Genomic DNA, 57,671 nt, shown 5'->3' with positions numbered 1-57,671 from the left:
TGTATGTCAGTAAAAGCTGACTCATTTTCTGAGGAGACAAACATCATTATGAATATTTCCTTTTGTCTAACCATGAGTCGACTTCTGACCTTAGAAAACCGACTCTACGCTGCGTTAGGCGTATTCGCTTGACGAATAGGCCTTTTGCCAACATGTCATACAGAGCGGTACGTCCGAAGTTACAGTATATACATACTTCATTTACGCTTAAGACATTCCTTGAGTGATATAAAGGTGATGACTGATTTAAACTCATATTGCTTTCTCCAGTACGGGGCTGTTTTAACGTTGATGTTAGTGTCCGTATTGGGTCTATTAGATGTTAGTTGATTGTTATATAAAAGGGAGTTTTCTAATAGCTAATCTCCCGATCTTAAGTACATGATCTTCTGTATGAAATCAGGCTTTGTAATTGTCGAACGATTCTTTCTCATAGTTCCGGTTGGTTTATTCGCATCCTTAAATGAATCCTCAAAGTATGCTTTATTTTTAAAACCTTCTGGGAATACAAATTTCTCTAGTGTTGGAATTGTAACTTTTTTCCCTATAAGGCTTGCGTATAGTTCAAGGTCGAGAATTTGGATGCTTTTGTATTTAGCTATTTCTAGGATTTTATCCTTTAAGCGTTTGTTAGGTTCGCTGCTTTGTTGTCTGTATTCAGACAGTAAATTTGTAAAGCTTTCCAACAATTGCTCATTTGTTGCCGCTAAATTTACAGACAGGTACATTTTGTCTATATCTTTCATTGCTTTAGTTGAGTTTACTCCTTGATACTTAACACCCTCTGCTCTCTTCCTAAAGGTTTTACTTATATAGTCCTCATCTTGCAAAGAAACCGCTGTTACAACACTCTTGGCGCATTCTGTTGGGCTGTTTTGCGTCATATCATCTAGGTTTAAGATTATTCGTTCCTCATCCCTATATACATCAAAGCCTGCTGGTTTAGGGTCGGGCGAATTGAGTGACTTCCTTTTAGCAAGTAAACTATCTATATCCGCCTTTAAATATCTTCTTTCACCATCAGGCTTATGCTGATCTTCCAATATTTCACCGATTGGAACAATGCTTAATGGATTGTTCCAGTCAACATTGAATATTTTTTGAACGCCCACTCGATCTTCAACAGGTAAATATTTGTCTTTTAATAGCTTTAAGTATAGCTGCACTACTCTTGAATCCGCTTTTGCATTTGATAAGCATCTCGAAAGTTCATCCTCAGATTCTATGCTATATTTTTTTTGATACGCTGAAAATTCGGTAACAGCCATATTGTAAAAGCTTAAGTAAATAGCTATTTCTTTAGGGCTATCAAAAGGGAAATCATCATAGTTTTCAAGGTTAAACCAGTCTGGTCTTTTCAACTTTTCGCTATCTTTTACTCCCGCCATTTTATAAAGCCTCGCTAAAGCTACCAGCGTTGCTAGTATGTGCCACATCTAATAGTATTAATTGATTCATTTGATTATCCATTAACGATTTTAAGTCCCTGCACTGAACCTGATAAGCTCATGTTGCCTGTTGCGGCACTATCAATATGATTTGACCAGTAAGCCATCATTACCCTTCTACGTTCTATATAATCAGTTCTGTTATATACCGCTCTTACTCCTTGTTGTACGTGTGCCAGAGCTGCTTCTACAATGTCAAAATCATGCCCTTGCTCGTTTAATGTAGTGCTTGCTACAGTGCGTAAGCCATGACTACACAGACGACTTTTATACCCCATTCGTTCTAACGCTTTATTAACAGTTTGATTGTTGGCGTGCTTGTTTGGTTTTTTGTCAGCAGGGAAGACATATTCTGACTTCGCGCCTACTGTTTGCATAATATTTAATAATGTTAAAACTTGATCTGATAGTGGTACTAAATGCGCATTTCTCTTTTTCATCCGTTCCGCAGGTATAGTCCATAATCTTTTATCAAAATCAATTTCCGACCACTTAGCGCCAGCTGCTTCGCTAGGTCGAACCATCGTGTGCAATTGAAACTCCATCAAACACCTTGTCGTTTGTTTAATATTGGCAAGGGTTATCTTTCTCATTAGCTCGGGTAACTCTTGGGGTTTGATTGCGGGTAGATTAACAACGACAGGCACTGCAAATGCTTCTTTGATTCCTGCAAGTCTATTACTTTCGATAACTCCAGTATTAAGAGCAAAGGTCATGATGTTGTTTATACGTTGGCACAGCTTAATGACTGTTTCAGCAGTGCCTTTATCTGCTAAAGGTTTTAATGCGCTGATAACATTAACCGCTGTTAGTGTATTGATAGGTAAATCGCCAATTGCAGGGAATACATGATTATTTAACGAGTTAAGTAAATTTCGAGCTGTTTTATCAGCTATCTTCACTTTGTGTATATCGAACCAACTTAGAGCAACTAAGCGAAACGTGTTATTCAATGCTGCACTCTTGCTGCTGCTTACTTTTTCTCTTTCTTCTTTAGGGTCTATTTTTTTCGCCAGCAACTCTCTAGCGCTATGTGCAAGATCTCGCGCTTGTTTTAAACTAACTTCAGGATATGTACCAAAGCTGATACTCGATCTTTTACTCGTGTATGGGCGAGTGTAGCTGAAACGCCATGATTTACCGTTGAGGCGTACTCTAAGTGCTAAACCTCTTCCATCGAATAGGGAATATTCCTTTTCCTTTGTTTTTGCCGAATCCACTTCGGTCGCTGTTAGGGGTTTAGTTGTGTTAGCCATTGCATCCCTTAATGATGAAATATTTCTAAAGTATTTAGAAGTATTAGGTTGGGTAACAATGAGGGTAGTCATTCTGAGCGGATTAAACAAGAGGTAAACGAACTAGAAAGAATCTTGATGGACTGTCTTTAAAGGGGCGCGAGTAATTTTATGTGTTCTTTATAGTTCGTGTTAGAGCGTTTTATAACAGAAGTGGCCCACCCGACAGGAATTGAACCTGTGACCACACGCTTCGGAGGCGTGTACTCTATCCAGCTGAGCTACGGGTGGTTTTTGACTTGTGTTACATAGATATAACAAACAATAAATTATCATTCAATAAGAATAAAATCATCTAATGATCAAATTGATTGTTAACGCTTTATTAATCAACTTCCCTTTTAGAGACATTGCTGTATCTAGCTGAAGCATAGGAACATATTGAAAAGATTTAAGCGCGGCAAATACTATAGATTATCGTCGTTTATGTCTAGAAGATTGCGAAATTTATTATCTAAAAGCTTCACTTGTTAGTCATTTATCTAAATTAGCTTTAAATGCGCTATTAATCTGGCTGCATAACAAGGTGTTTATGTGCTTTGCACTTTGCGACAAACAGGCCATTACATTAACACGAGATTAATATATTGTTAATGTAATGGGGGAAAAAGATGTACTTTCGTCATGAAGATGCCTAAAGTAAAGGCCATAATATCTTTTATCTCAAGACGCTATAAGTAAACACTTGGAAGTAAACACTTGGCTATGAAACGATTCTTAATTGTATTTACCTTATCACTTATCTTAATAGCGAAACCGTTATTGGCTCAGTCATATGATACAGAAGTGATCAGCGCTGAACTTTACCGAGGCACCATTGAACGTACTGGAAAGCTTGATTACAAGAGAACATTGAGCCTGTCATTTAAAACTAGTGGCTACTTAACGTTACTCAGTATTGACGAGGGCGAGCAATTTAAAAAAGGGCAATTGTTAGCGTCGCTTGATATTACTGAGTTAACAGAACAGAAAAGTTCCAACTATGCACAAATGACACAAGCAAAGCGTGAAGTGAAACGCATTAGTGGTTTAATGGATAATCAACTGGCTTCTGAGCGCGATATGGACGCCGCTATTACTCGAGTAGCAACTACTCAGGCGGCCTATCAAGTAGCTTATTATAATTTAGTCAAAGCTAAAATATACGCACCGTTTTCAGGTGTTGTTTTAGCCCGCGATACAGAGCTTGGTGAGTTCCAAAGCCCAGGCCATCAAGCACTGAAAGTTGCCAAGCTAGACTGGGTGATAAAAGTGGCACTAACGGGCCAAGAAATTAGTCAAGTTCGATTAGGTCAAAAAGCCAGCGTGGCTTTAAGTCAAACCGGTATGGTTGAAGGCATTATTAGTAAAATCCCTGCCATGGCTAATGAAAGCAGCCACTTATTTATTATTGAGATTTTGTTACCGAAAATAAAAATAACCTCAGGTATGATCGCGGGACAACTTGCCAGCGTTAGCATCGATTTTGAAAGTGACAAGTTTGTTTATCAGCTGCCAATAGCAGCACTTGTTGCTGTTGATGACGAAGATAAAGCCATTGTTATTGTGCAGTCATCAGATAATTCAGTTTTTAAACAGCATAGTTTCGAAGTCTTCCAGATAGACAATGATAATGTCTACTTAAAAGCAGTGCGTAATGGCCAACCTTTAAAAATAGTCACTAAAGGTTGGCAAAATATCGTCGTGGCTGGAAATTAGTTATTATGCAGCTCCCTCGCATTGCCATAAAAAATGCTCAGTTTACCTTCACTATTATTGTGCTGATGGTACTTGTTGGCATTGTTTCATATTTTCATATGCCTCGTTCTGAAGACCCTCAATTTGATATTCCAATTATCTTGCTGGAAATTATCTATCCCGGCGCGTCACCTACTGATATTGAAACCTTAGTGGTTGATCCGCTTGAAGAAGAATTTTCTGATATTGAAGGCATTAAAAAAATTGAGTCGCAAATTAAAAATGGTGGTGCCCGCATCTACATAACCTTTTTATATGGTAGCGATCCAAATACCGCTTATAACGAAATTAAACAAGCGGTATCAACAGTCAAGCCAGGCTTACCTGAAGGTGTACAAGATGTCTTAGTGTTAAAAGCAACACCCACTAGTGTTGCTATTATTCAGTTGGCGCTTTGGAGTGAAACCACTGACTATAAAAGTATGGAATTTCACGCAAAACAGCTTGAAAAACGTTTGGAAGCTATTGAAGCGGTAAAAAAAGCCGATATATGGGGCTATCCAACACAAGTTGTGGCCGTAGATTTAAACCTTGCGATGTTAAAGCACTACGGTATTAGTATGCTCACCATTAATAGTTTGCTAAAAAAACGGGCTATTAACATTACACCAGGTTTTGTTGACGCTAATACACGGCGATTTAACGTTAAAACGAGTGGTAACTTTCAACATATTGACGAGCTTAACAACACAGTTGTATTTTCGAATGACACTGGCGTTATTCGTTTAAAAGATGTCGCCAGTGTCGGCTTTTCTAGTAGAGAGCCTAGCTATTTGGCTTACTACGATAGCAAGCCTGTGATATTTTTGACGGTAGAGCAAAGAGCAAATACCAATATATTTGCGATCACTGAAGCCATTGATGCAGAAATCTTAGCGTTTAAACAAACCCTGCCTGACACCATTAAAACAGCCATGCTGTTTAAACAATCTGACAGTGTAGAAAATCGCGTTAACGGCTTTTTTGATAACTTATGGCAAGGTTTAGTACTTGTCGGGCTAATGTCATTAATATTTTTAGGCTTACGCGAAGCTATTGTGGTCATTATTGCCATCCCATTGTCTTTCTTAATTGCTATTGGTTGGCTCGATTTCGCAGGCTTTGGCCTACAACAAATGTCTATCGTGGGATTAATTATTGCCTTAGGTTTGTTAGTTGATAATGCCATTGTCGTCACAGAGAGTATTCACCGGGAAAAGAAAAATGCACCAACTTTGGCGCAAGCCTCGGCATTAGGCACCAGTAGAGTCGGTTGGGCCATTACGAGTGGCACAGTAACGACCATGTTAGCTTTTTTGCCCATGCTTATGTTGGCGAGCGACACCGGTGATTTTGTGCGTTCGATGCCAGTGACTGTCGTATTGGTACTGTTGGCGTCTTTGCTGATTGCTTTAACACTTACCCCCTTACTGGCCAGTAAGTTTTTTAGTCAAAAACCCAGTAAAGTTAAAGCGCTACAACATTATGTCAACCTATTTGCTGAGCGCTATTATGTTGGGTGGCTAGATCGTTTAATGAATGTAAAACTTATCATATTAGTGCTCGCCTTCGTCGCCTTATTTGCTATGGCATCTCTCTTTGGGCAAGTAGGAGTAAGCTTATTTCCTAAAGCTGAGAAAGCAATGTTGTTAATTGACGTTGAAACACCGGCTAATTCATCATTAGATCATACCAATGATGTTATGCACTTGATGACAGCGTTTATTAAAACTCAACCTTATGTTGATAAAGTTGCGCTTAATGTTGGTAGCTCTAATCCCCGTATTTATTACAACGAAATTCCTAAACGTGGTGTAGCAAGTTATGGTCAAGTGCTATTGGTATTGCAGGCATATGATGAAACAGCAGTAAATACTTTGGTCAAAGCGTTACGAGCAGAATTTTCACAATGGCATCAAGCAAAAATTACCGTAAAAGAATTTACGCAAGGCCCGGTGACTGATCAGCCGATTACCGTTAGATTGATCAGCGAATCCTTATCTGATCTTGAAGAGGTTGCCGGTGATTTACAAACCCAAATGGCTGCAACTGAAGGGGTGATTAATATAGATAACCCTATTGGTATTGCCAATACTGAATTAGCCTTAGCGATAGATTATGATAAAGCGGCACTGTCAGGCATTGACATAAACCAGTTGGACAATAGTATTCAAACCGCGCTTTCGGGCACATTTATTGGACAATTTAATGATGTTAATGGTGAAAACTATCCTATATTAGTGCGTCGGCCTAAAAGTGGCTTAATCGGGCTTTCTGATATAACAATTGTTAATCAACAAGGTGAGAGTATTCCTTTAGGGCAGTTTGTTGAGATAAAATTGCAGAAAGGCCGGACAGATTTTTTTCATTATCAAAAGTTACGTATGGCACGTGTATCAGCCGATGCAGCCCAAGGTTATTCTGTGCAAGCCATTACCAGTGAAGTGGTTCATTACCTAGACAAGTATACATTGCCAGCAGGCATGTATTACCACTTAGGGGGAGAAGAAGAGTCTCGACAAGAGTCTTTTTCAGGCCTGTCGCAAATTATGTTAATAACAGCCATCGGTATTTTTGCTATTCTAGTTTTGCAATTTAAATCATTTTCACAGCCACTGATCATTTTTACTTCAATACCTTTTGCTATGGCAGGCGCAGTATTTGGCTTGTATTTAACTAACCTGTCATTTTCTATGATGGCTTTTATTGGCTTGATAAGTCTCTTTGGTATTGTGGTTAATAATGCCATTATTTTAATCGACACAACCAACCGAAATTTATCAACAGGTTTAGATAAAAAACAAGCTATTTTATCTGCCAGTGCCACGCGTTTTACGCCGATATTATTAACAACCATGACGACTATTGGCGGCTTATTACCCTTAACACTTTTTGGTGGCAGTTTGTGGCAACCCTTGGGTGTCGTTATTATTTCTGGCTTATGTGTCTCGGCTATTGCGAGTTTTATCATTGTGCCCATACTCACCGAGTTACTTACAAAAACAAGCTCTTCAAAACAGATCAAAGCATAATTTATGGATTTTATTGGTTTATTAGGCTTCTCTTTAGCCGTCGTGGTCTATGCATTACTCGCACTGCTCATTATTGCTGCCCGTAACCGCAGTTTAGTTGCACAGGCGGTATTATTTTGTACCTTAGTTACGTTAAGCAGTAATCTAGTGGCGGCCCTGCAAATTAAATTAGGTTATAGCTTGCAATGGGCTATGTTAGCAGATGGCATTAAAATAGCCTGTTGGTCGTTATTAATTATTTTATTTAATACTGAAAATCGTGATTTTAAAGCACTGATAAGCAATTACACCATTCGCCAATACCTCGGTGTTTGGTTACTGTTGATGTTGGGTTGTTGGCTAGCAAGTTACTGGTTAGATTACGCCTACAAATATATATTCTTGCTGTTTATCGTGCTTAATTTGTGGATGTTGGTGTTACTTGAACAGCTTTATCGAAATGCTAGCCGACAAGTGCGTTGGGCTATTTGGCCCTTGGTCGTCGCTCTTGCCAGTGTCGCTATATTTGACTTTGTGCTATATGCACAAGCCGCCATGGTTGATAGCATTGCTTTTAACTTTTGGTTTAGCCGAGGCTTCTTAGCGCTATTTGTTGCACCATTTTTATTGATCAGCATTCGCCGCATTAACAATGGCGAAGTGCGCATTTTTGTCTCTCGTCACGTTGTTTTCTACAGTTCCATGTTGATGATAGCAGGCGCTTACTTACTGCTAATGTCAATTACTGGTTATGTTATAAATTACCTAGGCGGAGAGTGGGGTGATTTAGTTAGCATTGGTTTTTTAATGCTCAGTGGTATTGTCCTTGTTGCTTTGCTGATTACAGAGTCTTTGCGCCGTCGCGTTAAAGTTTTTATCGCCAAAAACTTTTTTGCCAATAAATATGAATATCGCGACGAGTGGTTAAACCTGATTGAAAAAATTGAAACGGCTAGCGGCGAAAGCCATTATCAAATGGCAACACAAATTATGATGTCTAAAGTAAATGCTTCACGTGGGGCGATCATTAAAAAGTTTACCAACCAACAATATCAAATTCAATACAGCCATGGGCTTGAAATCAATGAAGAGATAGAAAAACAGCTTTTGGAAGTTGGGCTATTCTGCCACCAAAAAGGTTGGATAGTTGACGTCAATGAATACGAAAACTCTCCTTTGCTTTATCCTGAATTAACCTTAGATGTTGCGCTATGTCGGACTAACAAGATTCAAATTATCGTGCCAATATTTATTGGCAAAGCATTTTATGGCTTATTTCTACTTGCGGATGAAAATAAACTCAAAGGACTAAATTGGGAAGACAGAGATTTATTATTTGCCATATCTAAACAACTTGGCAATTTTATTTCACTCTATGAAGCCACCGATAAACTCAGTGAATCAAAGCAATTTGATGCCTTTAATCGTATGTCAGCATTTTTGGTACATGATTTGAAAAATGTTCAGGCGCAATTATCCTTAATTACTTCAAATGCCGAAAAGCATCGCAATAATCCTGAATTTATTGATGACGTTTTTGAAACGGTCGAATCAGCAACACAAAGGCTAGAAAAAGTATTGTCTCAACTGCGAAAAAAACAGATTGAGCAGTCTTCTCATCGCCAGACAGCTTTAGCTACAATCGTTCAAAAAGTTGTTTCACAATGTAATCAAAGCTTACCAAGGATTGAATTTGAGCAGCATGGCAGTTGTGTGACTTATATAGATAGTGAGTCTTTTCAGTCTGTTATGCATCATTTAATACAAAACGCACAAGAGGCAACAACAAAGGATGGTTGGATAAAAGTATCGCTCATTGAAACAAAACGTACCATTAGAATTATCATTGCAGATAATGGCTGTGGCATGAGTGAAGAATTTATTAAAAGTCGATTGTTTCGACCTTTTGATTCGACCAAAGGCAATGCTGGTATGGGCATTGGGGTATTCGAAGCAAAGCAATTTTTTGAAAATATGGCAGGTATTATTAAAGTAGCAAGTACGCCTAAACAAGGGACAGTTTTTACTATTGATCTGCCATTAAAATTAGTGGGCGCAATGAGCGGTCAAGATTTACTATAAGGATCCAACCAGCATGGAAAAGTTGTTAATCGTAGACGATGATAAAGGAATCCAAAAGCAATTAAAATGGAGTTTATCTGATTACGATGTTGTACTCGCAGGCGATCGTGAAAGTGCTATTGCTGCGGTTCGCCGTCATGAACCTAAAGTTATCACCTTAGATTTGGGCTTACCACCTGATGCAGCAAACGCGTCAGAAGGTCTCGCGGCATTACAAGAAATTTTGACTATTGCACCACATAGTAAAATTATTGTCATCACCGGCAATGATGATCGAACCCATGCGTTAGCAGCGATTGCTACTGGCGCATATGACTTTTATCAAAAGCCGATTGAAACTGACGTGATTAATGTCATTGTTTCGCGTGCATTTAGTTTGGCAGCCATTGAAGAAGAAAACCGGAAAATGCGAGCGGTTGCTGGCAGTGACATGGGTATTATTGGCAACAGTGAGAGTATTGAACGTTTGCGCATGATGGTAAAACGTATAGCTCCAACAAGCATAACGGCTTTACTGTTAGGCGAAAGTGGTACTGGTAAAGAGGTAGCGGCTAATGCTGTGCACTTAGCGAGTGATCGCAAAAAAAAGCCTTTTATTGCGATAAATTGTGCCTCTATTCCAGAGGCCTTATTGGAAAGTGAATTATTTGGTTTTGAAAAAGGCGCTTTTACTGGCGCGCATCGGACCACCAAAGGAAAAATTGAATGTGCAGAAGGCGGGACATTATTTCTCGATGAAATTGGTGATATGCCCTATAGTTTACAAGCCAAATTGTTACGCTTTTTGCAGGAAAAAAATATAGAGCGTCTTGGTGGCCGACAAGAAATTTCAGTTGATGTCAGAGTTGTTTGTGCGACAAATCAAAATCTTGAACAGATGGTTGCTGATAAGACCTTTCGTGAAGATTTGTTTTATCGTGTGAGTGAAATTACTTTAAATATTCCGCCGTTACGTGATCGAGATGAAGACGTCATCATCCTTGCACAGTACTTTCTTCAACATTATGCTATGGAATATAAGCGTAACGTTAAAAGTTTCTCTGAAGATGCATTAAGCGCGATTAAAGCGCACAAGTGGCCAGGTAATATACGTGAGTTACAAAACAAGGTAAAAAGTTCGGTTATTATGACGACTGGCACACAGGTAACGGCAATAGACTTAGGCTTCTTTGATCATCAAGATCAAAGTTTTGAACTCTCACTTAATTTACGTGTAGTACGTGAGCAAGCTGAATCAATCGCCATTCAAAAAGCCTATACACTGTCTGACGGCAACATGTCTAAAGCAGCTGATTTGCTTGGTATAACCCGGCCAACACTTTATTCATTAATAGAAAAGTATGGGTTAAAAGTTAATAGTTAAATTTCATTTAACTTGATGGACTAAAAAAATTTGCAGTGGTTACTACTTCATCGATTGGCAATTAGCTCAACCTAGGCAGGGTAATTTTTTTGTAGGTCGGACTTCAGTCCGTCAATCGTTAAGCGTGCGATTAACTTGATAGGCCAAAAAACATTTGCAGTGGTTACTACTTCATCGATTGGCATTTAGCTCAACCTAGGCAGGGTGATTTTTTTGTAGGTCGGACTTCAGTCCGTCAATCGTTAAGCGTGCGATTAACTTGATAGGCCAAAAAACATTTGCAGTGGTTACTACTTCATCGATTGGCGTTTAGCTCAACCTACGCTAATCTGCGCAGGTAAAGCTATAACCATAAGGTGAGTTATTTTTGGGTGCTTTCGTCTGTATTGGTGTAAATACGGCTTTTATGTTTGAGTATTTTATCCACATAACGGGCCATTTTTATTTTTTGTTTTATATTACCTTCCAGTATTTCTTCTACTTCTCTTAATATCTCTTTAATGCTTTCAACTTTTTCTGAAGAATTTACCACAACTTGACTTGGCTCATTACTGGCCAGCTCTGCGGTATTTAGTGAGCCGGTAAGTTCAACCTTCATTTCTTGTGCAACTTCATTAATCGCATCAGTGTCTATACTTTTAAGTTCCTCCAAAAAACCAAATAAAAGTAATCGGTCGACAAAAATATTTATCTTTCGTGGCACACCTAGTGTTTTCTCATGAATGAGGTCAAATGCCGTATTGGAAAACAAATCATCTTTAATACAACCGGCCTGGTGCAACCGATGATTTATGTATTCTTTCACCTCTGCTTTTGATAAAGGTTTCAAATGTGCAGAAGCGATAATACGTTGGCGAAACTGCTCCATATTAGGCGCTTGTATAATGCCTTTTAGTTCTTCTTGGCCAAGTAAAAAACTCTGTATTAAAGGTTTATTATCCAACTGAAAATTAGACAACATACGTAACTCTTCAACGGTTTCACTCGGTAAGTTTTGCGCTTCATCAACAATTAATAAGGCTCTTTTTCCTTGCTGATGTAATTGAATCAGAAATTTTTCAATGCCTTGCAGTAAATCTGCTTTGCTATTACCAATAACAGAGATGTCAAATTCTGAAGCGACTAATTCGAGTAACTCCTGAGGATTTAGTTTAGTGGTAACAAGCTGAGCTGCTACGATACTTTTATCACCTAAGTTATTTAATAAATTGCGGGCGATAGTAGTTTTTCCAGTACCTATTGGCCCAGTGACCACAATAAACCCTTCACCTTGATCTAAGCCATACTGAAGGTATGACAGGGCTCTTTGATGATGACTAGAAGCAAAAAAGAATCTCGGATCAGGACTTAATTGAAATGGTCTTTCTTTAAAACCATAATAACTTTCATACATACGACTAGAAGCCTTTGGTAATTTTGGCGCTAACGCGGCCTTCTTCATAATTGAGCGGAGCATTGCCAGAACTTCTGTTTAGATAGCTCACAGCGACATTAAAAGACAATGCACTATTTAATGATGTTTGGTAGTCTAGTTGGTAACGTCGATACCTATCTGTACGCTCTAGCTCGGTATCAAGTTGTAAACTAGTTTCAGTGTAAGATAAATTCAAATTAACACTAGAACGACCACTGACTTTTCGCTTTATGCTTAAACTTGCTGAGCTTAATTCGTCTTTAATACGGCTGTCGAGATTTTCGCGATTTTGCTGATCCGCATTAAAAGTAATCGTTGTGCGCGGCAGTGTCAGTGAAGAGTTCCAGCTAAGTGTTTTATTAAGTGAAAAAACGTTATCTTCTACTAAAGTAAAATCTTGAATTGGCAATATTACAAAACCCTGACCGTTAGGGTCATTAGGATTGTCAGGAATAATAGTGTCACCCTCACTGAGAATACACTCCTCTATCAGTAACGAATTATTATTAGGACATAAATAAAATCCGACTATGCTAACCGCAAAATTATTACGAGTTAAGGTCTGAATATCTTCAACATAACTAATGGTGTTGGTTAAACGTCTATTTCTATGTGTTAAATCAAATCCATAACTATTACCATAAAAGCGTTCAGAAAAATTTGCGGATAGTTTGGTACGGTTTGAGGGTTGCCATAGTACCGCAGCATCAACATAGGCTTTTTGTTCATCGCCATCAATATCGAGCTTTTTACCAATTGGCTTGTTATACGAAGTATCGAGACGCAGTCGGGGAGAAATTAACCAGCGAACACCTACACCATATGAATTTGATTCTATTGAACGATTTGAATTATTTAAATCACCACTATTGTCTTCATTATAGTAGCGAACAAAAGGATTAATTTTATAGTCAGTGATTAACCCTATTATGGCTTCGCTTTGGCTCTGCTTACTATTCCGGTTATTGTTGTTTAGCTCTTGATAATTATGCTCTAGTGACCAAAAGGTATGTCGAGCGCTTGTGCCGTTGGTACTGTTGACCTTGGCAACTACACCTTGACGATTACCAATGTTATCTTCTGAATTAGTTTGACGATAGCCCAGAGTAGAATTTAAGATAAAATCACTATTATCAATATTATACTCAAGGCCACCGTTATAGGTTTCTACTTGCACAGTATCGGCTGAGACGATATCTGCTAAGGCATTTCTACTGCGATTACGGGATCGGTTTGAAACGTTCATATCACCAAAAAGTACAATACCATTAGGCCAAAGCTGAAGCCGTAAATCACTCGCTATTGTGTGGTAGTCATTATCAAGTTTATGATTATGGCTATAAAATGCGTAATTACTTTGCGACGAAAAAGTGAATTTTGCTTGTTGTGCGGTATAACTGGTTTTTATATTAACCCCAGCTTGGCTTACTAAGCTAGATTGTTGATTATTAAAAACTAAACCAACATTGTCAGTATAGGTTTCATCAAGGTTAATGCTCGGATCAAATTTCCAATCACCTGAAAAAGAAAAACTAGAGTAAATCAATGCGAAAAAAGCAGTAGTGATTTTAGTTTTGTGTGCCATACCCATAGCCGTAGTAGCCATACAAATCCTTATGAGATCTTATTGCTTTATTAAGTACCAGCCCCAAAGCTAAATTTTCGTTGAGGTGTTCAGTTGCCGCCTGTATATCAACAATTGAGGTTTTTGATTCCTCAACAACAATGAGTGCTTGCCCCATTAAATTTGCCAATACCAGTGTTTCTGTGACACCAATTAATGGCGGGCAATCAAAAATAACGATACGATCGGGATAACGAGTAGCCAACTCATTAGCCAATGTGGCCATTTTCTCACTGGCTAATAATTCGTTAGACAAATGGTGTAGTTTCCCCGCGGGTATTAATTTCAATTTATTAATATCGGTATTGTAAATAATATCGCTTACTTGTTCTGCTTGGCCCAGTAAATAATCAATCATACCAAGCTGTTCTTCGATACCTAATTCACGCATAACACTTGGCCGTAGAACATCTGCATCGACAAGCAATACCGTTTTATCTTGTTCAAGCGCTATACTTAACGCTAAGTTAATCGCGACAAAGGTTTTACCTTCATTGGGTTTAGCACTACTGACCATAATTAAATTACTATGGTGTAGTGTTTTTGCAGCTTTACCAAAAGCATTATTTAGTAGTATTCGTTTGATTTTACGGAATTCGTCTTTAATACTTTTTCGGGTACCGTTATCAATGAGATAACCGCGCTCTGCTAAAGCTATTTTATCCAGGGTTAATTCGTGCTTTGGACTTGCGTCAACAAGCTCTCTAATTATCTCTTCTTCTTGCGGATATTGAGCCTCCTTAACAGAGGTTTCCAAGATTTTTTGCTGTTGTTTTGCTCGCGCTTTTTCGATAATACTCATAAATTATAAAATCCCTCTGATCGGCGCTAATATGACATTGGGTGCAATGGCATAAAGCATAAAAAATGCCAGCATGATGAAGAGCACACTATTAGAAATAATAAAAATCAGGGTTTTTCGTTTATGCCAACGCTGCAAGCCAAGATTTTCTGTGGCTGACACCACACCAAAAACAGGAATTCCTGTTATTTTTGCTACCTGGCTACTAGAGGTAACCACTGGATTAATCTGACTAAATAACAGTGATAAGCCAACACCAACGGCAAAAGAAAAAATAGTTGAACCCAATAAAAATAGCACGCGTTTGGGCCCAACGGGTACAGTTGGGGCTCGAGGTGGGTCAATAACCTTAAATTGTATCGGGTTCGTTGTTTCATTTGCTTGTTGAGCTAACAGTGCTGTTTCTTTGCGGTTGAGTAATTGTTCATATTTTTCTTTTGTAATATTATAGCCACGATTCAATGAGGTTAACTCTGCTTCAATTTCTGGCAAAATGTGAATTTTGCTTTCAAGTTCTTTAACCTGCCGGCGATAATCATTTGCTCGAACGGTCGTTGATGCCACTTGATTTTCTAACTGATTCACTTGAATTTGCAATTGTTGTATAACGGGGTTTTGGCTGCTTAAAAGTTTACTGCCATCGTCATTTTTAGTGCTACTTAAATATTCATCAATTTCTTCACTGCGTTTATTATTTAAGTGAGCAAGTCTGCGTTTCACTTCTTTAACATCAGGGTGCATTTCAGTGTAACGTAATTGCAGTGAATCTAAATTTGCTTCTAATTCAGCAATACGATCGTCATAAGTGGTTTGAATACTATAAGAATTCTTAATGTTATTTTGAGCGTTACCGCCACTGGACGGAGATGAGCTTAATTGCGCTTTCGCAGACTTTAATTGAGTCTCTAATTCACGTAAACTTAAATCAATTACCTTTAATTGCTCTTTTACAAGATTTAACTTTTGATAATAGCCGCCATATTGACCGGGTAAAACGTCACTATATTTTTGTTTGAAATCGGTCAACCTAGACTCAGATGCTAATAAACGATTTTCATAGTCTTTGATCTGGGTATCTAAGAACTTTTGTGCTGAGTTAGAATCGTTTCGATTTTCACCTAAAGTATTCTCAATAAAAACAGTTAATGCAGAATTAACGACATTTTTTGCCATTTCAGGATCTTTATCTAGGTAAGAAATGGTAAAAATATTGTCTGCGCGACCACCCGTTTTTCTAATCGTAATATTAGATTTTAAGTGATTGATTAATGACTCATAAGCTGCAGGTGTGGTGGCTTGCACATCTAAATCTGTCATACGCGTTATGCGCTCTAGATTTGGGCGACTTAACAGCGTTTTAATCATTAAGCGGATTTGTGTTTGGGGATCTGTTTTAACCGTTAAACCTTTTAACAACGGACCAAGGATCGATTGAGTATCTACGTATATACGGGCTTCAGACTCATATACATTATCGAGTTGAGCAATATAAACCCACGCTAACGGGCATATTAACCAAGTTGATATGATAATAAAGCGACGCTTAAGCCAAATCCCTTTAAGGTAATCTATAATTTGTTCTATAATTTCTTGCATTCCCGACCTCTAAAACAGGTAAATAAAGCTATTACGTTTAAAACCATGTTTCAGGTATTACGATAATATCGCCAGGTAATACATCAACATTAGCTGATATTTCCCCATTTTTAATTAAGTCTTCAATAAATATGTCATATTGTTTTTGTAGACCATTTTCTATACGAACTAATATTGCCCCGTTACCATTGGCAAAATCAGTTAGGCCACCAACGCGGATCATAACGTCTAATAAGGTCATATGTTGAATATAGTTTACTGCTTTGGGCTGGGCTGCTTCACCAATAATGCGAATTTGTTCACTGAAGGGGCCAACAAAATTATTGACCGTTACGGTCACAACAGGTTCTCGCAAATAGGTAGCTAGTATTTCTTCAATTGAGCGGGCAAGTTCCGTTGGTGTTTTGCCTGATACGGGAATATCTTCAACTAGCGAGGTGGTGATCATGCCATCAGGACGGACGACAAAGGTGCCAGAAACCTCAGGATTACGCCAAACAAAAATATTGACCACATCGCCGGCACCAATTAAATATTTGTACGAGTCAACATCAACAGTGTTTGACGGGTGAAGCTGGGCAGGAGGTAATGTAAGTGAACTACATCCGGTTACAATATTACCTAGTGCAAGAAATATAAGTGCTTTTAATGTATTAGTCATGCATTTTTCCATGGTATTAACCTTCTTATTTACAACCGTTTTTTATATAAGCGATCAGATTGTATTTGATTTTTACATCTGATGCACATTATTTAATATATTGTAAATATATTGTAAATCAACTGCATTAAATATACTAACATTTGCACATACTAATCTTTACATTTAGTAATGAATCAACTCTAATAAACACCTGAGAAAATAAAAGCATTGCATGCTGGTTTATTTTTATTCACTAAAAGGAACTTTCCAACCTTATGTCGAGCCTTAAATTTCGCGACTTATCTTCGGGTAGCAAGTCTCTAGTCTTAATAGAATTTTTCTGTTTTGCAGGCGCACTTTTGCTGAGCCTATATTTAAATAGTTTATTTCATTTTGTTGCTTACGATACACAAAGTATCGCGTCAAACGTGTTGTTTATCCACGCAGTTGTTTTTGCTTTAATGGTTCAGCTTTCATGTTTGGCAATGGGACTTTATAACTCAAAATTAAGGGAGAACTTGCGAGGCGTAATGAGAAGATTACTGGTGTCGGTCGCTATCGGTTTTTTTATTGTTTCTTTGCTCAACCCTATTTACGGTGCTGGCGCGTTAGCTATTGAGCTACTAGCTACGGCGTCATTAATAAGTTTGTTCATAGTGAGTGCTGTGAGGTATTTAACGCTACGAATAGACTTCTTTGGTTTCAATAAACGCAATATCCTAGTATTAGGGGGAGGTGAACGTGCCTCGATTATAGAAAGGCGAATGCGTCGTGATGTTGACCGACAAAACTTTTTTATGCATGGCTTTGTTATCCTTAATGGCGATGCTGACCATGGCATCATCAATGAAAATATCATTAAGTTAGATACCTCATTAGTTAATTACGCGTTAGAGCATCAAATTGATGAAATTGTTGTGGCCAACGACGAGCGCCGAGAAAACCTACCTGTGGATGAACTTTTTGCTTGTAAAATTAGGGGCGTTGAAATAACAGAAATTCTTGACTTTATAGAGCGTGAAACTGGTCAAATTGCTGTTAATTTAATTTATCCAAGTTGGGTTATATATTCGAATGGCTTTGCATCACCTAATCATCTACGAAACACTTTAGACTGGATTTTTAATGCGGGTATGGGCTTTATTTTACTGATGGTTACTTGGCCTATTATGCTCATTACTACCCTATTAATTAAGTTAGATGAGGGCTTAAAAGCGCCTGTTTTTTATTCTCAAGAGCGTGTTGGCGTAGATGGCCAAGCCTTTAGTATTATTAAATTTAGAAGTATGCGACTTGATGCAGAAAAAAATGGAGCTCAAATGGCTTCAGAAAATGACGATAGAACCACCAGAATTGGCAAGTTTATTCGAAAATATCGCATTGATGAACTACCGCAAATATATAACGTAATGCTGGGTGAAATGGGTTTTGTTGGCCCTCGTCCCGAGCGTCCAGAGTTTGTTCAGCAGTTGATTAAGAATATTCCATACTATAATGAACGTCATAACGTTAAGCCGGGTTTAACAGGCTGGGCGCAACTTAAGTACCCATACGGCGCTACAGAAAATGACTCTTTAGAAAAGCTAAAATACGATTTATATTACATCAAACATCGCAGCTTTATGTTGGATTTACTGATTTTAATAAGAACAGTTGAAATCATTTTATTTGGCAAAGGCCGCTAAAGCCTCCTACCCTAATGCCTTTAAATTCAAGTGCCTATGCACTTGAATTTGAGCGTTAGCTTCAAGAGTAAATTCTACATTTATGTAGGTTTCACACCGTAATATTAATCACTTAAAATCCCTTTGTTAACCGTTTTTGTTAACCGTTTTTGTTAACTGAAAGCTGACAGCTAGCAACTTAAAGCTTCAAGCTGTCGTGATCATTTAAAGGGTAGGTGCGTTAAGACACAACTCCATAAATCTTCTTTCAGTAAAGGGCTCAGAAATCGAGAATCGTCCTAACTGAAATTTGTTAGACTTTAATTCTTGATTGATAAAGTATCGAAAAGTGAAAGCAAGTTGATATCCTTGTCGATCTATTTCATCAAACATGTCTTTGTTATAGGTTGAGGCATTACCCACGGGGTAAGAAATAGACAATACTTTTTGAGCTAATTTCGCTTCTAATAACATTTTTGCATGCGATAATTCATGTGATAGTTCTTTGGCGCTTAGGCCTGAAAAAATACGATGCGAATGTGAATGAGCACCGATTGTCATGCCGGCTGATTCCATTTCAGCTATATGCGCCCAAGTCATAAATTCACTGTCATAATGCTCTAATACCAAGCCAGTAATCTGGCGTAATTCTACTAATTGCTTTTCTATCGGCGCCGATGCTGATTTGAATTGACTTAGTACGGCTCTAATTTTTTTATTTAACGTTGTGTTAGATAATACAACCGGCTTATGCCACGAAGGCAGACTCAGTTCATCTAAATTACACTGCCTAACATGCCAGGCAATTTCATCCCACCAGGGAACAACTTCTGATTCAATTAGCCCGGTAGCAACAAAAAAGGTGGCGGGAACATTCATGGCCTTTAAAACAGGAAAAGCTAATTCGTAGTTATCTAAATAACCATCATCAAAGGTAATGTAAGCGAGCTTTTTATCAACTATCTGGCCACTATTGACTATGGTTATAAAGTAAGCCTGATTGATAATTTCAAAATTATTTTTAATAAAAGCAACGTGTTTTTCTAAGTCTTCTACGCTACAAGAAAATATATTAGGGTCATACTTGCCCTTATTAGCGTCACCTATACGATGAAAATTAAAGCAATAAATGCCATTTTGTCGATAACGCCATAATATTTTTGTCATGCCTAAATGACGGAAAATTCGCGTTCTAATTTTATTGAACAGCATGCGCTATTTCGCAATAAAATCAGGTTTGGGTAAGATATAATCACGGTATTGATCAGGACTGCCTGCCTTATTTGCTTCGGCTGCTTTAATCATATTGTACATTTCCCTACTATTAACGTAATGCAGTTGATGATGCTCACCATCGTTGTATTTAGCTTCTAAATAAGAAAACATATCATCAACAGGCTTCCCTAATATAACGTCCATATCTCTTTCTTGTGTGCCATGAGTGTGCACTTTAATGAATATCCAATCAGGCTTACCCTTAACATGCACATTAGCTTCTACCCATAAATCAACACGCTTATCAGTCGGCTCCATGCCTTTTCTAATGTCAGCGTTCTCGATTTGAGGGAAAATGCCTTTTTTTAATTTTTTCCAGTTCAACATCAATGGGCCGTTCACTATCATAAGGTCACCCCATGGGCTTCCTCCAACACTCACGTTAACACCCGTGTTATGCGATTTAGGTTTAAGAGCATCATCTTTGGCGTAATAGATACTATTAATGGTTTTAGGTTGTGTACTATGGGGGGCCGACGGATAGGTAAAGTCGGCATAACAACCGGTTTCTTTTAAAACAATTAATTCGTCGTTTACACCACAAAGCTTACCGTCATGACCTGAATTATCTAGTGTCCAATTGCCATGAATAAAGCCATACATTAATTGCCCTGTTTCTGGGTGATGAGACAAGGCACCATGGTCATTATGTAAAACATGACAAAATTGGCTAATAGACGCTCTAAGGTTATCAGAGGTGTCATTGTCATGATGCAGGTGTACTTCTATCTCACCAAAACCAGCGCGACATAATTTAGCGATTTTATCTAAATGTTCAAAGCGATACTCTTCCTCGGGGTAGAAAAAGGTATGTTGAGGGTGTACGCCGTTGGCATCAAGGTGCTTACTTGCCATGGCGGGATATTCCTCACACCAACGGTCAACACGGCTGCGCTCAATATCAATGCTATTTGGCTTACCCCACTGTGGTTCATAGTGATCAACAAAGGAGAAAATAATATGTTTGGTATTTGCCGCGTTGTGGGCTGGCTTGTTCATGCGTTGTTTAATGTATTGTGGCAGCCACTCCTGCATATTTTTCTTCTTTAAAATAAGAATGAATAGATATAAAGATATGAAAAATAAAAATAAAAATAAAATAATCACTAGCGAGTTGTCCTTTGCCAAGTTCCCTGCACGTTGGAACTAAAATATTTAATAAATCCACGCATCAATGCCAGATTCATCGCTACAAAAAAAGCTAAAAGTGCGATTAACGTTGTTGTTTTCTTGTCATCAGCTTGTTGTTTAATGCCATAAAAGGCAGTGACATAAAATATTAATTGTGCTGCCAGTATCGCTTGATAAAAATCACTATCAAGTAACAGCACATTGCTAATTAAGGCTATCAACATCAAGTGTGGTACAAACCATCGGCAGACTTTATGGCTGATGTAAGCGACAAAACGCCAACCTAATAAAGGGTTTAAAGCCCAATACATCTTAAAAAAAGCTTGGTAATTACCTAAGCCAATGCGCACTCTTCTGCTTTTTTCTTCGGCAAGGTTTGGGGCTATCTCTTCAACGGCTATGGCTTCAGGGTCGTAAACTAAACGAAAACCTTGCTTTGCCACATTCATCGCAATTTGAAAGTCATCAACAATTGTGTTTGCAGGCAATGGCATAAAAAGTGACTTTCTAATAGCATAAATAGCACCGTTTGCCCCTTGCAGCGCATTCAGTCTAGATTCATGAAATTTTAGTACTTGTTCGTAACGCCAATATACGTTGTCTTTATTGTCACCCGTATCGCCATCCACGAGATGCAGCTCACCGCAAACCGCGCCAATTTTATCATTGTTAAAATGCCGAGCTAATTGCGCTATGGTATCAGATTGAAAATGGGTATTAGCATCAGAAAATATGATGATATCGTCAATGGTTTTTTTAACTAAGTCATTTAAAACACTCATTTTTCCTCTGTTAGTGTTGAAAACATGTATGTGTAAATTTTCGACATCAAATGCTGAGAGTATTTCTGCGGTTTGATCGTTACTGCCATCTGAGCCAATTAATAACGTAAGCTTTTCTTTTGGGTAATCTAAGCTTAATAGGTTTTCTATTCTGGCTTTGATGCAAGATTCTTCGTTATATGCAGCAATAATGACAGTAACAGCTGGGTATTCCTTAATATTTAAGGTCCGGCGTTGATGTCTGCGCCATAAATACTTAGTGTCGCTGAAAGCTTGTTTAATACCACTAAAAGTAAATAAAACTAACGGGTAAATAAAATAACTGTAGATAATTATTGTGACGCTAACCCAAAATAAGCTTTCCATTAACTCGCTGCCCCGTGATTTTTTTTCACATACGCTTTGGCAGGTATACCAAGCATAGTTGCGCCTTTATCAGCATTCTTAGTCAGTACGGCATTAGCACCAATTTTTACATCATCAGCGACGGTTAGTCCGCCAATAATCTTTGCACCCGCACCAACAAATATATTATTAGCTAAAATAGGCGATTGACCTTTTTCATCACCAATAACCACGCCACTTTCTAAGGTAATATTATAGCCGCCAACCACCTTAGAATTAATCACGATGCCCATAGGGTGCATAATGACAAAACCTGGGGCAAAGTCAGCGCCACTGCCGATAACACAAGCATTTAAAAATTTATTAACCCATTGAAAAAAGTAAGCCAATAAGCCAAGTTGGTGGGTAGCGCACCAGCGCATACATCGATACAGCACATTCGCGCTTGTGCCGTCAGCCATGACAATTCTGAGCATACTGACATCAGCACCATCTTGGGCAAAAATTTGTTGCTTTCTTCTTAAGTCAGCTTTTAAATTATCCATTTAAATTAACATCTCGACTTATATCTAGACTCACGAGCGATAATAACTGCGCCGCGTTATGCTGCCATTGGCGCTCGCTTTCAATATAAGCACGGGCATTACTGCCGACGGCTTTATGCGCTTTTCTATCATTAACAATGTTAAAAACCTTGTCGATACAGGCTTGTTTGTCGCCAGCTGGAAACAACCAACTGGTAACGTTATCTCGAACAACCTCGGCAATAGGACTAAAGTCAGGAGCGATCATGCCTTTGCCCATCGCCATAAATTCAAATAATTTCATCGGTGAACCATAATCATTTGAATCGGGTAATATCCCTAAATCCATGGCGGATAAATAGGATGAAACTTGCTGATGTGGCACTTTACCCGGTAAAATAACTTGCGATTCAACTCCGGCTTCAATCACCTTGTTTTTAATCCCCTCAAAAGCGACACCATCGCCTACTAGCAATAATACTAGTTCAGGTGTTTGTTTTAATCGATGGCAAACTAAATCTACAAACCAGTCAATACCATGCCAATGCACAAATGCACCGACATAACCCAGTACTATTTTGTTTTCAATACCGAGTTTACTTCTTAAAGCGCAACCTGAGCTTTCATCAATAACAAACTTATCTAAGTCGGCCGCATTGGGTGAAACAACCGAGTTTGCAATCTCACCGTAGGCTTGCTCAGCGACTTGCTTAAATCGCGTTGAAATAAACACTAAGCCGGTAGCATTTTTAAAAGTCCAAGCCTCTATTTTTGCAGCAAGCTTTTTAAAGCTTAATGCACGCACCCTTTGAACTTGGCAAGAGTCGTTAATTTCTAGCACTATGGGTAAGTTCTGACGTTTTGCCCACCAAACACTGGAAAACATAAATAAAGAATAACGTTCATAAATAAGGGTAATATTTTTTTCTTTAACCGCTTTACGTAAACGTATTAAGGCAATTAAATTAAAAGCAAGTTCAAAAATTTCAAAGACAAATTCTGGCACATGTTTAGTCAGATCAGAAAGTATGGAAAAACTACTTTTTTTAGTCGGTGCTTGCACCACTTTTTCAAACGTAGCGTTTGCCTCCTCCGTTTCAGGCTCTGCACCGGGCAAAGACAAAATATAAACATGATTATTTAACTGCTTCAAGCCTTTAACAACACCTCGAATATGCACACCTTCAGCACCTCTGCCACGGGTTCTATGATGAAATAAAATATTCACTCGTATTTGTGCTCCAGTGCGCTAAAACAGTAACCTTGCGCAAGCCATTGCGGAATTAGTATGTCAAGTGCATCAATACAACGTGTGTTGTCGTCATGAAATAGAATAATATCGCCAGACTTAACTGGCTGTTTTAGTAAGCGCTCGGCAATTATATTAGCAGGCTCTTTTAAAAAGTCCTGAGAGTCGCGACTCCAATGCACGGCGGTAATTTTTTTTAGCAGCAGTGTCAATATTAAGCGTTTACCCCAACGCCCCTGAGGCGCTCTAAATAAGGTACAAGGTTTACCCGTAACCTGTTTAATAATGAGATTAGTTTTATCAATTTCTATTATTTTTTTAGTATGTGAAATTTTATCAAACGCTGGATGACTATAAGAGTGATTCGCGATGGTGTGAGCGCGCTTGTGGATTTCGTGCAATAAATCAGGGTTTCTTTCTGCTCGACTACCAACAATAAAAAAGGTGACCTTGATTTGATATTTATCGAGTAAATCCAACAAACGCTCGATTACGCCCGGAACAGGGCCATCGTCAAAGGTTAAATAGAGTGTTTTTTCTTGTTGAGTTTTGCTCAATAAAAATAAACGGTCGGGCAGTATGATTGACCTGAGGAGATATTTTAATTTACCGAGCATTAAATCATAGTTCCATTATTTTGATTAAATCACATTGTAACAGTAACGATTAATAATCATACCCTGAATGTTAATAATATTACTATCAAGTGTTAATTTGCATTAACATTTGCAGTAGTTGCTGGCGATTTTTTTGCCAAGAAAACTGTAAGCTATGCTGCTGTATTTTTTCTTTATCCCATGTGTTTGATAAAATATAAGCTAAGCCATTGGCCACGGCCAAGTCACTCTTAGCCGAAATTATTTTGCCACAAATTTTTTCATCAACTACTTCAGGAATACCACCAACATTACTGACCAATACCGGTGTGCCACACGCCATTGCCTCAAGTACTACATTTGGCACACCTTCGTTATAACTAGGTAAGGCTAAGGTACGAGCTTGGCTAATAAGCTCAGGCAATTGGTCATGATCAACACTGCCCAATAAAATAACCTTGTCACTGATGGCTAAATGTTTTGCTTGGCTAGAAATTTCACTGCGTAAATTACCAGGCCCAGCATATAACAATTTAAGGGTAGGGTGTTTTTCACTTATTGCAGCAAAGCCTTTGAGAAGCTCAATGACACCTTTCTCTTTTTTTAAATTACCAACATATAAAATATAATCATCAGTTTTTTCTTTTGATATGGCATGCTGAACTTGAAATTTTTGCTGATCAACACCGTTGTAAATAACATGAATTTTTTCTTTATTAACACCCATAGCTATCATTTCATTAGCTAGAGCCTGAGAGACTGACAAAATACCTAAAGCTCTTTTACTGGCATTAACTATTTGTTTGGCGCGAGCCGGCACCTTGCCATGCAAATTAATATCACTGCCATGCACTTTAAAATAGAAGTCACAATTAAATAGCTTGCTGATCCAACTAGCCGCTACTGCATCGGGAAAGGCCCAGCTGGCAAATATTTTTTTCGGCTTTTTGCGCATTAACCAGTAACCAGAATGCAGCATTATCGAGGCAAACATCATGGCACTATAAAATCGACGACCAAACTTTGGCAGGTAAAAGTAAGGCACGTATCGCAAGTTTTCGGTTTGCTTGAGCTCTTTTCTATGTGAAATAAAATCAGCAAAGGCAATAGGCACTAAAACACTTTTAGTAAAGTCATCATCGAGTTGAGTAAACTGCTGACGGTTGAATGTTGCGCGATTAGGCTCCCAAGGTAAAGGGTATAAATTAGAGATTATAACAAGTGATTGTTTGCTTTTATCAGAGTTCACAGATAGTTACTCTGTGTTTGCCGCTAACGGTTAGCGGGATATCATCTACTAGATCAAACACCAGCTGTAACTCGTTTTCAGCGTATTTATTTATCTCTTTGGCAATGTCATTTTTGTTTTGTTCAGTAAAGTGCTTATTGGTAATCAACAGTATCTGCAAACTAGATATTTCGCTTTGCTTAACTTGAAATTTATCTATGCCAATAAATTCTTTAAATAAATGTGGAAAAAGCTCGCCGGGAATTGATTTGCCAGAAGCAGTTTTAATCATATCGAGTTTACGGCCATCAATACTGCTCATAATAGGTAACGGGTTTTCGCACCCACAAGCTTGGTCTATTAAAGTTGCCCTGTCGCCATTAACATATCGAATTAATGGCATGCCATAATTATATAAGTCGGTAACAACCAAATCGCCTGACTCGCCAGTTATTGACTGTCCTAAATTGTTAACAGTTTCCACCACTAGGTGATCACTATTAATATGCAGTTTTTTGTGTTCTTGGCATTCCGCCGACATCAGCATAAATTCACGGCAACCAAAGGTATTATAAACCTCACAGTTAAAAGCTTTTTCGATGACTTGTCTTTGAAATTCGTGTAATGGCTCGGCACCCGTCAGAATCGTTTTTGGGGGGAATACCGAGATTTTGTGTTCGATAATAAATCGAGCTAATTCATATAAAGGGTTCACATAAGAAACCATTGCTGTGGGTCGATAACTATTTATCTCCTCTACATAGGTATGCATATTGTTGGTGTTCATGGCGAACGAATTAAGCATTTTTCTATTGTAAAACCTATGGTACAAGTTATTTTTTATACTTTTAAATAATGTGGGTTGACCAATATCAGCCCCCCAAAGGTATAACGTTTTTTGCCCTAAGCCTGCGCCTAACCAACCATAACCGCGCCACATAATAGCTTCTCGGCGTGTATTGCTTTCTATATCAAGTTCGAAACGAAACGGTTGCCCTGTAGAGCCACCGGTCGCTTTTTTGATATTGTTTTTTGCGTTATTGGCGACAATGTCACGATAATGCTCGGTAATATCATCTTTAGTCACTAAGGGGAGTTTGGCAAAATCTGACATAGTTTTAATGTCATCAATAGAGTGTATGCCAACTTTAGCCCAAAACTTTGGATAAAAACTGGTATGTTGAAATGCATGCTCAAGTAATTTTCGCAGCTGCTGCCACTGATGTTGCTTTAACTCTTCAGGCGTCCAGGTTAAATGTTGTTCATAATGGGTGATATGTTCAACAAGATTTTTACCTTTAACAAGTTCATACATCGGCATTAATACATGACGAAAAATTGCGGTATACATCAGTAAAAATCTTCCTTTTATTTTTAGTCGTCCAATGGCTTAAATTTAACAAATTAATTACATAAAAGTAACGCTTTTATAGTAATATTCTTAGATAATAAAAAATTAAGTGCTTTGTTGATAATAATACCGCAATTGTTATGACTTAAATAAAGGCATATGTAGCGTTAATTATTTTAACTAAATATCTATGCACTGACTTTTGGGCGGCATTTATGCTGTTAACTTGGCAGGCTAAAGTTTGGCTATATGGTTACCTGTGTGAATTACACAGAGAAGTAAATAAAAGGAAGTTTTTGTGTCGCAAGTATTAGTTTCTGTTGTTGTACCTGTATATAACGGTGCAGAATATTTAGAAAAAACTGTTGAATCGATATTAGCTCAAGACTATGAAAATATTGAACTTATTTTAGTTGACGACGGTTCTGTAGATAATTCAAAAGCTATTATTAGCCAACTTGTAGCGCAAGCTCCCCGTATAAAACCTTTTTTTAATAGTAATGGCGGTGTTGCTCACGCTAGAAACTTTGGTATCGCGCAAGCAAAAGGGGATTTTATCGCCTTTTGTGATCAAGATGATTTATGGCTACCAAGCAAGCTCAGTCAACAAATGCCATTGTTTAGTAATAACAAAGTTGGTCTAGTTTATTGTGGCGCCATCACTGATTATATTTTATATAAAAGACAGTCAAGGTCAGGCTTTAAAAATAAGTACAAAGGCAAGGTTTTTGAGCAATTAGTACAATTAAATATGCTCACTTGCTGTACCGCTGTAGTTCGGAAAAGCGACTTACAGCAAGTCGATGGTTTTGACGATGACAGAGCGTTAATGGGGGTAGACGACTGGCACCTTTGGCTTAAATTAGCCATGGTTTGTGAGTTTGATTTTGTTGCAGAACACCTCGCTGTTCACGTATTTCATGGTGACAATTACTCATTAAACGATGAGAAAATGCATGAAGCTGAAATGGTATGTTTAAAAAAAATTGAAACAATAGCGACTACTTACCAAAAAACTGCAGACTGGTCGTTAATCAAACAACGGCTACACCTTAGGTATGCTAAGTCTTATATTTATTCGGGCTTGTATAATTTAGCCGGTAATACTTTGATTCGTGCGCACCGAACTAAAAAAAATATTCCGTGCTTGTTAAAAGGCTGGTTCATAAAATTAGTGCCAAACTTTATTTGGCATATACTGCAAAAAAATAAACGTAAATTAGCCGCTAAATAGTGACACTATATTCAGGTTTTCTGTTGGTGGTTTTTTCACTATAAACGTTGGTTTAAGTAAGTTGGGTGAAGTAATAAAAAAGAATAAAAGGATTTTTTTGATGAATAAAATACAACTTGCTAGCGCATTAGTTATTAATTTGTTTTTTTATATGCTTGGTAAAATTATCCCAAAGCGTAAAAGTTTATGGGTGTTTAGCGCATGGTTTGGTCAAAAATATAGTGACAACCCTAAAGCTTTCTTTGAGTTTGTAAATAAGCATCATGGCGACAGAACGCAAGCGGTATGGATCACTAAAAATCCTAATATATTGACAGAGCTTCAGCAAAAAGGTTACTGCGCTTATCATGAGAGAAGCTGTAAAGGAATTTGGCATCAATTACGAGCGAGTAAGGCTTTTATTTGTCAGTCGCTGCATGATGATCTATTTTCTCCTTGTATAGGGCAGAGCACAGAGGTAGTTCAGCTCTGGCATGGCATTCCTTTAAAAAAAATAATGTTCGACGTCTTTGGTGGGCGTGAAAAACAAAAAAACTCAATGGGGCGGTTTATTGATTGGTTGTCACCTTATAATAAACACCGAAATGATATTGTTGTCGCCACCAGCGAACTGACACAAAATATATTAGCAAAAGCATTTAGAGTTCCTCTAAACAAGGTATTAACTTGTGGCTTTCCTCGTAATGATGTTTTTTTTGAAAATATTAAATATATTGAAAACGAACAATTTAAATGTATTTACATGCCAACTTTTCGAGGTGGAATGGCGTCTGAATGTGATCTGTTTGAAAAGTACGGATTTGACATTGAGCAAATGGAAGCTGAACTTACAAAGCATAATATTAAGTTAACGTTACGCATGCACCCAGTAAATAAACCTCCCTATCAAATAGTAAAACAAATAAAAAATTCAAAAAATATTAAGTTAGATGCAGGAAACGACATATACCAAACAATCAACCAATATGATTGCTTAATCACAGATTATTCAAGTATTTATTTTGATTTTCTATTGTCTAATAAACCTATTGTGTTTGCACCGTTCGACTTAGACCCTTATAAAAAACGTGAACGAGCACTTTATTTTGAATTTGAAGAGGTGACATTAAAGCCCTATTGTTATAGTTGGAATGACATCTTAAATCGATTAATTATGCTAAAAAATAATAATGTATCGATAGAGTATAAAAATCAGTACGATCATTTAAAAGCTAAATTTCATGATAAAACTCATCACGATTCTTTGCCATTCTCAAATCAACTTTATAATGAACTGACCAAATAACAAATAAGGATATAAGTTTATGAAAAAGGTACTTACCTTTGGCACATTTGATTTATTTCATATTGGTCATTTACAGATATTAAAACGGGCAAAAGCCCTAGGTGCTTATTTAATTGTTGGTGTATCAACCGATGCGTTAAATTTCTCTAAAAAGCAGAGAAACCCAATATGTAATGAACAGCATCGCATGGAAATAATTAAAGAATTAAAATGTGTTAATGAAGTTTTCTTCGAAAAGTCACTGGAGTTAAAACGCGAATATATCATCGACACTAAGGCTGATATATTAGTGATGGGGGATGATTGGCAAGGGCGTTTTGATGAGTTTAAGGATATATGCGAAGTTATTTATTTACCGAGAACACCTTCGATTTCAACCACTGAAATTATTGAAATAGTAAGAGAAATAAATTAAAACCAGTAGATCAAATGAAAACTTCCATTTGGTTTTATTAAGCACAATTACTAACTTTTAAAATACAGCCTAAACTCTGTTATTAAGTAGTAAACTGGTGGTTTATCTTTGTCATTTTAATGTCACACATTTGAAATACCCTTTAATCTCTATAGAGATTAAAGGGTATTTCAAATGAGCGATATTATTTTATATGGGGCTTTTGATCGTCACAATTATGGAGACTTGTTATTTCCATTAATAATGGAACGTGTCATTAAACATCAGTTCCCGGGTAAGTCGGTAGTGGTAGCAGGTTTAATTAATAGTGATCTATCTGAATATGGCGCACCCAGAACTATTGCTATAAATAAAGCGTTGAAAAGTAGTAAGCCTGACGCAACGGTTATTCTTGCTGGCGGTGACGTTGTTGCTTGTGATTGGCAATCAGCATACGGCTACTTACTACCTAAAGTAATATTTCCACTATATGAGCGGATTGCTTGTTATTATTTTTCAAAAGTAACCGATCAGCTAGTTTCACGAATGGTAGGTTTAACCTCAACACTTCCCTTTAATTTAAATCGCAATGATTTAGGGGCTACACGGAAGATTATCTATAATTCAGTGGGTGCGACAGGGGTTTCTAGCGTTACCAATGAAAATGAAATGTTGTCGTTAAGCAAAGTGATGAATGAAGCTAGTTTTGTCTCTGTTAGAGATGTATTTTCACAGACTCAATTAACAAGAATTGGATATTCATCCCCACAACTGGCACCTGATTCAGCTACCGTTATGTCTTCATATATATCGGTTGATGAATTGGAAAAAAAATCATCATGGGCGACTAAAAATATAATTGAAAAATATATTGAAGGGTATATCGTTTTTCAAATATCACAAGCACATGTTCATGGTAAGGAAGCCGCATTTGCCATGGCATTATCGAACGTAAGTCGCAATTGCAAGTTACCGATAGTCTTTATAGCGATAGGAAATGCTACAGGACATAGTGATGCTGTAGGTGTGCATAAAGTTTCGGCTATGCTAGCTGATGATGTTACTTATGATAGCTACTTAGATGGCAATATTTTTGATTTAATGAATATTATTCGTAACGCGGCTTGTTATTGTGGTACCAGCTTACATGGCTTGATTACTGCTATGTCTTTTGGCGTGCCAAGGGTAGCTTTACTGCCCAACCTGAGAAAAAAAATTAATTATATGAAAACCTGGGATCTGCCTCATATGCCTAAAGGCATTAAACCAGAAGAGCTAACCTCAGCAATAGAAGTAGCAATGGCTACACCAAATAAAGACTTAAAAGCATTAGGAAATAAATTAACTGATGCATATATGGCAAGCTTCAAATGTTTAAGTGAAAAATTTTAAATATATAGTCGTTAACTGTTTATCGAGAGAAACGCATATTTCAAATATTTGAAATATAATAGAAATGCTATGATGAGTTTAGTCGTTTATCCATAAGGTTTCAGGGTATGCACTTAGTACGGCCTAACAGCTATAGTTAAAAATAACAGCCAATGAAGTATATGGTCAAGGCTAATTATGGAGGTTACCAATAAACTCACTTACTCTTAATTTTAGTCTCTTATACACCAGATAAAGGAGCAATAACTAGTGTCTTTCGATCGGAGCGTAGATGTGATATCTCCCCTATATCAAGCCCAGAACACAGAATTAGATGTCAATATTAAAAACGAAATTTTACAAACGAAAAAATGGAAAGTACTGATAGGAACATTTCTATTTGTTCTTATAGTATCGTTAATTTTGGTATGGACTAGAGAAAATATTTTTGAAAGCCAAGCGACTATCCAGCTGTCTAAAACGCAGATACCCGGTGAGCAATCTTCTGCTACTTTGATGACAGGTAGCTTGCAAAGTCAGCAGCGCCTAACAAGCCACAGCATATTAATAGCAGTTAATCACAGTATACTCGTTAATTATGGTATACAAAGTAGTGTGCAGTTACTGAGTGAAATGCTCAGTGCAGAGCTCCAAAATGGTCAAATTATTAACCTTAAGGCAACAGGTAGTAACCGTGAGCAATTGCAGCCCATTTTGTCTACTTGGGTAGAAGAATACCTTCATACTTTTAGTGCAGAAAACAATAATAATAATGCTGACAGTATATTAAGAATAAGTAACATGCTTAGTGCGTTAGAGGAAAAAATATCGCAGCAAAAAACAGTGTTAATTGCCTATAGCCAAAATAACAACATTGTCTCTCTTGAGCGTGATGAAAATAGAATTTTAAATAAAGTAAACTCGCTGGGGGAATTGCTACATACTGCCGAACAAGACTACCTCAACCAGCAAGAGATAGTAAACCGTATTAACTATGCTAAAAAAGAAGACCAGTTAATTATTCATCCTAAAGATGAGGTTACTATTGGCACCATAAAACAAAATATAGCTGAAATTGAAAATCAACTGAGTGACTTTTCTGAGAAATATACCCGAAAATATATGGAGAAAGATCCTAGAATAATTTCGATGAAAAAAACATTATTAAATCTGCAAAACCAATTAGAAGAACAAAGTCTATTAAGCCAGACCATGTACGTAAAAGAAGCGAATAATAACTTGCTGGTAGCAAAAAGTAAGGTAAGCCCATTAACCGAGCAACTTGATACTCTCAGTGTAAAAGCGCAAGTTTTTAATCGTAGTTTAAAAGAATATACTCGTTTGAACGATTCATTAAATCAGTTGGTAACGCAAGCGCAAAGCCTAAAAGATAGCCTGCTTGTACAGGAAATGCAGCAAGTAGCTAAGTCTCAATTTAAGGTGCTAGAATATCCGTTTGTGCCTAGTTACCCGATTGCACCGAATAACCAAAGAGACTCTTTGATTAGCCTGCTAGTAGCAGTTGTTATTTCACTATTAGCATTATTCTTGTTTAGTTATATTGTACGACAAAAACAGGCATCAACAGTTTTTTCAAACTATACCGTAGTGCCCAATGACATGAGCGATAAGCGACAACTGCTTCATCAGCAAGAGGCTCAAACATCCGAAAATCAAGCATTGCTTGAACAAAAATCTGCTACGGAAAGTTTTCGACTTTTAAGTGCTGGTGAATGTCATAAACTGGTGAGTTTTGCTAGTAAACAAGGAAAACTTGTTATTTTTCTAGTATTAAGTGGCGTGAATATTAAAGAGTTATTAGCAATTAAGTTACAGGATGTTGATTTAGAAAAAAACACCCTTGAAGTTAACGGAGCGTTCGCCAGAAATATAGCGTTACCATCTGAAGTTAGCGTGTTAGTTACTGAAGTAATGCAGTATAAAAACACGCAAGACAATATTTTTGATGAAAATTATTCACTTGAAGAACTAGCACATTTAACTATTAATAGTGCTCACGATGCAGAGCTAACAGAGCCTGAGGAAATTAACCTAGAAAATCTGCGACATACTTATCTTATGTTTTTGTTAGAGCAAGGAGTGAAATTAAATAGTATGGAAAAAATAGCGGGATATATTAACCCCGCTCAATTGGCGCTTTACCGTACCAATAGAAATAATACGCCGTTGCAGCATGCTAAGGTGAACACAATATACCCAATGCATTAATGTTTTTTTTGGATTGCCAAGAGTAACTTTATTACCCGTTCTAGAAAAATTAATGATATAAAAGCGTGGGTTCTGCCTAATATGCCTAAATAAAATAGTGCAGAAAGTTAACCTAGTGGGAGAAGTTGAAATGTTCAACCTAATGAATATTTTAAAGGGTTAGGTAATATATTAATTAACCCGTATATGGAGAGCTTTCAATCTTGAAGTGAACAATTTTATATATTTATTTATATAAAATAACGCTTTAATTTCATGGAGGGTTTTTCTATTAAATTCCATGATATTACCGATAAAGTTATGACTATAATCCCCGCTAGTATAGACATGTTGGTAGGGCTAATACCAATTATTGTAATGGCTAACGTTTGCTGTATTGGCCAAGCGTAGATATAAGTGCCGTAAGAAAAGTCACCTACATTGTTGTATTTTAATATTTTACCCTGTGGAAGGTAAGCCGCACAAAGTACTACATAGGGCATACTAAAAATGTAAGCTATAAAGAAAGTTGTTTTACTCATATAAAGCGCCAAGAGAAGTAACGATAAAACTGTTATTACCCACATAGCATTTAAATGTATATATTTTCTAAGAACATATAACCCCCCACCAATAAAAAATGCAGATGAAAATCTAAAGAACTTATAATAAAACCAGTGAAAATTTTCGCTAAAGTGAAAATAAAGATACAGTGCGGTACTGCTTAAGGCGATAAAGACTATCATTGCCTGAACAATTATCTGAACATGAGGGAAAGTGATTTTTGCCTTCTTTAATACGTAGCTTAAAATACCTAAACCTATAAGTACCACGTACATTCGTAGTTCCCATGGCAAAGTCCATAACGAACCATTAACACTTCTATCGAACGGTGCATTATAAAATACCCCAGGTAACTCTTGATAGTCGGTTAAAATAATTGTGGCGTTGTATATAATAAAATTTAACAGTTCAGAATCTTGCATGTAATTCTGCAATGAAAAACTAGACAAATAAGCGCCTAAAATTACGCAAAATAGTACAGAAACTAACAGCGCAGGAAATATTCTCAATACTCTTGATATGATGAAAAATTTCAAGTTGGTACGAACTAACAAGCTTCTTGTAACTAGTAAACCGCTTGTAATAAAAAAAATATCTACAGCTATAGACCCTAGGCTAATACCCAGTAAGTTTTTAATTGGCTCTAACTGTCTATTCCCTAAAGCAAGCGCATAGCTGTGACTTATAATAACTGCGAGTGCAGCTAACATTCTAATTAAATTGAAATTATTATTTTTACTATCAACAACGTTACTCAATGCTATTTTATTTTGGTAGCTCACATTACAATCCTAGCTTTAAGGAAATATAAACAGCAACGATAATTGACCAGCAATAAAGCATAGATCGAACAGCAAGGCGTGTAGAAAAGTGTATTGCATATTCTGGATTGAGCTTTACGAGTCTAATGTGGGACGCTATTGCCATACCTAAAAAGATGAATAGCAATAGTGTGAACATTCTACTGATAAAAAAGCCTGTGATCATAAAACCCACCAAAGAAAAGAACAGGGTTTTGTTTAGAAATAACTCTGCTTCTTCTTCAGGCGGGAGAGTTGTTTCAGCGTCGTCTAGCTTTTTCTTGCTAATTCTATCTTGAACAAATAGATAGCCCGTTAACGCGGTAAAAATCAATGCCCCGCCCCATAAAGAATAACCTGGCACTCCTAATTCAGCAGCAACATGAATATATGAATTGTGTGCCACTAAGCCATGCTCTTCAAGAAACTGCCCCATGCCGATACCAAAAATAGGGTTATGTAATAGCATGAGCACCCCAGCATACCAAGCCTCTAAGCGGCCATCGGCAGACTCGTCCATATTACTTTGTAGAGATGTTATTACTGTAGCCGCAATAGGGGCGAGAACTACAATGGTAATAAATAGTTTTGGCCCCGCATTCATTACAATAAAATATACCGCAATTAAAGCACCAGCACCGAGCATAGTGCCACGAGAACCGGTTAAATAAATACCATAAAATAGCGCCGCCAATACGGCAAACATGAATATTTTACTGACCGCCTGGCTTTTTTTATAAAAATAAATAGCAAAAGGAATGTTCATGACTAAAAACATACCTATGTCATTTGGATCATTAAAAAATCCTAAATAAGTAATGCGCCGCTCACCAAGATTAATGTAACCAACAGAATATGTGCCTAATGCCCAACCAGCGCCTTGATATGCCGTTTGTTGTACATGACCGTTATGCACCATAAGTAGCGCAGCAAAAAGACAAACAGCCATAAGTATGTGCTGGCGCTTAATACTGGTTATACAGTTTGAATATAAGAAGAGAGGAAACAGCGCACTGACCATTATGCGCTCAGATTGCTCGACACCTATCATGCCTGAGCCGTTCAAGAACCCTGAGACTATAATTAACGGCACTAAGCCTAATATCATCCAATGCTGTGGATACATTTTTATGGGTCTATGCATGGCAACAGTGGCGCCAAACGCAATAATGATAAAAATTTGAATGGTTATCCACTGAGTACTGATTTGAAACATTTCATGTGGACGAATAAGCACTGAGGCGGTATATAAAAATAAAAAGAAGAAGCCTAACGGTGAATCTTCGGTTTTATTTTTTGGGAAATAACGAGCCATACTTTTATAATTCCTTTATAAATTTTTTCTTAACACTCGGGACAATACGTGTAATAACATAATGTAACAGAGTCTTTTTAATGTCCTTATTAAGTAACAATACCCAACAAATAAGTATAATAAAAGGGAAGGCTAACGTAGCAGATAATAAAAATTCCAACCAAGTGTTAATCGTTAAATAATCCAATAAGTAACTGCCGGCCATGCCTAAAACAATGGTTATCAATAAAGACTTTGACAAACACCAATAAAGCTCGCGCATATTATAATTATTGTATTGCTTAAAAAGAAATACTTTGGCAAAGACATTAAAAATAGCACTGTTGACTACACCGCCTGCGGCCAAACCGATAAGGCCAAATTTCAAACCTAAGATAATGCTTAAAGTAATATTAAATACCACAGATGTAATAGTGATCACCGAGATATATTTATGGTTTGCCTGGGCAAATAAAACGGTATTGGCCGAATTGCTAAAAGCAGCAAACAAAGATGAAATTACCCCTAAATACAATAAATTAACCGCGTATTCAAATTCATAGCCTACCCATAAAAGGATAAACACCTTACCAAAAATAAATAGCGATAAAAATAACACCGTGGAAGAAAATAAGTTAATACTGGTGGTTTGATTAAATAGCTGCTCCATATTTTCATTGCGAGCGGCTTTTTTGTTAAATAAAGGTGAAAATACCCCGGTAATCGAACTAACGAATGCTGACGTATGCATAATTAAGTTACTGGCGATACTCGCCAAGGCCAAAGAAGGTAGGTCGAATAACTGAGTAATAATTAAAGGACGTGATTTGGTGCCAATAGTATTGGCAATACCGTTAATGACTAAGTGTTTTGAGTAAGAAAATAAATCAATAAGTTCTTTTTTGCTGGCGAGCTTAAAGCTAAACCTAAGATCAGGAAATAATCGTTTAGCATAATAAATTTTCAGGATATTGGTTAATACATCACTGGCAAGTGTTGCGACAACAGCGCCCCAAATATTCAAGTCTGATAAGAGTAAAAAAACCATAATGGCTTTTACAATAGCGTTTAATGACGATATATTTGCGTCAATATCAAAGCGTAACATACCAGAAAAAAAGCCATGAAAAGGGTTCATCATAAACCCCCACAGTATCTTCACCGATAATATTAATAAAATATCAACTAAAGTAATCTGGTCTAAACCCTCAACACCAAAAATAGCGGGTACTGTAGTTAAGCCAGCTAAAGTTAAAACAGAAAAACCACCTAAAACGGTAAAAAGCACTAGGCCGGTTGAGAAAATAACATTAACGCGCTTTTTGTCGTTTAGCTCTAAGGCTTGTACTATTTGGCGTTGTATTGCTTGCGGAAAACCCAAATCAACAACATTAAACCAACCTAATATAGATAAAATTAATAGCCATAAACCATAATGTGTACTGCCTAATTCATTAATAAAAAACGGCGTAAGCAAAAAAGACGTTAATACGACGATGCCACGTTCAAGAAACCGAAAAAGAGAGCTGGTGAGTAATTGTTTTTTCATTGAATGGTATATTTAGCTTTTGTCAGATAATTATAAGGAAAAAAGTGATGCATTAGCGGACTTTAATTATTTTTATAGTGATAAAGTATTTATAACATTTATTTGTTAATAAATCGTTAATTAAATGGGCGGGTGAGCTTATTAATAATCTTACTAACAAATAGCTTTATGGGATTTTTAACAAGCGTTATCGATAACATAGCTCGAGCATCAGCATTAAATTTTGCTTTATAGCTATTGTTTACACCCCCCATCATAAAGTCGTAATATTTTTTAGGGCAATGGGTTATCGACCAATAATGCAGGAATAACCCAGGTGACAGTTTGGCAAAATTTTTCTCGTCCCAACCACTTTGATAAAAATGATAAGTATCTTCGGTCACTAAATAATAGTGAATGGCGATAGGGTGATCATTCACAAAAACAGCACTTGCGGCTACAGAATTACTTTGATTTTTAATGAGCATTTGATGAAATTGATTAAAGTCATCAGATGAAAATACGCCATGGCCACCTTTGTTACGCCACCGATTTTGATGAAATTCAATTAGTGTCGGCCATAAAGTATTTAGTTCATTAATGGTTAACCAACGCATTTCAGCATTTAATTTACTAAGTTGATTAGCCGAACGCTTTATGCGAGAACGTGTGTTTTTGCTAATATCTTGCAAAGAAAAGTTATTAGTAAATAGGCAATATTGAGCATAGTTTTTTGTTAGTCGTTTTCCTGAAAGCTTCAGTATGACTTTTGCAATATGTGAATCAGAAAATATGGCTCTTGCAGCCATAACATCAAATTTATAATTTGAAATAAGCGTGACTAACTGCGAATAAACTTCTTGTTCATGACCTACAGCAATTAAAATATCTAAATATTCAGAAGCAACTTCTGCTTGCTCTGGCTCTCCTTGCCCAAGAAGGTGCAAAGTTTTAATAAAAGGAAAAGTACCCGCTACTTTTATATAAAAAGGTGCTAATGCGATAAGCTCTTCATTTTTATAAATGGCATAGCTTTGCAAAAAACAATCTTCTTGCCAGAAAAAATCAAACCAATGATCTAGCCATATAGTTGAAGTAAATAAACTGCTATTTTGAGTGCTGCTATTAAAGTTAACTAATAAAGTACTTAACTTTTGATAATCAGTGAGTTGAATTACTTTGATATTATGAGGCTTCATATATAACTATCACCTACTTTGGGTATACTACTTTTGTTGATTTTAACCATTCCGATAATAAATTAAATTGTATTTTTTAGTTAAGCGGCCCCATGCATTAGTCATTACTAAACTTATTGAAAAATACCAACTCGTTTTGTATCATTTAACACTAATCCACTAATCCACTAATCCACTATTCATTATTCATTATCCACTGTACTGCTTGCTTGTGAAAAACCTAAAAATAGAACTTTTAATACCATTTCTTTCATTAATATATATTTTTTAAGGTGTTACTGTTGTATTGGTATATCTAGTTAAAAAGATGAAGCTTATTAGGCGTTCATTAACAGGCTTCAAAACTTAATTTATATAGCCTATTCCTGTTTTCAATTACTGAATATATATTTACCATAATGTTCATTATTTTGATTTAGCTGTATATGATAATTTTAATGTATTCCAATATTGGCCCAATATATGAGTAATAAAAGGGATTTTATTTTTTAGTTTTAGTGCTTTACTCTCTACTAGGTGCCAAGATAGAAATGAGAAAAATAAGGTTGCAAAAAATGAATAAATTATCATTGATAACACGGTTAAATTTGGGATTGAAGCTATTAAACTTTGCTGGATAGGAAAAGAATAAATATAAATACCATAAGAATAATCACCTAAGCTATTGAACATTCTTATAGCTCCTTTAGGAATATAGGCTAAATAAAACACAATGTACGGCAATAAAACAATGTAGCTCAAAAAAAACACACTTTTTTGCGTCGTAGAAATCAATACAACTAATAGGCTAAATAAGAAATATTTATGGGAAAGTACTATTTTTTCTCTTAATTGATAACAGGCTGCACCTACAAAAAACATATAAAATAGACGAGAAAAGTTGTAAGAATTAACTGAGTAAAAGTAATTCAATATATATATACCTAAAGCTATTACAGTTATCAGTATAAATGCATGCTTACTTATTTTTAGAAATAATTTTTTTTCTATAAAAGCAATAGATAACCCAGTTAGAGTTAGATAAAAATACATTTTCACTTCGAACGGTAAGGTCCATAACGAGCCATTTACAGCATTTATGTACGGATTATCAGTAAATACACCGGGTAAACTATGGTTAACACCAAAGAATAAAATAATATTCTTAATTAAATATTTGTATGTTTCAGGCGAAGATAAATACTCTATAGGCTTAAGTGTAGTGAACCACATGCCTAATATAAATACTGAAATAAACATTGCGACGATTAAAGCTGGATATATACGTAAAACCCTAGCCCAGATAAAAGGAACTAATCCCTTTTTATTGCAAAAACTACCGGCAATTAAAAAACCACTAGTAATAAAAAAAACATCTACAGCAATTCCTCCCCAACTTGTATCAAGTAATAACCTTAATGGGACGGTGTTTGGGTCGCCTGTTGTAGCTATAAAACTATGTGAGAAAAGCACTAAAAAGGCAGCAATAAATCTAATTAGATTAAAGTTATTATCTTTATTTTGAGAATAATTTGAAATAGTGTTGTCCATAACATCCTTTCCTGATAAGAAAATATCATTGCTTATTATAACAATTCGTAACCGAAAAGTTTGAAATCTCGCTGATATAATTTATTCACTTTATCTATAGTTTGAGGGGTATACATATCTTTATATATTTCAGCACCTATAGATGAAGTATTTTCATGGCCTAACTTTAAAACAATCCCTTTATTTTTTAAAAAAGCATATGTTGATTTCATGTCTTCCAAGTTACCAATAAAGTCACAAATTAGATTGTTTGAATCATCAACTACAAACTTATATTGGGGTATAAAATGTTCTGCATTTTCATTAATTGCAAACTCTAAGCCATTTAATATGAAGTCGTCAAAGGTTTTATATTGTTTTATATAAATGTCGTGCCATACTTTGTCCACAATATTCATACCGTTATTTTTTAGGTAATTATAAGCAGAGTATAAACGAGCGTATGGATTTCTAGAAATAGCAAAAAATGTATGCTCTTTGAATTTATCATCATCGAGTTTCATGTAATCTAATGCTTTAGCATGATGAGATTTATTTTTGCCATATAATGCTTTTACCATAGACATTCCCGCAGACTTGGGAATATGAATAAAAATTAATTTAGAATTATTATCTATATCAAATGAGGCTATCTTTGAGTAGTCAATATTAGCCTTTATCTTTTTTTTCCACCGATAATATTCAACTGTTTTTTCAAAGCCAACATAGGATAATAAATTGGCTAGTTTGTATTTTATTAGTATTATCATTGTCAACTCTTTAAAATTAATCACTAACTATTATGGAAGATTAGCTCATTTATGATTTTAATTAAAATAATTAAACCTATATATTGGCAATGGTTGAGGACTTACACTGCGATCCAACAATTTGTTGCTAATTTTAAGCCTAGTAGTGCAACTGTAGCTTTAAAATATTTAAGTAAGAATAAATTGGATATAGCTCAAATATCATTTAACGACATAGACTTCATCTATAAAAACCTTAAGTCATGGACGGACTCTCCTTCAGTTACCGGAAAGAAAATTATAACTAATATTTTAGAACCATTGAAAAAAGGTGCTTCTGTTGATGATGATTGTATGGGGGTGATTGTTGAAACACGGTCACATTCTGCATTGGAGTTCGTTGTTTGTAACTTTATCGAACAAACAGGAAAAAGAGTTCAGCTTTTTCATGGTAAAGAGAATACGGCCTTTATTTTGAATTCAAAAATCGGTGATTTAGTTAAGAACGGTGTTGTGTTTTTGGTAAAGCTAGATATTGATAGTTTAAATGCAGAGTCCTATAATTCATTGTTTTTAAATGAAATTTTTTGGGGTTTGATTGTTGCTAGAGATAAAATAATAGTATTTCAAACTGATAGTGTAATTTGTAATGCATCAAATTATCAGTTGTCAGATTTCATTCACTTCGATTATATAGGTGCGTGGTGGCATAATCGTTTGATCCCAAATGGTTTGATTTTAGATGGAGGTGTTGGCGGTTTTAGTATTAGAGATTACGATCTCTCAATTGAAAGTGTGCGTAGATTTTCAAATCATAACTGGCAAGGTGGTGAAGATGATTTTTTTGCGTTTCATATAGAATTACTTGGAGGGAAAGTAGGTAAAAAATCCGATTGTATAAAATTTTGTACTCAAAATGAATTTCTTAGTGAGAGTTATAGTGCACATCAAGTCAATAATTTAAATCCTGAAGCTTTAGAACAGTTTTTACTTTATTGTCCTGATGCCGAAAAAATACTTTAAACAGTACTATTTATTAATGTGTTAACTTCAGGAATATGATAATTAATGGATCTTTCAATTATTTTTGCAACTTACCATAGTGAAGAGATATTACAAAAGTCTCTGGAGTGTTATTGCTTAATTGATTCTAAATACCAATGGGAATTAATTATTGTTGATAATGCTAATCGTGAAGAAACAAGAAAAGTAATTGACTTATTTAAAGATAAACTTCCAATTCACTTTATTAAAGAGTCTGACTCAGGCAAAAATAACGCTCTGAATAAAGCTATACCTCATGCAAAAAGCGACCTGATTTGGTTTACAGATAACGATATTTTACCACCTCCAGATTTGGTCGATATATATGTTGATAACTGTCAAAAGTATATGAAATATGATGTTTTTGGTGGAAATATATTGCCTGATACTGCATTGCCAGAATGGATAGATACAAGCTCACATTTAATAAAAGCGGCATTTGGCATATTGAAACTGGGTGATGAAAATCTCCCCGTTGATGCAAGTAGTTTTTGGGGAGGCAACATGTTAATCCGTAAAAGGGTACTTGATTCAGGCATCAAATTTGGTTCTAAAGTATGCTCTAGCGGAAACAACCATATAATGGGTAATGAGACCGAGCTATTACTTAGGTTAGAGAAAGATGGATACTTAGGCTTTTTTCTTTCTAATGCGACTGTTAAACATCAAATCCGTCAAGAGCAACTGACTGTCAAATGGTTAATTCGCCGTGCATACAACGCAGGTGGCGGTATTGCTTATAATACTCAATTAGACGATATAAGCACAATCTGTGGTATGCCGAAATATTTTTTTCGTATATTAATAATTGATTTTTTTACTGCACTTTGGGGAATAATTACATTTCGAAAAAAATTAATGATTATTTCATTGATGAAATTAAGTAATACTATTGGGCGGTTAAAGCAGTTTTTTAAAGACAGATAGGTCACGCGTATTTAACCGTCTTTATTAATGGGTCAACTTAAGCAAACAGAGTGATGATTTTGTTTGATCTTTTATTATGAGTCAGCACCAAAAATAAATTTAAGATATAGCTAATGTGGTTTGGCTCGGCAACTATTTATGCGATAAAACAATCTGTAAGTCATATATAAAAACTACTTTTATCTATCGTGGTGAGGGGCTCTTGTCGGTTGAAGGGGCAATTAATCTATTTTCAGGCTTAGATGTGACTCAGTTTAAATAAGTAACCTAATGAAAATATAACACTAGGCATTTTCATTAGGTTACTAACGGGCATAATTAAACAGAGAAGTATTATTGTTTTATCATGTATTCACTTAAGGCCCTACGTTATAAAGTATTTTAATGATGCGGCCTAATAGGTAATAGTAAACCTTTTCTAACCCACTGGTTTTACCGCCGGCAGTCATACAGGTTTTATACATAAACTTATGTTTAAATTTAGGGTGTTGGTTAAAAATTGCTTTGTGCTTTGCTAAAAGCTGTTTATGGCCTATAAATATTTTTTTACCGTTTGAAGAAATATTGCCGTGCCCTTCTCTTCTAAGATAAGCAAGAGGTTCAGCTAAAAATCCTATGTTTTCATTTGCTAATACCAAACGTAAGGTTAGGTCATGATCTTCTGAGCACTTTATTTTAGTATCAAAGCCATTTACTTTTTCAAAAGCTTGTTTACTAATAACCCATGAGGTAGGAACTACGTGGCTTGATATTAATAAGTCAGTTACTGTGAGTTTTTGAGGTTTATTATTAAATTGCTTGATAATGTCCTGACCAGTAAAGGTTATTATACCTGTATGGCATGAACTAAATTCTGGGTTACTCGCAAGAAAGGCCATTTGCTTCTCTAATTTTTCAGGCTTCCATTTATCATCGGCATCCATAAATGCGATCCAGTCACCTTTAGCTGCCTTAACACCTATGTTTCTTGCTATCGCAGGGCCACCATTATTTTCTAGGTTAATCACGGTAATATCATGATATGACGCTAGAAAGTTTATGGCCTTTTCACCGCAGCCGTCAATAACAACTATAATTTCTGCTGGAGCTAGCGTCTGTGCTTTGATTGAATGGTAGGTCTCATCAAAATACTCTTCTGCATGATAAAAAGGTATAACAACACTGATTGATGGAGACATTTAAAATTCCTTTTTGGTATAAAAATTTTCTGATTTTCCTACAGGATCTTTTAAAGGGTCCCATACTGGCTTCAAGGTTGTTTTAATTTTGGCCGCAATACGGGTGAGATTATTGGCAACACCTATAGGTAAATGTAACCAGCGACAAAATAAGAAAATACGGCGGCGAAATACCCAGTGGTACATTGATTGCTCTGCATAGAAGTTATAGCCCCAGCGCTTTTCAAATAAACGTGACGACTGCCAAGTGAGGACTTTGCCCCAACGATAGAAAAAAAACTTCATGTCGTCTAACTCCATACGTGTGCCTAGGTTATCAAATATTACAACTGATTTAGGTTGTGTGAGAATTTTTCGGCCCATTTTTTTTGCTTGCATACCAATGTCGATATGCTCGCGAATCACCATTTGCGGTATTTCTATAGCTTGTAAAAACTTTGTTTCGAATAACACGCCGTGCAATTCAAACATTTCAGATGGGCGCACTTCTTGTGGAATATCTTCAGGTAATGCGCGGCGATAATGTTTGTCTTCTATTAAGTAGTCAGTGCCGTCTACGTCTACAATACGAATTTCATTGGTGTAAAGGTGGTTTCTAAGCTCAGCACCTTTATCAACCCCTTCTTTTTCTAATGTTACTGGATTGACTATGGCGGCGTGTTCTTTTTGTGCAAGCTCTAATAAAGGCTCTGCCCAGCCTGCAGTAACATTTGAGTCGTTGTCTAAAAACATGGTATAGGGAGTGGTAATATCATCGCGAATATTACGCATTGCTTCCATTGGGATGATCAAGCCCATTTCGATAATTTCTGCATTGTCTTTATTAGCAAGCAGGGTAACTAATTGCTGCTTTATTGCTTTTGGATAAGCTAGGTCGAGTACTTTTAGGTAAAAAGGCTGAGTTGTTACTGCGTATAAATTTTCAATACACTCAATAACACCAGAATATCTATCTCGTGGGTTGATGACGACGGTTACTTTCACATTTTCCATTATTGATCCTCCATCTCTTTTTTATTAAATAACACGCTTAAAAATTTTAATGTATTTATTCACCATAGTGGTAAGAGAAAAACTTTCAGCTATGCGTTTATAGCCGTTATCACCATATAGTGTTCGTAATCTGGTTGAGTTTATTAATATGTTTAATGCTTTCTCTAAGGCTTTTGGTGACGCTGGCGGCACTAAAATTCCTGTTTCTTCAGAAACAACAATCTCTTTAATACCGCCAACAGCGGTTGCAATAACAGGTTTTGCTTTCGCACCGGCTTCAGCGAAAACTAAACCAAAGGCTTCTTCTATTGATGGCTGTATAAAGATGTCGCAGGCTTCTAGCCAAGTGGCGACATTATTAATTTGACCGAGAAAGGTGACATTTTTATCAATATTCAATTTTTTTGTTAACTCGACTAGCACTTTTTTTTCAGCAGGAGTGCCTTCTCCAGCGATATAAAGATGTATGTTAGTGTTGGTTGTCGTTAGTTTTGCTAATGCGGCAAGTGTGTCTTGATGACCTTTAATTGCACCTAAATGCCCGATGCTCAACAGTGCTATTTGGTTAGTGGCGATGTTTACGTTATTACGCGCTTTACTAATTGAGGCTTCGCTAGGCTTTTTGTCAATGTGCGCACCACCATGCACCACATGACATTTTTTTTGGGGTAAGCGTAAATTATTTGTCAGCAATGAAAGCCGATCATAAGAAACAGCAATATAGTGTGAGACAAATAATTTAATTAATTTATTAACCGCATTGGGTTGGTATTTGGTTAAATCAGAACGGTGAAAAGTGGCAATGGTTTTTACGCCACAAGTGAAACCAGCAATACTTGCATAAAGTTGACTAAATTCACAATGTGCATGAATAAGATTGATTTTATTATCTTTTATTGTGTTTCTTATTTGAAGTACTAGCTGCCAATTAATACCAGGACTTTTGTTAATGACCTGTAAACCTGAGATGTTAACCCAAGTTTCTGGCTCAGAAAAACATAAAGCAACAGTATAGATTTTTTGCGCTACTAGTCCCGCTACGGTATCCGAATATCTTGTTGTTCTGCCTCCTTTTTCTAAACTTTGAACCACTTCCAAAACTCTTACGGGCCTAGACATTTATGTATACATCCTTGTCATCAATTGTAAATATAATATTAACATATCAATAGTGCGTAAACTAAATTATCATTCTAGTTAGTTTTACAAATATATCTAAATTAAGTCAAGAAAATAACTATGCTAGACAATAAGTCAGGATTAAAAGTCGCTCATATTGTGGGCAGTTTGAACGTGGGCGGCGCTGAACGCTTTGTGATTGATTTGTGTCGTACGCAAAAAAATAATGGTGAAAAACCCTTGGTTATTTCATTGGGGCAGCCAGGCGAGCAACTGGAACCCGAATGTAATGCTCAAAAAATAACGTTTTTTAGTAGTCGTAGGTCAACTATTTTTAAACTTATTCAAGTGTTTATTAGTCTTAAAAAAGTAGATGTTGTTCATATTCATAGCCCTCATGCTTTAAAGTTTCTTCAGGTAATGCTTCCTTTTGTAAAAGCAAAAATTATTTATACTCGCCATGGTGCGGCTCCTTTAAAAGCTGAACACTGGAAGAAATTACATGTGAAAGTTCAATCAGTTATCAATGCGGTTACTTTTGTGTCACAAGAAGGTATGGACAATTTCAAAAAACAACATCATTGGCCTGATACTTCACACCATGTTATCGACAATGGCGTGATCATTAATCCAGTAAAAAGTCATGAGGTAAGCAATGGCAAGATACGGCTTGGTTCTGTTGGCAGAATGATACCTTTAAAAAATCAATTAAGCCTGTTGAAAGCCGTTAAGTTGCTGGATATTGATTTGCAAAATAAAATTGAATTACATTTTTTTGGCGACGGCGAATGTTTAGAAAGTTTACGCTCTTATCAAAAGCAAGCTATGCCTCATTTAGCGGTAATATTTCATGGTATGGTAAATGACAGGGAAAAAATATATTCGAACTTTGATACCTTGGTGGTTTGCTCAGAAACAGAAGGTTTGTCGATGGTGATCATTGAAGCCATGGCAAATAAGATACCTGTTATTGCAACGAATGTGGGTGGCAACCCTAAACTTGTTTTAGATCAGCAAACAGGTTGGTTATTTAAGTATGACGATAATAAAAAATTAGCTGAAATTATTACCAGTATTGTGAAAAATGCGGATGTTTTAGCGCCAATAGGGTTTGAAGCTTTCAATTATATAAGTGCTAATTTTTCGATACAGTCATCGGCTAAGAAGTATCTAGCACTTTATGAAAAATAACCTGAGATTCATCTTGAAACACTTCAGCCAAGGGTATTTTATTTTCTGTTGTGGTATGTGCTTTTTGGTCACATTATTACCTTGGTGGCCGACTTACGAAATACTGACTATTCCTAAGTATGCGTTATTATTTGGTCCACGGTGGTGGTTGTTGATTGCTGTTATTGGTTTGTTGTTTTTCTGGCGTTATTTGTCAAAAGCACAATTATGGTTTTCTTCATTGTTGATTGTATTATCACTAAATTTTTTAGACTTTCAATTGCCGAGCCCAGGTTCATACTTTTCAACTTCAACTTCAACTTCAACTTCAGATGAAATATCAGTGCTTAGTGCTAATATTGGTGGTGGCGGCTCTAAGCGAGAGCTTGATTATATTGGCTTTAGTAGGAAGCCAGACATAATTTTATTGCAGGAAGCGAGAAACATAGCACTTTCAACGCTATTTATTGATTATGATTTTAAGGAGTGTATTTCTGGTTTATGTATTTTTAGTAAATACCCTTTCAAACAAGTTAAAGTACTGAGTAGAAGGTTATTTGAGGGCTGGGGGACTTTTGCCATTTTCTATCAAATTGAAACCCAGTTTGGTCGATTTTCTCTAGCGAATGTACACTTTGAAACACCGCGTTCAGTACTTATGGGTTTAATCTATCGTGTCTTTGATTTTACATTGGCAAACACAGTAGAGAGTAACCGGCAATTTGAAGCTGAATTAGTCAGTCTGTGGTCAAAAAACAAACCCTACACCTTAATTATGGGGGATTTTAATATGCCTGAAGATGAAAATACTTATCAGCGTAATTTTACACATTTAAATAATGCGATTGGCATCAAAGGTATTGGTTTTAACGCCACTAAGCATACGGCATGGCATGGCGTAAGAATCGATCATATTTTATATTCTGATGATTTTAAATTAAAGGCTGCTGATGTTGTTGAGGTTATAAATGGCGATCATCAGCCCGTGTTTGCTACTTTTAGTGTAGGTAATACCCATTAAATTAATTAAGGGTTCAGCTTTACCTTTACCCTCACTTTACATAAGTAATGAGAGCAAATTTTAAGAACAAGGTGCTTACATCGCCTTTACTCGTCATCTGGGTATATGTTTCATGTATTCTTTAATACCTTGCTCTAATGACTTACACCTCTTTAGAATATGGCTCCAGGGCATTAGTAAAACCTAGTATATTGATGTAAGCCTCTAGAATAATAAAAGAATATTTTGTTGAGCAATAGCTGGCGTGTGTGTTTGAAAGCAACAATATTATTAAATAGTTAGACCATTTAAATGGCTCACTTAGTTATTATCATGGGTGTCATTAAGAAAAGGATTTGTGATGTTAAAATTAGCGCTTATTGCGATTTATATTGTTTTGTTTTTTTTCTCAACGTATAGCTTAAGCGTTGAAAATACGATTACATTTGATCTTGCCAACATTAATAAAACAACAAATGAAGAGTCGATATTTTTATTGCTACCCATGCCAAATCAACGTGTTGCTTTGAACAGTAGTTTTTTTTTAACTGCCAATAACCATCCGATTAAAGCTAGCTACCAGGTACTTAATACTTGGCCAACCATGAAGAGTGAACCATTTATTCGCCTGCTGTCGATTGAGCTGAGTCGTTTGCAAGACTTTGCTGAAGCACTTGGGCCTAAAAAAATGACGCCTAAAACACTGACGCTTACTTGGTTAGATTCAGATAAAGCACTTGCTGTTCAGCAAATTAATGCTAATCAATCTAATTTAAGCCAGCTTGTTTATCCTTCAACACCATGGCTGGTGCAAAGTATATTATTACACCCCGATAAAGCACTAGACACCGATTGGTACACAGAGCCGCAAAAAAAATACGCCCATTACTTAACAAATCAGGCCTTGTTGAGAAAAAAAGGTTATCCAGCAAGCAAAGCAAGCCAATGGTTGTATGACCGTCCGCAAGCCATTTATCAATTGTTTTTAATGTCAGGTGAAAATCAATGGTTAATAAAAGCTAATAAACTTGCAGAATTTTATATTAAAAATATTGATGAAAGTGGCCTATTTGTTCTGAAAAAAAACTTTGACCCTAAATATTTAATGCCGAAAGGTTTGTTGTATCGTTATTTACTTACGGGTGACGTTGAAGCAAAAAAAACACTTAAGCTAATTTTTGAACGTTCACTAGATTGGGATGAAAGCTATAATTTAGGGCGTGGTTTTTGGACTGAGCGTAATCAAGCGGCAGCGTTAAATGTGGCTGTCTCCTATTGGGAGTTAACCAATGATGCAGCAGCCTTAGTTCGTATCAATAACATTATTGATGCGAGCGTTGCCATGACGTTTAATCCTGACAATAACTGGCCATTAAGAGGTTGTCCGCAGCATAGCTATAAATCGCATGAAGGTTGGGGTGATGACACGCCGGCTTGTTCACCTTGGATGATGGCTTTATTAGGTGATGCACTATGGCGCTTTTATCAACTAACGGGTGATGTGCGAGCCGCGTCTTTAATTGATGCCTTTGGCGACTTTATTTTGAATTATGGTATTTACTATGGTGATGCTAGGGTAAAGAATATTGTTATTGCTAAATACATAGTCTCTATAGAAAACCCTAAGCAGGAAGAGTTGAATCAATGGACAGATCCGCAGCATGCTTGTGATGTTGCCGCTTTATTGGGTAAGTCAGCCTATATAAAGCAAATAACCAAGCAGGATAACTTTATGGTGAAAACCTTATTTCGTGCTTTATTAGAGCAATGCTCAGGCACTTATACGAGATTAATAAAAGCACAAAAAAGCAAGCGAGAGAAAAATTACTGGGTGCTGAAACCGCCGCGACGTTTTGGTTGGATGTATTCAACGACCAGTGACTTACCTTGGTTAAAGAGCTTGTTGTTAAATACTGACTAATATTGCAATAGGCTTATGTGACCTGGCCAACTAAATGTAGACGCCTTGATTAAGTAGTTTTCTTAATTTCATCATGTTGACCTGGTCAGGTAGCGTGTTAGTTGATGATATTATTTTAGAGGTTTTGTAACTCAGCTTCGCAATTAAGTTGCTTGCAAGGTATAAAGCTCCAATGTAATTTTGTTTGATTGATGTTTTCGATTGCCATGGTTAATCGGGCGATTTTGAAGGCGGTAAGTGAAGAAAATTGTTGTTGATTGATTTCATAACTGACCTGAATTAGTGCGCTTTTACCCTCCTTGAAAATGCGGTGTATTTTTTGATTTTGACGGTTTTCTTGCCGAGTGCTTCTCCAACCACTAGGTATTAAATTATTTTCATAATAACTGGGTTTACCATCTAAGGCTTCTCCATTAAAAACATAAGTAAGCTTAATAGTGTTGTCGTTTGAAGATATATTGTGAGTGACAAAAGAATAAAAATGAATTTTTGGCTGTATTTCAAAAGCAGCATCGCTGGTTAAATTTTCAGTAGCAGCATCAGCAGGTATAAGCATGGTGCTGAAAGTGGTTGATGACAAGCCCAACATTAATACCAATGCGGCTATAGATGCATAGCTGGGGCTATTTTCGGTTTGTGTTGTATTTGAGGTTGAGGCAATTAAGTCAATGTCAGAAAGCTTGTTACCCCACCAAAAAAGAAAAATCATAAATGGCACATAAAGATACCAGCCAAAAGTATTATGATCTTCCATCAAACTACTTTCCATATTGGTATATTCACCAATTAATATTAACGCTGTAATTCTTATCCAGTTAGTCAGTAGTGCCCCAAAAATAGCGAGGGCAAAAAATCCTAATGCCTTTTTGACATTATTAATATATAGAAAGCTAAATAGTGAACTGATCGCTAATGAAACGATCATGTACCTTAAACCACTACAACCATCGGCTATTTCAAAAACGCCTGCAGGAATAGTGACTAAGTTACCTTCAACATAAGTCGGCACACCGGTAAACCTCATAAAGTAAGTCACTACGCCAACCGATATTTCTTGAAGTATATTGGTCAATATGCCCCAAACTGGCATGGTGAAAATTAGAAATATGCTAGGGAAAGCTATATACCTGTTCAATTTGTAAAGCAGATTAATACTAGTGACTAACACTGCTAGCAGAGAGCACCAGTAACCTAAACTTATTTGGGCATTGCTCATTATAAATAATGCTAAACAAGAAAAAATAAATATTACCGTTGCAGGAATGGATAGTTTCTCTCGAAGAGTCAACTTTCCTGCTTTTTGCAATATATAAAATAAATACAGTGAAATTATGGGTATTAAATAAGCATGAGAGTATGTGCCATCATCAAAACTATGTCGCCATAAAGTGATTAAGATAGGTATGTTTAATAAGGCAACGGTGAAAAAAATGAGCAAGATACCTAAAAGCGGTGTCTTAAAGAAAATTCTAATGATTTCAATGTGTTTGTTAAATTTCATTATCTTACTTTATCTATAATATAACGGGGAGAATAAATGAAAAGCTTATCTAAAATTAACGCTACTGTTAATTACAATAATAAAATTTATTCAATGGAGTTATTGTTTTTGTTATGATTAAGTTAACAAGATTTTAATGGTTTGTCTTTATTTAAAGGGTTATAAGCGGTTATATTTACTACAGACAATAAGTAATAAGTTATGAGAGCAATATTTATCTAGGTATTAACGTTAACTTTGATGAAAAATTTAGTGACAATTCTAGGTTAACTAATTGAAAGTTATATGTTAAGAATAAAACACAAGGAGTGGATTTTTTGAAATTCAATCAATTAGCAACATATTTAGGGTTTGCGGTTTTTATATCTGCTTGCAGTGAAAATACAACTTCACAAGAGCATGTTATCAAGGCGAAGTATGCGATAGAAAAAAACGAACTAAGTACAAGTGAAATAGAACTAAAAAATGCTTTAAAAGTTGATGGGGAAAACGCTGAAGCACGCTTTTTACTGGGTCAGTTGTATTTATCTCAAGGTAATAGTTTAGTTGCTATTAAAGAGTTAGAGCGAGCGCATTCATTAAATTACGACGCCAATAAAGTTGTGCCTTTATTAGCAAGGGCTTATTTTTTGGCTGAAAATTATGAAGATATTTCAAGCTTATCTGAAGACGGTGAATACTTAGTTCTAGAGAGTAAAATTAAATACTTAGCCTTTAAAGCCATTGGCGCTGTCCTTAGCGAACAACTTGAATTAGCTAAAAAAATCACCCTGAAAATAATGTCACTGTCTGAGTCCAACTCCTATACGTTGTTAGCAAATGCTTGGGTTAATTTTGCCGAAAATAATAATGAAGAGGCACTTTCTTTAGTATCAGCAGCTTTACTAGCAGACTCTCAAAACATTGATGCCTTGTTGTTAAAAGGTCATATTTCTTTTGCTTTAAATAAATTTGCCAGTGCGGCAGAAAATTTCAAGCAATATGAAAAATATCAGCCACAAGTGGGCGTAACTAAATTGTTCATTGCTCAGTCATTATTACGCGATAATAAATATGATGAAGCTGAAAAATATGCCGATGATATTCTTGCATTTAGCAGTGAACAACCTCTAGCAAATTATGTAAAAGCTGTGGTTATGTTCGATAAAAAAGACTTTATACTTGCCAAGTCACATGCTGAGACTGCGCTTAATCAAAACTATAATTTGCCGGTGTTAAAATTAATTGCCGGCACGAGTGCATTTAATGTAAATAATTATGAAAGCGCTTATCATCACTTAAACGCTATTGTAAAACAAATGCCAGCTAACCATTATTCAAGAAAAATATTGGCGATAAGTCAGCTTCAGTTGGGGTTAATTGATGATATAAATGAAACACTCATTGGCTTTAACGCTACTACTTCTGAAGAAGTACGTTTTTTATCTAGTTTGAGCTTTCAACTTGCTGAACTAGGGGCCGTTGACCAAGCTAATATTCTAGCAAGGCAAGCTAATGAGAGTGCAACCGAGTCGAATGCAGAGCAAAGTGTTCGTAGCGGTATATTAAAATTAATGACTAATGATCCTTCAGGGCTTGAAGATTTAGAATTAACACTTGAAGCAAACCCAAATTTTGAAGGTGCAGAGCTTGCGATTACTTATGCTGCATTACAAACAGGTGATTATGATAAAGCGCTTAAACTTGCTAAGGCATGGCAAGAAAAACAGCCTGACATAGCCAGTAGCTATAATATACTTGCGGCTGTTTATATTGCGCAACAAAACAATGAGTTTGCTACCCAAGCATTACAAACAAGTTTACTTAAAGAAGCCAATAATCTATTTGCGCTTACCGAGTTAGCGAAGCTTAATTATACGGAGGGTAATAAAACAGCAGCTGAAAAATTTGCCCTGCGTGCGATTGAGCAATATCCAGACAATGCAAAGGCTTTACGCTATTACTATACATTAAAACCCGATGAGCAAGCTTTAGCTAAAGTTAAGCAGGCTTACCAAAAAAATAGCGATAATATCGCATTAACTTTGTTATATATTGATGCGCTTATTAATTCAGGTGATTTGACACAAGCGCTAGTTATTTCCAATGGCATGCAAACCAATGTTAGAACACCCAAAAAGGTCTGGTTACAACGTATAGCTATTTATAAAAAGCAACAGAATGATCTGCAATTAATTACCACCATCGAGAAGTGGTTAAAGGCTAACCCTTATCATATAGAGCCTATTTTAATGGTTTCTGATTACTACGTTAAGCAAAGACAAGTAGACAAAGCACTTTATTATCTCGATAAAGCTTTGTTGGATCATCATAAAGAAAGCTTGGTATTGAAAATTGTAAAAATTCAATTGTTGTTGGATACTAATAATCTTTATGAAGCCAAAAAACTTTATCAAGATCAACAGGTCCAGGGTGTTAAGTCTGAGCTTAAATCAGGTGTAGAAGGGCGTGTCGCTTTACTTGAAAAAGACTTTGTTGAGGCCGCTCAAAAGTTAACACTTTTTTACCAAGCTTATCCATCACGCAAAAATGCCTTATTACTTGCGCTGGCGTATAAAGGTAACAACCAAGAAGTACAAGCACAAAAAGTTTTGCAGGAATATTTGATGAAGAATGAGCAAGACGACCGTGTACGTATGATGTTGGCTGATAGTTATTTAGCTACAGAGCCTAACAATGCAATTTTAGCTTACGAAAAAATGCTTATTAATGAACCTAGTAATGTCATTGTTCTCAATAACCTTTCATGGCTATATTTGGAAAAAGGCGAATTAGAAAAAGCGCAATTACATTCTAAAAAATCGATTGAACTTGCCCCTGACAATCCAAATGTTATCGATACAAGAGGAATGGTTCTACTTAAAATAGGGGACAGATTGGCCTCATGGAAAGCGTTATCAAAAGCATATAAAATAAGCAATGGGCAGGATATGAGTATCGCGCTTAATTATGCAGAGGTATTAATTGCTAATAACCTTAATAAAGAGGCGATAGCACTCTTGCAACAATCAGCAGCTAATAACAATGAGCTTAGCCAGCGAAAAGCGTCGCTGATGATACTGGCGAAAAAACAGTAATACTTTGTTTTAAATTGACTTTTAATTAACTCTTTGTTAGCAATTGGAGGTGGCAGTTTATCTTGTCTATAAACATTTACTTGCTATTTTTTGTTGTCTAAAAGTAGCAAGTAAATAAAATTTTAAATTATGCCTATTATAGCGCTAATAATATGCTTAACTAAATAAATGTTATTAGGCTTTAGACAGCAAGTGTTTTGCCAATATGATAACCACATATGAAGATATTACAACAAATGGAGTTCCACTAATGCCTCGTATAAGTTTAAAACTCATATTCGTATATTTAATAATAATAAATATTATGTCCTGCTCAGATCCGAAAACTGTTGAAGAGTATATGGCAGAAGCGCAAAGCTATTCTGAAAAAAGGGATTATGCCAGTGCAATAATCGTGTTGAAAAATGCGATTAATCTGGATAGTAATCATCCTCAAACTCGATACCTATTGGGTGTTTCTTATCTTGATCAAGGTAATTATGTGGGCGCTGAGAAAGAGCTTGAACGTGCATTAGCGCTTAGTCCTAATGAACAACAGTTAATGTCAAAATTAGTGCAAGTAAAATATAAACTGGGTAAATATGATTACATTTATCAAGTAGCTGAGCATTCTAGTGTATACGAAGACGATGATATGATTGTGATCCTAACGTATGCGGGCATTGCTTCTATTAATGAAGGTAAAGATATTCAAGCTAAATTTTATGTAGAAAGTGCATTAGCGATCAGTGATAGTTCAATATATGGACAAATAGGACGAGCCTATATATCTCATAGTGAGAATGATTTTCAAGAAGGACTTAATACGGTCGAAACACTTCTAGCTACGGCTCCTAATATGGCCGATGCGATTATGTTAAAAGGTTATTTATTACAAGCAACTGAACAATTTGAATTAGCAGCTCAAACATTTTCACAATATGCAGTGCTTAGACCTAAAGATTTTCAAGTACGTTTTTTTATCGCTCAAAACTACATTTACGCACAAAATTTTGATGCCGCAGAATTAGAAGTAAATCGACTCTTAAAAGTGTCGGCTAGCCACCCTTTAGCTAATCAATTTAAAGCTGAAATAGAGTTTTCCAGGGCAAACTATCAAGCCGCTCAAGAGTACGCCCTAAAGTCACTTATGCAAGGGGAAGGCTTTCACATATCTAAAATTATTGCGGGTGTTAGCAGTTATAAGTTAGGGGATTTAGAACAAGCCTATAATTACTTAAATAGCGTGAAAGCAATGTTACCCGCTGAGCATATTGTAAGACAACTGATTATTGAGATACAGCTTAAGCTGGGCTATGAAATTGATGCGGTAGCAGACTTAAGAGCCATGGTGGAGCTAAATACAGCCGATCCAGCTTTGCTCACTATGGCTAGTAATGAATTATTGACGTCAGGAAAAAAAGAAGTCGCTGAAGAACTATTGCAATATTCTATTGATTTAGATAGCAAAAATCCTGAAGAAGTCGCTAAACAAGGTCTCACACAACTTTTCCTTAATGAAACAGAAAAAGGCATAGAAAACTTAGAAAAAGCTTTGAAATTAGACCCCAATTTAGAATTTGCCGAACAAAGTCTTGTCATGGGGTATCTAAAGAATAGTCAGTTTACAGAAGCGCTTGTATTTGCTAAAAAGTGGCAGAGTATCGAATCTAAAAGGGTGCAAGGCTATTTACTCGAAAGTTTAGTATTGGAGCAACAAGGGGATTTGGAAGAGGCTGAAAAACTTTTATATAAAGTAATAGAAATTGATGAAAACAATACGGCTGCATTGTTTAGGTTGGCCGTACACTTACATAAAAATGACATGAATAGTGAGGCGTTCAACTATTATACCAAAACGATAAAACTGCAACCTCAGCATCATAGGGCAATGATCAACTTCACTCGCTTAATTGCGTCTTCAATGACAACTAAGATGGACTTATCAAGTAAAGCGATTCAATTTTATCACACTGCACTGGAAGATAATCCATCAAATAATTATCTGAAATTTGGTTTGGCGTTGATACATAATCAAAATAATACTCCTGAAGAAGCAATCGAATTATTTAAAGAGATTGAACAAAGCAGAGATCCTATCGTTGGAATTGAACTTGCTTTAGGTGATAGCTACAGACTAATAAAAGACTGGCGCAATGCAGAACGAGCATACCAAACATATAACAAAAATGAAGCTGAAGATTTACAGGTAATACATAAATTATTTTCACTGTATGAGCAAATGGGAGAACTTGATAAAGCCCTTGCGCTAGTAAAGGAGTCAATTACTTCTCATACAGACAAACCAGGGCTAGTCTTGCTGAAAGTTTATTATCAATCTCTACTAGGTGAAGAACCAAACTCTCAAGATTTAGATGAAATTAAAGCGAATAAAAATATCGCGGATCATTGGTTTGCAGATAAAACATTCGGTCATTTGGCTTATCGGAAAAAAGACTTTGAAGCTTCCAGCAATTATTATAATGCC

General features: G+C 36.3%; 44 protein-coding genes and 1 tRNA gene (2 of these 45 running past the window's edge). 17 read left to right on the top strand and 28 right to left on the bottom strand.

The window, feature by feature from the left end; genetic code table 11:
* The 5 genes from H4J59_RS11075 to H4J59_RS11055 form a co-directional block, all read right to left on the bottom strand.
* Positions 1-47, bottom strand: the beginning of a protein-coding gene (locus H4J59_RS11075; RefSeq protein WP_182239349.1) for a hypothetical protein. It extends 349 nt beyond the left edge of the window; the window shows 47 of its 396 coding nt (coding positions 1-47); the start codon lies at positions 45-47; its stop codon lies off the left edge, out of view.
* The gene (locus tag H4J59_RS19835) at positions 47-256 is read right to left on the bottom strand and encodes an AlpA family phage regulatory protein (protein WP_182239347.1); all 210 of its coding nucleotides are present in this window, start codon (positions 254-256) and stop codon (positions 47-49) included. Before H4J59_RS19835 ends, H4J59_RS11075 begins: the two co-directional genes overlap by 1 nt.
* Before the next feature lie 103 nt (positions 257-359).
* Positions 360-1,388 carry a DUF6387 family protein gene (locus H4J59_RS11065; RefSeq protein WP_182239345.1) on the bottom strand — a complete coding sequence of 343 codons (1,029 nt, stop codon included), beginning with the start codon at positions 1,386-1,388 and terminating at the stop codon, positions 360-362.
* A gap of 74 nt (positions 1,389-1,462) precedes the next feature.
* Positions 1,463-2,704, bottom strand: a complete 1,242-nt coding sequence (locus tag H4J59_RS11060) for an integrase domain-containing protein (RefSeq protein WP_182239343.1) — start codon at positions 2,702-2,704, stop codon at positions 1,463-1,465.
* Between the two features lie 193 nt (positions 2,705-2,897).
* A tRNA-Arg gene (locus tag H4J59_RS11055) sits at positions 2,898-2,974 on the bottom strand.
* A 474-nt stretch (positions 2,975-3,448) separates the two neighbouring features.
* On the opposite strand from H4J59_RS11055, the gene H4J59_RS11050 reads away from it, so the two are divergent.
* From H4J59_RS11050 to prsR, 4 genes are read left to right on the top strand one after another with little or no spacing between them, the layout of a single operon-like run.
* Complete coding sequence (locus H4J59_RS11050) at positions 3,449-4,441, top strand: efflux RND transporter periplasmic adaptor subunit (RefSeq protein ID WP_182239341.1); 993 nt, start codon at positions 3,449-3,451, stop codon at positions 4,439-4,441.
* A 5-nt stretch (positions 4,442-4,446) separates the two neighbouring features.
* A complete protein-coding gene (locus tag H4J59_RS11045; protein WP_182239339.1) occupies positions 4,447-7,491 on the top strand; it encodes an efflux RND transporter permease subunit in 3,045 nt (1,014 codons plus the stop codon).
* A gap of 3 nt (positions 7,492-7,494) precedes the next feature.
* Positions 7,495-9,552 (top strand): XrtA/PEP-CTERM system histidine kinase PrsK, encoded by a 2,058-nt coding sequence (gene prsK / locus H4J59_RS11040; RefSeq protein ID WP_182239337.1) that lies wholly within the window; start codon positions 7,495-7,497, stop codon positions 9,550-9,552.
* Between the two features lie 13 nt (positions 9,553-9,565).
* Complete coding sequence (prsR, locus tag H4J59_RS11035) at positions 9,566-10,915, top strand: PEP-CTERM-box response regulator transcription factor (protein WP_182239335.1); 1,350 nt, start codon at positions 9,566-9,568, stop codon at positions 10,913-10,915.
* A gap of 361 nt (positions 10,916-11,276) precedes the next feature.
* Here prsR and H4J59_RS11030 read toward each other — a convergent pair whose 3' ends face one another.
* From H4J59_RS11030 to H4J59_RS11010, 5 genes are read right to left on the bottom strand one after another with little or no spacing between them, the layout of a single operon-like run.
* The gene (locus tag H4J59_RS11030; RefSeq protein ID WP_182239384.1) at positions 11,277-12,308 is read right to left on the bottom strand and encodes an XrtA/PEP-CTERM system-associated ATPase; all 1,032 of its coding nucleotides are present in this window, start codon (positions 12,306-12,308) and stop codon (positions 11,277-11,279) included.
* Positions 12,309-12,312: 4 nt separating this feature from the next.
* On the bottom strand, positions 12,313-13,935 hold the full coding sequence (locus H4J59_RS11025) for a TIGR03016 family PEP-CTERM system-associated outer membrane protein (RefSeq protein WP_182239333.1): 1,623 nt from the start codon (positions 13,933-13,935) through the stop codon (positions 12,313-12,315).
* Positions 13,898-14,755 (bottom strand): XrtA-associated tyrosine autokinase, encoded by an 858-nt coding sequence (locus H4J59_RS11020; protein WP_182239331.1) that lies wholly within the window; start codon positions 14,753-14,755, stop codon positions 13,898-13,900. Before H4J59_RS11020 ends, H4J59_RS11025 begins: the two co-directional genes overlap by 38 nt.
* A gap of 3 nt (positions 14,756-14,758) precedes the next feature.
* Complete coding sequence (locus tag H4J59_RS11015; protein ID WP_182239329.1) at positions 14,759-16,351, bottom strand: XrtA system polysaccharide chain length determinant; 1,593 nt, start codon at positions 16,349-16,351, stop codon at positions 14,759-14,761.
* A gap of 37 nt (positions 16,352-16,388) precedes the next feature.
* A complete protein-coding gene (locus H4J59_RS11010) occupies positions 16,389-17,012 on the bottom strand; it encodes an XrtA/PEP-CTERM system exopolysaccharide export protein (protein WP_182239327.1) in 624 nt (207 codons plus the stop codon).
* Positions 17,013-17,269: 257 nt separating this feature from the next.
* Here H4J59_RS11010 and H4J59_RS11005 point away from each other — a divergent pair, with 257 nt between their 5' ends.
* Positions 17,270-18,679 carry a TIGR03013 family XrtA/PEP-CTERM system glycosyltransferase gene (locus tag H4J59_RS11005; protein ID WP_182239325.1) on the top strand — a complete coding sequence of 470 codons (1,410 nt, stop codon included), beginning with the start codon at positions 17,270-17,272 and terminating at the stop codon, positions 18,677-18,679.
* A gap of 204 nt (positions 18,680-18,883) precedes the next feature.
* On the opposite strand, the gene H4J59_RS11000 is transcribed toward H4J59_RS11005, so the two are convergent.
* From H4J59_RS11000 to H4J59_RS10965, 8 genes are all read right to left on the bottom strand, one after another.
* Positions 18,884-19,870 carry a polysaccharide deacetylase family protein gene (locus tag H4J59_RS11000; protein ID WP_182239323.1) on the bottom strand — a complete coding sequence of 329 codons (987 nt, stop codon included), beginning with the start codon at positions 19,868-19,870 and terminating at the stop codon, positions 18,884-18,886.
* A 3-nt stretch (positions 19,871-19,873) separates the two neighbouring features.
* Complete coding sequence (locus tag H4J59_RS10995) at positions 19,874-20,968, bottom strand: hypothetical protein (RefSeq protein ID WP_259369488.1); 1,095 nt, start codon at positions 20,966-20,968, stop codon at positions 19,874-19,876.
* Positions 20,969-21,039: 71 nt separating this feature from the next.
* The gene (locus H4J59_RS10990) at positions 21,040-22,212 is read right to left on the bottom strand and encodes a glycosyltransferase family 2 protein (protein ID WP_182239321.1); all 1,173 of its coding nucleotides are present in this window, start codon (positions 22,210-22,212) and stop codon (positions 21,040-21,042) included.
* Positions 22,212-22,736 (bottom strand): serine O-acetyltransferase, encoded by a 525-nt coding sequence (locus H4J59_RS10985; protein WP_259369487.1) that lies wholly within the window; start codon positions 22,734-22,736, stop codon positions 22,212-22,214. The genes H4J59_RS10990 and H4J59_RS10985 overlap by 1 nt, the downstream gene beginning before the upstream one ends.
* Positions 22,729-23,943: a glycosyltransferase family 4 protein gene (locus tag H4J59_RS10980; protein ID WP_182239319.1), complete on the bottom strand. Its 1,215-nt coding sequence runs from the start codon at positions 23,941-23,943 to the stop codon at positions 22,729-22,731. The genes H4J59_RS10985 and H4J59_RS10980 overlap by 8 nt, the downstream gene beginning before the upstream one ends.
* Positions 23,940-24,581 carry a polysaccharide deacetylase family protein gene (locus H4J59_RS10975; RefSeq protein ID WP_182239317.1) on the bottom strand — a complete coding sequence of 214 codons (642 nt, stop codon included), beginning with the start codon at positions 24,579-24,581 and terminating at the stop codon, positions 23,940-23,942. Before H4J59_RS10975 ends, H4J59_RS10980 begins: the two co-directional genes overlap by 4 nt.
* An 85-nt stretch (positions 24,582-24,666) precedes the next feature.
* Entirely contained in the window at positions 24,667-25,809 is a 1,143-nt protein-coding gene (locus H4J59_RS10970; RefSeq protein ID WP_182239315.1) for a glycosyltransferase, read from the bottom strand.
* Positions 25,799-27,139, bottom strand: coding sequence for a phenylacetate--CoA ligase family protein (locus H4J59_RS10965; RefSeq protein WP_182239313.1), 1,341 nt, complete (start codon positions 27,137-27,139; stop codon positions 25,799-25,801). The genes H4J59_RS10970 and H4J59_RS10965 overlap by 11 nt, the downstream gene beginning before the upstream one ends.
* Positions 27,140-27,437: 298 nt before the next feature.
* Here H4J59_RS10965 and H4J59_RS10960 point away from each other — a divergent pair, with 298 nt between their 5' ends.
* From H4J59_RS10960 to H4J59_RS19665, 5 genes are all read left to right on the top strand, one after another.
* Entirely contained in the window at positions 27,438-28,373 is a 936-nt protein-coding gene (locus tag H4J59_RS10960; protein WP_182239311.1) for a glycosyltransferase, read from the top strand.
* Between the two features lie 100 nt (positions 28,374-28,473).
* Positions 28,474-29,658 (top strand): CDP-glycerol glycerophosphotransferase family protein, encoded by a 1,185-nt coding sequence (locus H4J59_RS10955; RefSeq protein ID WP_182239309.1) that lies wholly within the window; start codon positions 28,474-28,476, stop codon positions 29,656-29,658.
* 19 nt (positions 29,659-29,677) lie between these two features.
* Complete coding sequence (locus tag H4J59_RS10950) at positions 29,678-30,073, top strand: adenylyltransferase/cytidyltransferase family protein (protein WP_182137266.1); 396 nt, start codon at positions 29,678-29,680, stop codon at positions 30,071-30,073.
* 174 nt (positions 30,074-30,247) lie between these two features.
* Positions 30,248-31,444, top strand: coding sequence for a polysaccharide pyruvyl transferase family protein (locus tag H4J59_RS10945; RefSeq protein ID WP_182239307.1), 1,197 nt, complete (start codon positions 30,248-30,250; stop codon positions 31,442-31,444).
* A gap of 249 nt (positions 31,445-31,693) precedes the next feature.
* Positions 31,694-33,652 (top strand): tyrosine-type recombinase/integrase, encoded by a 1,959-nt coding sequence (locus H4J59_RS19665; protein ID WP_182239305.1) that lies wholly within the window; start codon positions 31,694-31,696, stop codon positions 33,650-33,652.
* Positions 33,653-33,882: 230 nt separating this feature from the next.
* Here the strand turns inward: H4J59_RS19665 and H4J59_RS10935 are convergent, their stop codons facing one another.
* From H4J59_RS10935 to H4J59_RS10910, 6 genes are all read right to left on the bottom strand, one after another.
* Positions 33,883-34,977 carry an acyltransferase gene (locus tag H4J59_RS10935; RefSeq protein ID WP_182239303.1) on the bottom strand — a complete coding sequence of 365 codons (1,095 nt, stop codon included), beginning with the start codon at positions 34,975-34,977 and terminating at the stop codon, positions 33,883-33,885.
* A gap of 1 nt (position 34,978) precedes the next feature.
* Positions 34,979-36,310: an O-antigen ligase gene (locus H4J59_RS10930; RefSeq protein WP_182239301.1), complete on the bottom strand. Its 1,332-nt coding sequence runs from the start codon at positions 36,308-36,310 to the stop codon at positions 34,979-34,981.
* A gap of 4 nt (positions 36,311-36,314) precedes the next feature.
* The gene (locus tag H4J59_RS10925; protein ID WP_182239299.1) at positions 36,315-37,838 is read right to left on the bottom strand and encodes an oligosaccharide flippase family protein; all 1,524 of its coding nucleotides are present in this window, start codon (positions 37,836-37,838) and stop codon (positions 36,315-36,317) included.
* A gap of 116 nt (positions 37,839-37,954) precedes the next feature.
* On the bottom strand, positions 37,955-39,016 hold the full coding sequence (locus tag H4J59_RS10920) for a GNAT family N-acetyltransferase (protein WP_182239297.1): 1,062 nt from the start codon (positions 39,014-39,016) through the stop codon (positions 37,955-37,957).
* Between the two features lie 405 nt (positions 39,017-39,421).
* Complete coding sequence (locus H4J59_RS10915; protein WP_182239296.1) at positions 39,422-40,546, bottom strand: acyltransferase; 1,125 nt, start codon at positions 40,544-40,546, stop codon at positions 39,422-39,424.
* 35 nt (positions 40,547-40,581) lie between these two features.
* The gene (locus tag H4J59_RS10910) at positions 40,582-41,295 is read right to left on the bottom strand and encodes a sulfotransferase family 2 domain-containing protein (protein WP_182239294.1); all 714 of its coding nucleotides are present in this window, start codon (positions 41,293-41,295) and stop codon (positions 40,582-40,584) included.
* Positions 41,296-41,346: 51 nt separating this feature from the next.
* Here H4J59_RS10910 and H4J59_RS10905 point away from each other — a divergent pair, with 51 nt between their 5' ends.
* Together H4J59_RS10905 and H4J59_RS10900 are read left to right on the top strand one after the other, a co-directional pair.
* On the top strand, positions 41,347-42,297 hold the full coding sequence (locus tag H4J59_RS10905) for a DUF5672 family protein (RefSeq protein ID WP_182239292.1): 951 nt from the start codon (positions 41,347-41,349) through the stop codon (positions 42,295-42,297).
* A gap of 45 nt (positions 42,298-42,342) precedes the next feature.
* Positions 42,343-43,245: a glycosyltransferase family 2 protein gene (locus tag H4J59_RS10900; protein WP_182239290.1), complete on the top strand. Its 903-nt coding sequence runs from the start codon at positions 42,343-42,345 to the stop codon at positions 43,243-43,245.
* A gap of 356 nt (positions 43,246-43,601) precedes the next feature.
* On the opposite strand, the gene H4J59_RS10895 is transcribed toward H4J59_RS10900, so the two are convergent.
* From H4J59_RS10895 to H4J59_RS10885, 3 genes are read right to left on the bottom strand one after another with little or no spacing between them, the layout of a single operon-like run.
* Positions 43,602-44,423: a glycosyltransferase family 2 protein gene (locus H4J59_RS10895; protein WP_182239288.1), complete on the bottom strand. Its 822-nt coding sequence runs from the start codon at positions 44,421-44,423 to the stop codon at positions 43,602-43,604.
* Positions 44,424-45,416: a glycosyltransferase family 2 protein gene (locus H4J59_RS10890; RefSeq protein ID WP_182239286.1), complete on the bottom strand. Its 993-nt coding sequence runs from the start codon at positions 45,414-45,416 to the stop codon at positions 44,424-44,426. It abuts the gene before it with no gap.
* Between the two features lie 24 nt (positions 45,417-45,440).
* Complete coding sequence (locus tag H4J59_RS10885; protein WP_182239284.1) at positions 45,441-46,535, bottom strand: glycosyltransferase family 4 protein; 1,095 nt, start codon at positions 46,533-46,535, stop codon at positions 45,441-45,443.
* Between the two features lie 120 nt (positions 46,536-46,655).
* Between H4J59_RS10885 and H4J59_RS10880 the strand changes: the two genes are divergently transcribed.
* From H4J59_RS10880 to H4J59_RS10870, 3 genes are all read left to right on the top strand, one after another.
* Positions 46,656-47,726 (top strand): glycosyltransferase family 4 protein, encoded by a 1,071-nt coding sequence (locus H4J59_RS10880; protein WP_182239282.1) that lies wholly within the window; start codon positions 46,656-46,658, stop codon positions 47,724-47,726.
* Between the two features lie 64 nt (positions 47,727-47,790).
* Entirely contained in the window at positions 47,791-48,726 is a 936-nt protein-coding gene (locus tag H4J59_RS10875) for an endonuclease/exonuclease/phosphatase family protein (RefSeq protein ID WP_182239280.1), read from the top strand.
* Positions 48,727-49,066: 340 nt separating this feature from the next.
* Positions 49,067-50,626 carry a hypothetical protein gene (locus H4J59_RS10870; RefSeq protein WP_182239279.1) on the top strand — a complete coding sequence of 520 codons (1,560 nt, stop codon included), beginning with the start codon at positions 49,067-49,069 and terminating at the stop codon, positions 50,624-50,626.
* A 115-nt stretch (positions 50,627-50,741) separates the two neighbouring features.
* On the opposite strand, the gene xrt is transcribed toward H4J59_RS10870, so the two are convergent.
* Positions 50,742-52,127 (bottom strand): exosortase, encoded by a 1,386-nt coding sequence (gene xrt / locus H4J59_RS10865; protein WP_182239277.1) that lies wholly within the window; start codon positions 52,125-52,127, stop codon positions 50,742-50,744.
* Positions 52,128-52,444: 317 nt separating this feature from the next.
* Here xrt and prsT (H4J59_RS10860) point away from each other — a divergent pair, with 317 nt between their 5' ends.
* On the top strand, positions 52,445-55,204 hold the full coding sequence (gene prsT / locus H4J59_RS10860; RefSeq protein WP_182239275.1) for an XrtA/PEP-CTERM system TPR-repeat protein PrsT: 2,760 nt from the start codon (positions 52,445-52,447) through the stop codon (positions 55,202-55,204).
* A 250-nt stretch (positions 55,205-55,454) separates the two neighbouring features.
* A protein-coding gene (gene prsT / locus H4J59_RS10855) for an XrtA/PEP-CTERM system TPR-repeat protein PrsT (protein WP_182239273.1) crosses the window boundary here: on the top strand, positions 55,455-57,671 show its 5' portion. It continues 573 nt past the right edge of the window; 2,217 of the gene's 2,790 nt are visible here — the first part of the coding sequence; it begins with the start codon at positions 55,455-55,457; the stop codon falls past the right edge of the window.

The sequence above is a fragment of the Colwellia sp. MB02u-10 genome, from assembly GCF_014077185.1.
Taxonomy (GTDB): domain Bacteria; phylum Pseudomonadota; class Gammaproteobacteria; order Enterobacterales; family Alteromonadaceae; genus Cognaticolwellia.
The sequence above is the reverse complement of the archived record's forward strand: the minus strand, read 5'-3'. Positions and strand labels throughout refer to the sequence as shown.

Excerpts from the sequence above, each read along its gene's own strand:
- H4J59_RS19835 (WP_182239347.1), bottom strand. The coding sequence starts at position 256 with ATGAGTTTAAATCAGTCATCACCTTTATATCACTCAAGGAATGTCTTA.
- H4J59_RS11065 (WP_182239345.1), bottom strand. The coding sequence starts at position 1,388 with ATGGCGGGAGTAAAAGATAGCGAAAAGTTGAAAAGACCAGACTGGTTT.
- H4J59_RS11060 (WP_182239343.1), bottom strand. The coding sequence starts at position 2,704 with ATGGCTAACACAACTAAACCCCTAACAGCGACCGAAGTGGATTCGGCA.
- H4J59_RS11050 (WP_182239341.1), top strand. The coding sequence starts at position 3,449 with ATGAAACGATTCTTAATTGTATTTACCTTATCACTTATCTTAATAGCG.
- H4J59_RS11045 (WP_182239339.1), top strand. The coding sequence starts at position 4,447 with ATGCAGCTCCCTCGCATTGCCATAAAAAATGCTCAGTTTACCTTCACT.
- prsK (WP_182239337.1), top strand. The coding sequence starts at position 7,495 with ATGGATTTTATTGGTTTATTAGGCTTCTCTTTAGCCGTCGTGGTCTAT.
- prsR (WP_182239335.1), top strand. The coding sequence starts at position 9,566 with ATGGAAAAGTTGTTAATCGTAGACGATGATAAAGGAATCCAAAAGCAA.
- H4J59_RS11030 (WP_182239384.1), bottom strand. The coding sequence starts at position 12,308 with ATGTATGAAAGTTATTATGGTTTTAAAGAAAGACCATTTCAATTAAGT.
- H4J59_RS11025 (WP_182239333.1), bottom strand. The coding sequence starts at position 13,935 with ATGGCTACTACGGCTATGGGTATGGCACACAAAACTAAAATCACTACT.
- H4J59_RS11020 (WP_182239331.1), bottom strand. The coding sequence starts at position 14,755 with ATGAGTATTATCGAAAAAGCGCGAGCAAAACAACAGCAAAAAATCTTG.
- H4J59_RS11015 (WP_182239329.1), bottom strand. The coding sequence starts at position 16,351 with ATGCAAGAAATTATAGAACAAATTATAGATTACCTTAAAGGGATTTGG.
- H4J59_RS11010 (WP_182239327.1), bottom strand. The coding sequence starts at position 17,012 with ATGACTAATACATTAAAAGCACTTATATTTCTTGCACTAGGTAATATT.
- H4J59_RS11005 (WP_182239325.1), top strand. The coding sequence starts at position 17,270 with ATGTCGAGCCTTAAATTTCGCGACTTATCTTCGGGTAGCAAGTCTCTA.
- H4J59_RS11000 (WP_182239323.1), bottom strand. The coding sequence starts at position 19,870 with ATGCTGTTCAATAAAATTAGAACGCGAATTTTCCGTCATTTAGGCATG.
- H4J59_RS10995 (WP_259369488.1), bottom strand. The coding sequence starts at position 20,968 with ATGCAGGAGTGGCTGCCACAATACATTAAACAACGCATGAACAAGCCA.
- H4J59_RS10990 (WP_182239321.1), bottom strand. The coding sequence starts at position 22,212 with ATGGAAAGCTTATTTTGGGTTAGCGTCACAATAATTATCTACAGTTAT.
- H4J59_RS10985 (WP_259369487.1), bottom strand. The coding sequence starts at position 22,736 with ATGGATAATTTAAAAGCTGACTTAAGAAGAAAGCAACAAATTTTTGCC.
- H4J59_RS10975 (WP_182239317.1), bottom strand. The coding sequence starts at position 24,581 with ATGCTCGGTAAATTAAAATATCTCCTCAGGTCAATCATACTGCCCGAC.
- H4J59_RS10965 (WP_182239313.1), bottom strand. The coding sequence starts at position 27,139 with ATGTATACCGCAATTTTTCGTCATGTATTAATGCCGATGTATGAACTT.
- H4J59_RS10955 (WP_182239309.1), top strand. The coding sequence starts at position 28,474 with ATGAATAAAATACAACTTGCTAGCGCATTAGTTATTAATTTGTTTTTT.
- H4J59_RS10950 (WP_182137266.1), top strand. The coding sequence starts at position 29,678 with ATGAAAAAGGTACTTACCTTTGGCACATTTGATTTATTTCATATTGGT.
- H4J59_RS10945 (WP_182239307.1), top strand. The coding sequence starts at position 30,248 with ATGAGCGATATTATTTTATATGGGGCTTTTGATCGTCACAATTATGGA.
- H4J59_RS10930 (WP_182239301.1), bottom strand. The coding sequence starts at position 36,310 with ATGGCTCGTTATTTCCCAAAAAATAAAACCGAAGATTCACCGTTAGGC.
- H4J59_RS10925 (WP_182239299.1), bottom strand. The coding sequence starts at position 37,838 with ATGAAAAAACAATTACTCACCAGCTCTCTTTTTCGGTTTCTTGAACGT.
- H4J59_RS10920 (WP_182239297.1), bottom strand. The coding sequence starts at position 39,016 with ATGAAGCCTCATAATATCAAAGTAATTCAACTCACTGATTATCAAAAG.
- H4J59_RS10915 (WP_182239296.1), bottom strand. The coding sequence starts at position 40,546 with ATGGACAACACTATTTCAAATTATTCTCAAAATAAAGATAATAACTTT.
- H4J59_RS10910 (WP_182239294.1), bottom strand. The coding sequence starts at position 41,295 with ATGATAATACTAATAAAATACAAACTAGCCAATTTATTATCCTATGTT.
- H4J59_RS10905 (WP_182239292.1), top strand. The coding sequence starts at position 41,347 with ATGATTTTAATTAAAATAATTAAACCTATATATTGGCAATGGTTGAGG.
- H4J59_RS10900 (WP_182239290.1), top strand. The coding sequence starts at position 42,343 with ATGGATCTTTCAATTATTTTTGCAACTTACCATAGTGAAGAGATATTA.
- H4J59_RS10895 (WP_182239288.1), bottom strand. The coding sequence starts at position 44,423 with ATGTCTCCATCAATCAGTGTTGTTATACCTTTTTATCATGCAGAAGAG.
- H4J59_RS10890 (WP_182239286.1), bottom strand. The coding sequence starts at position 45,416 with ATGGAAAATGTGAAAGTAACCGTCGTCATCAACCCACGAGATAGATAT.
- H4J59_RS10885 (WP_182239284.1), bottom strand. The coding sequence starts at position 46,535 with ATGTCTAGGCCCGTAAGAGTTTTGGAAGTGGTTCAAAGTTTAGAAAAA.
- H4J59_RS10880 (WP_182239282.1), top strand. The coding sequence starts at position 46,656 with ATGCTAGACAATAAGTCAGGATTAAAAGTCGCTCATATTGTGGGCAGT.
- H4J59_RS10870 (WP_182239279.1), top strand. The coding sequence starts at position 49,067 with ATGTTAAAATTAGCGCTTATTGCGATTTATATTGTTTTGTTTTTTTTC.
- xrt (WP_182239277.1), bottom strand. The coding sequence starts at position 52,127 with ATGAAATTTAACAAACACATTGAAATCATTAGAATTTTCTTTAAGACA.